The sequence below is a fragment of the Streptomyces sp. NRRL F-5123 genome, from assembly GCF_000721495.1.
Classification (GTDB): domain Bacteria; phylum Actinomycetota; class Actinomycetes; order Streptomycetales; family Streptomycetaceae; genus Actinacidiphila.
In genome coordinates this window covers 1-57,671 of sequence record NZ_JOHY01000022.1, presented here as the reverse complement: position 1 = coordinate 57,671, position 57,671 = coordinate 1, and the positions used below count along the sequence as shown (strand labels likewise).

General features: G+C 73.1%; 46 protein-coding genes (1 of these 46 running past the window's edge). 24 read left to right on the top strand and 22 right to left on the bottom strand.

Annotated elements, in window-relative coordinates; all coding sequences use genetic code 11:
• On the bottom strand, positions 1-643 hold the 5' portion of the coding sequence (scy, locus tag IH54_RS0119730) for a polarized growth protein Scy (RefSeq protein WP_031518431.1). 2,921 nt of this gene lie to the left of the window's left edge; only the first 643 of its 3,564 coding nucleotides appear in the window; it begins with the start codon at positions 641-643; its stop codon lies off the left edge, out of view.
• A 177-nt stretch (positions 644-820) separates the two neighbouring features.
• Positions 821-1,303: a methylmalonyl-CoA epimerase gene (gene mce, locus IH54_RS0119725; protein ID WP_031518429.1), complete on the bottom strand. Its 483-nt coding sequence runs from the start codon at positions 1,301-1,303 to the stop codon at positions 821-823.
• Positions 1,304-1,440: 137 nt separating this feature from the next.
• On the opposite strand from mce, the gene IH54_RS0119720 reads away from it, so the two are divergent.
• Positions 1,441-2,655: an acetyl-CoA C-acetyltransferase gene (locus IH54_RS0119720; RefSeq protein ID WP_078862364.1), complete on the top strand. Its 1,215-nt coding sequence runs from the start codon at positions 1,441-1,443 to the stop codon at positions 2,653-2,655.
• 36 nt (positions 2,656-2,691) lie between these two features.
• Positions 2,692-3,648, top strand: a complete 957-nt coding sequence (gene meaB, locus IH54_RS0119715; RefSeq protein WP_031518424.1) for a methylmalonyl Co-A mutase-associated GTPase MeaB — start codon at positions 2,692-2,694, stop codon at positions 3,646-3,648.
• 46 nt (positions 3,649-3,694) lie between these two features.
• Here meaB and IH54_RS0119710 read toward each other — a convergent pair whose 3' ends face one another.
• The 3 genes from IH54_RS0119710 to murJ all read right to left on the bottom strand — a co-directional run bounded on the left by IH54_RS0119710 (position 3,695) and on the right by murJ (position 6,709).
• Positions 3,695-4,492, bottom strand: a complete 798-nt coding sequence (locus tag IH54_RS0119710) for an SGNH/GDSL hydrolase family protein (protein WP_234343631.1) — start codon at positions 4,490-4,492, stop codon at positions 3,695-3,697.
• Positions 4,476-5,060, bottom strand: a complete 585-nt coding sequence (locus tag IH54_RS0119705) for a PadR family transcriptional regulator (RefSeq protein ID WP_031518419.1) — start codon at positions 5,058-5,060, stop codon at positions 4,476-4,478. The genes IH54_RS0119710 and IH54_RS0119705 overlap by 17 nt, the downstream gene beginning before the upstream one ends.
• A gap of 107 nt (positions 5,061-5,167) precedes the next feature.
• Entirely contained in the window at positions 5,168-6,709 is a 1,542-nt protein-coding gene (gene murJ, locus IH54_RS0119700) for a murein biosynthesis integral membrane protein MurJ (RefSeq protein WP_107060209.1), read from the bottom strand.
• A gap of 755 nt (positions 6,710-7,464) precedes the next feature.
• Between murJ and IH54_RS0119695 the strand changes: the two genes are divergently transcribed.
• Positions 7,465-8,637, top strand: coding sequence for a lipid II:glycine glycyltransferase FemX (locus IH54_RS0119695; protein ID WP_031518414.1), 1,173 nt, complete (start codon positions 7,465-7,467; stop codon positions 8,635-8,637).
• 89 nt (positions 8,638-8,726) lie between these two features.
• Here IH54_RS0119695 and IH54_RS0119690 read toward each other — a convergent pair whose 3' ends face one another.
• Entirely contained in the window at positions 8,727-10,091 is a 1,365-nt protein-coding gene (locus IH54_RS0119690) for an MFS transporter (RefSeq protein WP_078862362.1), read from the bottom strand.
• Between the two features lie 69 nt (positions 10,092-10,160).
• On the opposite strand from IH54_RS0119690, the gene IH54_RS0119685 reads away from it, so the two are divergent.
• Positions 10,161-11,147 carry an ArsR/SmtB family transcription factor gene (locus IH54_RS0119685; protein WP_031518410.1) on the top strand — a complete coding sequence of 329 codons (987 nt, stop codon included), beginning with the start codon at positions 10,161-10,163 and terminating at the stop codon, positions 11,145-11,147.
• A gap of 151 nt (positions 11,148-11,298) precedes the next feature.
• On the opposite strand, the gene IH54_RS0119680 is transcribed toward IH54_RS0119685, so the two are convergent.
• Positions 11,299-11,649, bottom strand: a complete 351-nt coding sequence (locus IH54_RS0119680; RefSeq protein WP_031518408.1) for a DUF3817 domain-containing protein — start codon at positions 11,647-11,649, stop codon at positions 11,299-11,301.
• Positions 11,650-11,869: 220 nt separating this feature from the next.
• Here IH54_RS0119680 and IH54_RS0119675 point away from each other — a divergent pair, with 220 nt between their 5' ends.
• From IH54_RS0119675 to IH54_RS0119620, 12 genes are all read left to right on the top strand, one after another.
• Positions 11,870-12,685 carry a DUF2127 domain-containing protein gene (locus IH54_RS0119675; protein WP_052397652.1) on the top strand — a complete coding sequence of 272 codons (816 nt, stop codon included), beginning with the start codon at positions 11,870-11,872 and terminating at the stop codon, positions 12,683-12,685.
• 6 nt (positions 12,686-12,691) lie between these two features.
• Complete coding sequence (locus tag IH54_RS0119670) at positions 12,692-13,330, top strand: AIM24 family protein (RefSeq protein ID WP_031518403.1); 639 nt, start codon at positions 12,692-12,694, stop codon at positions 13,328-13,330.
• Complete coding sequence (locus IH54_RS0119665; protein WP_031518401.1) at positions 13,330-13,980, top strand: AIM24 family protein; 651 nt, start codon at positions 13,330-13,332, stop codon at positions 13,978-13,980. Before IH54_RS0119670 ends, IH54_RS0119665 begins: the two co-directional genes overlap by 1 nt.
• Positions 13,977-14,702 carry an AIM24 family protein gene (locus IH54_RS0119660; RefSeq protein WP_031518399.1) on the top strand — a complete coding sequence of 242 codons (726 nt, stop codon included), beginning with the start codon at positions 13,977-13,979 and terminating at the stop codon, positions 14,700-14,702. Before IH54_RS0119665 ends, IH54_RS0119660 begins: the two co-directional genes overlap by 4 nt.
• A 76-nt stretch (positions 14,703-14,778) precedes the next feature.
• Positions 14,779-15,261 (top strand): MarR family winged helix-turn-helix transcriptional regulator, encoded by a 483-nt coding sequence (locus IH54_RS0119655; RefSeq protein ID WP_031518396.1) that lies wholly within the window; start codon positions 14,779-14,781, stop codon positions 15,259-15,261.
• 117 nt (positions 15,262-15,378) lie between these two features.
• Complete coding sequence (locus IH54_RS0119650; protein ID WP_052397651.1) at positions 15,379-15,939, top strand: SigE family RNA polymerase sigma factor; 561 nt, start codon at positions 15,379-15,381, stop codon at positions 15,937-15,939.
• Positions 15,932-16,852: a hypothetical protein gene (locus IH54_RS0119645; RefSeq protein ID WP_031518394.1), complete on the top strand. Its 921-nt coding sequence runs from the start codon at positions 15,932-15,934 to the stop codon at positions 16,850-16,852. Before IH54_RS0119650 ends, IH54_RS0119645 begins: the two co-directional genes overlap by 8 nt.
• A 15-nt stretch (positions 16,853-16,867) precedes the next feature.
• Positions 16,868-18,130 carry a L,D-transpeptidase gene (locus IH54_RS0119640; RefSeq protein ID WP_052397650.1) on the top strand — a complete coding sequence of 421 codons (1,263 nt, stop codon included), beginning with the start codon at positions 16,868-16,870 and terminating at the stop codon, positions 18,128-18,130.
• A gap of 71 nt (positions 18,131-18,201) precedes the next feature.
• Positions 18,202-18,711 (top strand): MarR family winged helix-turn-helix transcriptional regulator, encoded by a 510-nt coding sequence (locus IH54_RS0119635; protein WP_031518392.1) that lies wholly within the window; start codon positions 18,202-18,204, stop codon positions 18,709-18,711.
• Positions 18,712-18,762: 51 nt separating this feature from the next.
• On the top strand, positions 18,763-19,119 hold the full coding sequence (locus IH54_RS0119630; protein WP_043181569.1) for a DUF3817 domain-containing protein: 357 nt from the start codon (positions 18,763-18,765) through the stop codon (positions 19,117-19,119).
• A gap of 74 nt (positions 19,120-19,193) precedes the next feature.
• Positions 19,194-20,894, top strand: coding sequence for an acyl-CoA mutase large subunit family protein (locus IH54_RS0119625; RefSeq protein ID WP_031518390.1), 1,701 nt, complete (start codon positions 19,194-19,196; stop codon positions 20,892-20,894).
• 54 nt (positions 20,895-20,948) lie between these two features.
• Positions 20,949-21,191: a DUF397 domain-containing protein gene (locus IH54_RS0119620; RefSeq protein ID WP_052397649.1), complete on the top strand. Its 243-nt coding sequence runs from the start codon at positions 20,949-20,951 to the stop codon at positions 21,189-21,191.
• 146 nt (positions 21,192-21,337) lie between these two features.
• On the opposite strand, the gene IH54_RS0119615 is transcribed toward IH54_RS0119620, so the two are convergent.
• Positions 21,338-21,985: a TetR/AcrR family transcriptional regulator gene (locus IH54_RS0119615; protein ID WP_031518388.1), complete on the bottom strand. Its 648-nt coding sequence runs from the start codon at positions 21,983-21,985 to the stop codon at positions 21,338-21,340.
• Between the two features lie 305 nt (positions 21,986-22,290).
• On the opposite strand from IH54_RS0119615, the gene IH54_RS0119610 reads away from it, so the two are divergent.
• The 4 genes from IH54_RS0119610 to IH54_RS0119595 all read left to right on the top strand — a co-directional run bounded on the left by IH54_RS0119610 (position 22,291) and on the right by IH54_RS0119595 (position 26,560).
• On the top strand, positions 22,291-23,268 hold the full coding sequence (locus tag IH54_RS0119610) for a tetratricopeptide repeat protein (protein ID WP_078862360.1): 978 nt from the start codon (positions 22,291-22,293) through the stop codon (positions 23,266-23,268).
• Between the two features lie 672 nt (positions 23,269-23,940).
• Positions 23,941-24,585: a DUF6230 family protein gene (locus tag IH54_RS0119605; RefSeq protein WP_031518386.1), complete on the top strand. Its 645-nt coding sequence runs from the start codon at positions 23,941-23,943 to the stop codon at positions 24,583-24,585.
• Positions 24,586-24,681: 96 nt separating this feature from the next.
• The gene (locus IH54_RS0119600) at positions 24,682-25,263 is read left to right on the top strand and encodes a DUF6114 domain-containing protein (RefSeq protein ID WP_031518385.1); all 582 of its coding nucleotides are present in this window, start codon (positions 24,682-24,684) and stop codon (positions 25,261-25,263) included.
• A complete protein-coding gene (locus tag IH54_RS0119595) occupies positions 25,253-26,560 on the top strand; it encodes a hypothetical protein (RefSeq protein ID WP_031518384.1) in 1,308 nt (435 codons plus the stop codon). The genes IH54_RS0119600 and IH54_RS0119595 overlap by 11 nt, the downstream gene beginning before the upstream one ends.
• A 72-nt stretch (positions 26,561-26,632) precedes the next feature.
• Here the strand turns inward: IH54_RS0119595 and pyk are convergent, their stop codons facing one another.
• The 3 genes from pyk to pta form a co-directional block, all read right to left on the bottom strand.
• Positions 26,633-28,051 carry a pyruvate kinase gene (gene pyk, locus IH54_RS0119590; protein WP_031518383.1) on the bottom strand — a complete coding sequence of 473 codons (1,419 nt, stop codon included), beginning with the start codon at positions 28,049-28,051 and terminating at the stop codon, positions 26,633-26,635.
• A gap of 66 nt (positions 28,052-28,117) precedes the next feature.
• Positions 28,118-29,290 (bottom strand): acetate/propionate family kinase, encoded by a 1,173-nt coding sequence (locus tag IH54_RS0119585; RefSeq protein ID WP_031518382.1) that lies wholly within the window; start codon positions 29,288-29,290, stop codon positions 28,118-28,120.
• Entirely contained in the window at positions 29,287-31,371 is a 2,085-nt protein-coding gene (gene pta / locus IH54_RS0119580; RefSeq protein WP_031518381.1) for a phosphate acetyltransferase, read from the bottom strand. The genes IH54_RS0119585 and pta overlap by 4 nt, the downstream gene beginning before the upstream one ends.
• Positions 31,372-31,604: 233 nt before the next feature.
• Between pta and IH54_RS0119575 the strand changes: the two genes are divergently transcribed.
• Together IH54_RS0119575 and IH54_RS0119570 are read left to right on the top strand one after the other, a co-directional pair.
• The gene (locus tag IH54_RS0119575; protein WP_031518380.1) at positions 31,605-32,603 is read left to right on the top strand and encodes a 2-hydroxyacid dehydrogenase; all 999 of its coding nucleotides are present in this window, start codon (positions 31,605-31,607) and stop codon (positions 32,601-32,603) included.
• A gap of 27 nt (positions 32,604-32,630) precedes the next feature.
• Positions 32,631-33,656 carry an ATP-dependent 6-phosphofructokinase gene (locus tag IH54_RS0119570; protein ID WP_031518379.1) on the top strand — a complete coding sequence of 342 codons (1,026 nt, stop codon included), beginning with the start codon at positions 32,631-32,633 and terminating at the stop codon, positions 33,654-33,656.
• Positions 33,657-33,682: 26 nt separating this feature from the next.
• On the opposite strand, the gene glgB is transcribed toward IH54_RS0119570, so the two are convergent.
• The 4 genes from glgB to IH54_RS0119545 all read right to left on the bottom strand — a co-directional run bounded on the left by glgB (position 33,683) and on the right by IH54_RS0119545 (position 41,808).
• Complete coding sequence (gene glgB / locus IH54_RS0119565) at positions 33,683-35,833, bottom strand: 1,4-alpha-glucan branching enzyme (RefSeq protein ID WP_052397658.1); 2,151 nt, start codon at positions 35,831-35,833, stop codon at positions 33,683-33,685.
• A 523-nt stretch (positions 35,834-36,356) separates the two neighbouring features.
• Complete coding sequence (locus tag IH54_RS0119560) at positions 36,357-37,808, bottom strand: maltokinase N-terminal cap-like domain-containing protein (protein WP_031518377.1); 1,452 nt, start codon at positions 37,806-37,808, stop codon at positions 36,357-36,359.
• 317 nt (positions 37,809-38,125) lie between these two features.
• Positions 38,126-39,826 carry a maltose alpha-D-glucosyltransferase gene (gene treS / locus IH54_RS0119550; RefSeq protein WP_031518376.1) on the bottom strand — a complete coding sequence of 567 codons (1,701 nt, stop codon included), beginning with the start codon at positions 39,824-39,826 and terminating at the stop codon, positions 38,126-38,128.
• Positions 39,823-41,808, bottom strand: a complete 1,986-nt coding sequence (locus tag IH54_RS0119545) for an alpha-1,4-glucan--maltose-1-phosphate maltosyltransferase (protein ID WP_031518375.1) — start codon at positions 41,806-41,808, stop codon at positions 39,823-39,825. The genes treS and IH54_RS0119545 overlap by 4 nt, the downstream gene beginning before the upstream one ends.
• Positions 41,809-42,559: 751 nt before the next feature.
• Here IH54_RS0119545 and IH54_RS0119540 point away from each other — a divergent pair.
• Positions 42,560-45,169, top strand: coding sequence for a glycosyltransferase family 1 protein (locus IH54_RS0119540; protein ID WP_031518374.1), 2,610 nt, complete (start codon positions 42,560-42,562; stop codon positions 45,167-45,169).
• Between the two features lie 70 nt (positions 45,170-45,239).
• Here IH54_RS0119540 and IH54_RS0119535 read toward each other — a convergent pair whose 3' ends face one another.
• From IH54_RS0119535 to IH54_RS0119525, 3 genes are all read right to left on the bottom strand, one after another.
• Positions 45,240-45,449, bottom strand: coding sequence for a cold-shock protein (locus tag IH54_RS0119535; RefSeq protein WP_031518373.1), 210 nt, complete (start codon positions 45,447-45,449; stop codon positions 45,240-45,242).
• A 167-nt stretch (positions 45,450-45,616) separates the two neighbouring features.
• Positions 45,617-47,959, bottom strand: a complete 2,343-nt coding sequence (locus IH54_RS0119530; protein ID WP_078862368.1) for a M4 family metallopeptidase — start codon at positions 47,957-47,959, stop codon at positions 45,617-45,619.
• Positions 47,960-48,335: 376 nt separating this feature from the next.
• Positions 48,336-49,301: an RNA polymerase sigma-70 factor gene (locus tag IH54_RS0119525; RefSeq protein WP_031518371.1), complete on the bottom strand. Its 966-nt coding sequence runs from the start codon at positions 49,299-49,301 to the stop codon at positions 48,336-48,338.
• 238 nt (positions 49,302-49,539) lie between these two features.
• Here IH54_RS0119525 and IH54_RS0119520 point away from each other — a divergent pair, with 238 nt between their 5' ends.
• Positions 49,540-51,081 carry an MFS transporter gene (locus IH54_RS0119520; protein ID WP_234343630.1) on the top strand — a complete coding sequence of 514 codons (1,542 nt, stop codon included), beginning with the start codon at positions 49,540-49,542 and terminating at the stop codon, positions 51,079-51,081.
• 399 nt (positions 51,082-51,480) lie between these two features.
• On the opposite strand, the gene IH54_RS0119515 is transcribed toward IH54_RS0119520, so the two are convergent.
• The 4 genes from IH54_RS0119515 to IH54_RS0119500 all read right to left on the bottom strand — a co-directional run bounded on the left by IH54_RS0119515 (position 51,481) and on the right by IH54_RS0119500 (position 57,475).
• A complete protein-coding gene (locus tag IH54_RS0119515; protein ID WP_031518369.1) occupies positions 51,481-53,361 on the bottom strand; it encodes an ABC transporter ATP-binding protein in 1,881 nt (626 codons plus the stop codon).
• Positions 53,358-55,268, bottom strand: a complete 1,911-nt coding sequence (locus IH54_RS0119510; RefSeq protein WP_052397647.1) for an ABC transporter ATP-binding protein — start codon at positions 55,266-55,268, stop codon at positions 53,358-53,360. The genes IH54_RS0119515 and IH54_RS0119510 overlap by 4 nt, the downstream gene beginning before the upstream one ends.
• Positions 55,269-55,357: 89 nt before the next feature.
• On the bottom strand, positions 55,358-56,104 hold the full coding sequence (locus IH54_RS0119505) for an SDR family NAD(P)-dependent oxidoreductase (protein ID WP_078862366.1): 747 nt from the start codon (positions 56,102-56,104) through the stop codon (positions 55,358-55,360).
• A 72-nt stretch (positions 56,105-56,176) separates the two neighbouring features.
• Positions 56,177-57,475 carry an MFS transporter gene (locus IH54_RS0119500; protein ID WP_031518366.1) on the bottom strand — a complete coding sequence of 433 codons (1,299 nt, stop codon included), beginning with the start codon at positions 57,473-57,475 and terminating at the stop codon, positions 56,177-56,179.
• Positions 57,476-57,671 lie beyond the last annotated feature (196 nt).

Genomic DNA, 57,671 nt, shown 5'->3' with positions numbered 1-57,671 from the left:
CGGCGTCCGTGCGCGCCCGCCGCAGCACCTGCTCGGCCTCGGCGCGCGCGGCCTGGGCGTCGGCGGTGAGCCGGTCCCTGGTCTGCTCGGCGACCCGGGTGGCCTCGGCGCGGGCGGCGGCGAGCGCCGCCTCGGACTCCGCGCGGGTCTCGTCCAGCAGTCGGCGGGCCTGCGCCTCGCTGCGGGCGCGCAGCTGCTCGGCCCACGCCACGTTCTCGTTGACGTGGCCCTCGACGCTGGCCCGCCGCTCGGCCAGCTCCTCGTCGAGCTGGCGGCGCCGGGCGATGGCCTCGGCGTGCCACTCGGCCTCGAAGCGGGCCTGGTGCTCGGCCTGCTCCTGGAGGAGGCGCTGGGTCTGGGCGCGGGCCTCGCGCAGCTCGCGCTCGGCGTCCGCGCGCAGCTGGTCGGCCTGGATCTGGGCGTTGCGCAGCAGCTGGTCGGCCTGGTGGCCGATGTTGTCGTACGCGGGGCGTGAGGCGAGCATCCGGCGGGCCTCGTGCAGCTTGGCGCGCAGCACCTCGACCTGGTAGCCGAGGTCGTCGGCGTGATCGACCGCCTTGCCCCGCTCGGTCCGCAGCCGCTCCATCTCGGCCTCGAACTGAGAGAGGTGGTCGTCAGCCCGGTAGCTGTCGTTGCCCCGCACTCCGCGGTCCCATCGGTCTCCTGGCGTTCTCACCCGCCAACCGGGTGAGCTTCTTCGCGACCCTGTGTGAATCGGGGCCCACAAAGAATGGTGTCAGATCAACGGCGCGGAGCGGGAGCGTACCCAGACCCCACCCCGGTCGGCCCGGCCACTCTACCGGGCAGCACGGGGATAAGGTCAGTGGTCCTCGACAGGTAGGTGGTCCCCGGCGGGCGCGTCGCCGGGCGCGGAGCCGTGGCTTCCGGCGGCGGTCACCAGTTCGGTCAGGACGCCGTGGCAGTCCTTCGGGTGCAGGAAGGTGATCCTGGAGTCCATGGAGCCGCGCCGCGGCTCGTCGTAGAGCACCCGCACGCCCTTGTCGCGGATGGCCTCGGAGTCACTGTCGACGTCCGCGGTGCCGAAGGCGATGTGGTGGACGCCCTCGCCGTTCTTGGCCAGCCACTTGCCGACCGCGCTGTCCTCCCGGATCGGCTCCAGCAGCTGGAGGTAGGAGGCGCCGCCGTCGGACGTCCCGTTGATCCTGAGCATGGCCTCGCGCACGCCCTGCTCGTCGTTGATCTCGGTGTGGAAGACCTCGAAGCCGTAGGTGGCGCGGTAGAACTCGACGGTCGCGTCGAGGTCGGAGCACGCGATCCCGATGTGGTCGATACGAGTCAGCATGGAACCAGTGCACCGTACGGCCCGCGATTACACAACGTGCGCGCTGTCACACGTTCCGCCGGGTGACGCGGGGTCTACCGGTCAGTACATTGACGCTAACCCTCGTTAACCTCTCTTCTGTCGAAGGGACCCGCACCATGACAGCCAGGACCAGCAGTACCAGCAACACGCGCTCGGTGATCGTCGCAGGTGCCCGTACGCCCATGGGCCGGCTGCTCGGGAGCCTGCGCGGCTTCTCCGGGTCCGACCTCGGCGGTATCGCGATCAAGTCCGCCCTGGAGCGGGCCGGCGTCCGCGGCGACCAGGTGCAGTACGTGATCATGGGGCAGGTGCTCCAGGCCGGCGCCGGCCAGATCCCCGCCCGGCAGGCCGCGGTCAAGGCCGGCATCCCCATGTCGGTGCCCGCGCTCACCGTGAACAAGGTGTGCCTTTCCGGGCTGGACGCGATCGCGCTCGCCGACCAGCTGATCAGGGCCGGCGAGTTCGACATCGTGGTGGCCGGCGGACAGGAGTCCATGACCAACGCCCCGCACCTGCTGCCCGGCTCCCGCGCGGGCCACAAGTACGGCGCCATGGAGATGCTCGACTCGATGGCCCACGACGGCCTCACCGACGCCTTCGAGAACATCGCGATGGGCGAGTCCACCGAGAAGCACAACACCCGGCTCGGCATCGCCCGCGCCGACCAGGACGCCTTCGGCGCGCTGTCCCACCAGCGGGCCGCCGCCGCGCAGAAGAACGGCCTCTTCGACGCCGAGATCACCCCCGTCGAGATCCCGCAGCGCAAGGGCGACCCGGTCGTCCTCACCAAGGACGAGGGCATCCGCCCGGAGACCACCGCGGAGTCGCTGTCCCGGCTGCGCCCCTCCTTCGCAGCCGACGGCACGATCACCGCGGGCACCGCCTCGCAGATCTCCGACGGCGCCGCGGCCGTCGTCGTCATGAGCCGCGCCAAGGCCGAGGAGCTGGGCCTGCCGTGGATCGCCGAGATCGGCGCCCACGGCAACGTCGCCGGACCCGACAACTCGCTCCACTCCCAGCCCTCGAACGCCATCGCGCACGCCCTGGACAAGGAGGGGCTGACCGTCGGTGACCTGGACCTCATCGAGATCAACGAGGCCTTCGCGGCCGTCGCCGTACAGTCCATGAAGGACCTCGGCGTGACACCTGAAAAGGTGAACGTGAACGGCGGTGCCATCGCGCTCGGCCACCCGATCGGCATGTCCGGGGCCCGTATCGTGCTGCACCTGGCCCTGGAGCTCGGCCGCCGCGGCGGCGGCACCGGCGCCGCGGCCCTGTGCGGGGGCGGCGGCCAGGGCGACGCGCTGATCGTGCACGTGCCGGCGAACTGACCTGCCGGCGAACCGAACCAACGAAGGACGGCCGCGATGGTGGATGTCGGGGAGCTGGTCGAGCAGGCGCGGGCCGGGCGGCCGCGGGCCGTCGCACGGCTGATCTCGCTGGTCGAGGGGGCCTCCCCGCAGCTGCGCGAGGTGATGGCCGCGCTCGCGCCGCTCACCGGCGGGGCGTACGTGGTGGGCCTGACCGGCTCGCCCGGCGTCGGCAAGTCCACCACCACCTCGGCCCTGGTGACCGCCTACCGCAAGGCGGGCCGCCGGGTCGGGGTGCTGGCCGTCGACCCGTCCTCGCCCTTCTCCGGCGGCGCGCTGCTCGGCGACCGGGTGCGGATGTCGGAGCACGCCTCCGACCCGGGCGTCTACATCCGCTCCATGGCCACCCGCGGCCACCTCGGCGGCCTGGCCTGGGCCGCCCCGCAGGCCATCCGGGTGCTGGACGCCGCCGGCTGCGACGTGATCCTCGTCGAGACCGTCGGCGTCGGGCAGTCCGAGGTCGAGATCGCCGCGCAGGCCGACACCTCCGTGGTGCTGCTCGCCCCCGGCATGGGCGACGGCATCCAGGCCGCCAAGGCGGGCATCCTGGAGATCGGCGACGTCTACGTCGTCAACAAGGCCGACCGCGACGGCGCCGACGCCACCGCCCGCGAGCTCAACCACATGCTCGGCCTCGGGGAGTCCCGCGCCCCCGGCGACTGGCGCCCGCCCATCGTCAAGACGGTCGCCGCCCGCGGCGAGGGTGTCGACGAGGTCGTCGAGGCGCTCGACAAGCACCGCGCGTGGATGGAGGAGCACGGCGTGCTGGCCACCCGCCGGGCCGCCCGCGCCGCCCGCGAGATCGAGACCATCGCCCTCACCGCGCTGCGCGCCCGCATCACCGCCCCCGGCAGCTCGCACGACCTCCCGGCACTGGCCCACCGCGTCACCGAGGGCGCCCTCGACCCGTACACGGCGGCGGACACGCTGATCGCGGGGCTGACCGGCTCCTGAGCCCACCGGCCCGGGGCCCGGGAACGCCCGGCCGGCGGTCACAGCACTAGCTCTCCGCCGACCGCTCCACCGGGAGGAGGGCGGGGCGTTTGGCGGTGCGGCCGGTGGCGGAGGTGCGGCCACGGGCGTGACGGGTGAGCCAGGGGGTCAGGAAGGCAGCCGCCCAGCGGGCCTCCGTGGAGAGTGTCAGGCGCGGGGGCGGGGTGGGGAAGGGGTCGGTCCAGGGCGCGGTGGGGGTCGGCAGGCGCAGGGACTGGGCGACGGCTGCCGCGATGCGGGCGTGGCCCACGGGGGAGGCGTGCAGGCGGTCGGGGGACCACAGGCGCGGGTCGGTCGTGACGGGCACGTGCTCGGTGTCGACGAGCGTGACGGCGTGCCGCGCCGCGGCGGCCCGGATCGCCGCGTTCAGGGCGCGTACCCGGGGGAGCAGCGGTCTGGTCAGCGGCGCGATCCTGCCGACGTCCGGGAAGGTCAGCGTCACCACGTGCGCGCCCGCGGCGGTCAGGGCGGCGAACATCGCCTCCAGCTCGGCGGCCACGGCTGCTGCGGAGAAGCGCGGCCGCATGACGTCGTTGACTCCCGCGACCACCGTCGCCAGGTCCGGCCGCAACTCCAGCGCCGGGGCGAGCTGTTCGGCCCGCACCTGGGCGGCGAGCTTGCCGCGTACGGCGAGGTTCGCGTAGCCGACCGCGGGGTTGGCGTCGGCCAGGTGCACCGCCAGGCGGTCGGCCCAGCCGCGCAGCCCCGCGGCGTCGTCGCCGTCGCCGACCCCTTCGGTCTGACTGTCGCCGAGGGCGACGTAGCGCGTGAACACCGGCCCGGTGCCCTCAGTCCCCGACGGCACCGGAGACCTCCCCGGCGGGCCGGCGGGCGCGCAGCACCGCCGCGGACTCCAGGCACCAGGCTCGGGTCTCGCGTTCGAGGGCGAGGCCGCGGCGGCAGGTGAGGTAGGGGCCGACCGTGGGGGAGTCGCGGAGGAAGTCGGCCTCCGGGAGGTCCCCCCGCAGCAGGGCCAGCAGGTCCTCGTAGCCGGCGATGCGGGCGAGGGAGGACTGTGCGCGCTCGTCGAGCTGGGCGATGACGCGGGCGGTGTCGACGTGGTCGGCGGTCTGCACCATCACCAGCAGGTCGTCGCGGATGAAGGTCGGCTTGGAGTCGGCGGCGACGAAGCGCTCCAGCTCCGCGAGGCCCTCCGCGGTGACGGTGAAGAGCCGCTTGTTGGGGCGGCTGGTCTGCACCACCTCGCGCCCCGCGACCAGGCCCTCCTTCTCCAGCTTGGACAGCTCCGCGTAGAGCTGCTGGGGCAGCGCGTGCCAGAAGTTGGCGACGCCCACGCCGAACGCCTTGGCCAGCTGGTAGCCGCTGAACTCGTTGTCGAGCAGTGCCGCGAGCACGGCGTGCCGCAGTGCCATCGGGGATCCCTCCGCCCGTTCCCGCCCCGCCCGTTCGCCCCCGGGGCATGGGTGACCCGCTCAGCTTACTCAACTATTTTAGTATTCGCCTTTGTGAGTACGGGCGTTCACGACCTGCGCGGCCGCAGCGCCAGGCCCAGCGGCCGGGCCAGCAGCACGGCGGGTCCCAGCAGCGCCGCCATGCCCAGCAGCAGGCCCGCCGCGTCGCCCGCCAGGCCCGTACCGAGCCGGCCGGTGCACACGTGCGCCGCCCACAGCGACAGGTACGCGCCCGGCAGGAAGGCGCCCAGCAGCCGCAGGTGGTGGCCCAGCACCCCCGGGCGCCAGCCCAGCCGGCGGCGCAGCAGCGTGGAGGTCGCCAGCAGCCCCGCCGTGCACGCCACCGCGTAGCCCGCGGCCATGCCGGTGACCGCCCAGCGGGCGGGCAGCAGCGCGTAGGAGGCCGCCGCCAGCGACGCGTTGACGCCCGCGATGAGGACGTTGAGGAAGAACGGCGTCCGCGTGTCGCCGAGCGCGTAGAAGCCGCGGGCCAGCACGTACTGGCCGGCGAACGCGGGCAGACCGAGCGCGAACGCGGTGAGCATCCAGCCGATCGCCGCCGCGTCCGCGTCCGTCGTCGCGCCGTGCTGGAAGACCACGCCGGTGATCTGCGGGGCGAGCGTCACGAAGGCGAGCGCCGCCGGGACGACGGCGACGCCGGACGCGTTCAGCCCGCGCGTCAGGTCCGCGCCGACCGCCGCGTGGTCGCCGTCCGCCGCCGCCCGGCTCATCCGCGGCAGCAGCGCGGTCACCAGCGAGACCGTCACGATGCCCTGCGGGACGACCCACAGGCTGTACGCGTTGCTGTACGCGGCATAGCCCACGCCCGCGCCGTGCCCCGCGGTCAGCGCGTGCTCGCCCGCGGACGTCGACAGCCGGGTCACCACCCAGTACGCGCCCTGGTTGACCAGGACCAGCAGCAGCGTCCACACCGCCGCCCGCATCGGCTGCGTCAGGCCCGCGCCGCGCCAGTCGAACCGCGGGTGCCAGCGGAAGCCGGACGCCCGCAGCGACGGCAGCAGGCCCAGCGCCTGCACCGCGATGCCCGCGGTGCTGCCCAGGCCCAGCACCAGCGCGTCCCGGTCGTCGATGCCGCCGCGCGCGGTGCCCAGGTAGAGGCCGAACACCGCGATGACGACGAGGTTGTTGAGCACCGGCGTCCACATCATCGCCGCGAAGCGGTCGCGGGCGCCCAGCACCTGGCCGAGGAGCGTGAACACGCCGTAGCAGAGGATCTGCGGCAGGCAGTAGCGGGCGAGCGTCACCGTCAGGTCGCGCTGCGCCCCGTCGAAGTCCGGTGCGTAGGCGGACACCAGCAGCGGCGCGGCGAGGACCGCGAGCGAGGTCACGGCGAGCAGGCCCACCGCGCACAGGGTGAGCAGCCGGTCGGTGTACGCCTGGCCGCCGTCCGGGTGCTCCTTCGCCGCGCGCACCAGCTCCGGGATGAAGACGGACTGCAGGGCGCCGCCGATCATGAGCGCGTACACGATGTTCGGGACGGTGTTGGCGACGCCGAACGCGTCGCCCGCCGCCGCGGTTCCGACCGCCGCGGTGATCACCGCGAGCCGGAGGAAGCCGGTGGCCCGGGAGACCAGGGAGCCCGCCATCATCGCCCTGCCGCTCCGGGCGAGCGAGGTCTTCGCGTGCCGCGTGCGGGGGCGGGTTGCCGTGGGCGCCAACCCGTTCCCCTGCTCTTCGCGCTGACGCGCGGGACGGGGGGTACGGGCCTGCGCCGCCCGTGGGCCCGGGCGGTGGCGGCCTCCCGGGCGGTGCGCCGCCCGGACCCCTGCGGATGTCTTCCGCTCATGGTGACGTCTCTGACCCGCGCGCAGTTCCCCGCGCCTCCTCTCGCTCCGGGGTGCCTCTTGCGGTGGCGCCCGCGACTTTCCGCCGGTGGGCGGCTCTCGCTCCGGGGTGCCTCTTGCGGTGGCGCCCGCGACCTTGCTGCCGGTGGGGGCTGGTCGCGCAGTTCCCCGCGCCCCTTTCGCTCCGGGGTGCGTCTTGCGGTGGCGCCCGCGATCTTGCCGCCGGTGGGTGGTTGCTCGCGCAGTTCCCCGCGCCCCTGAAAACGCTCACCCTGCGCGAAGAGGGCAAGCCTTCACGGGCGCGTGGAGGGCCCCTCCCGGGCGAAGCCTGGGGGAGGACTGCGCGACGAGCCACGACGAAAGGCGCGCCGGGCCACCGGCGTGAGGTGGCAGCCCGGTTCGGCCACGACCGCTTGCGGAAAGTGTGGGGCCGGGGCGCGCCTCGGGACACATCCGCGGGGTGTCGGGAATCTCTCGGTCACAAAGGCCCTTCCGCAGGCGTGGGAAGTCGTGAGCGGGCCGTTTCCGGGCCGCCGGACGGGGAGGACCGCGTCGTGACGATGACCACCCACGAGCAGTTGCCGAAGGCCAACGCCCCCGCGGGGGAGGGGACCGGGCTCCGGTTGGAGACGATCGGCGCGGACCTGCACGCGGCGTTCCTGCGGCGGCCGGGCGGGTACACGGCTAGCTTCCTGCAGACGCCGGCCTGGGCGCGGGTCAAGACGGGGTGGCGGGCGGAGAGCCTGGGGTGGTTCGACGGGGCGGGGCGGCTGATGGGTACCGCGCTGGTGCTCTACCGGCAACTGCCGGGCCTGCGACGCCTGTTCGCGTACCTGCCGGAGGGCCCGGGCGTGGACTGGGCCGACCCGCAGCTGGAGCGGTGGCTGGACCCGCTCGCGGACCACCTGCGGGGGGCGGGCGCGTTCGCCGTACGGATGGGGCCGCCGCTGGCCTACCGGCGGTGGTCGGCGCGGACGCTGAAGGACGCGGCGGGGCCGGGGCGGCGGGTGGGCGACGTCCTGCCGGACCTCGTCGAGCCGCTGGGCGCCGCCGTCGCCGACCGGCTGCGCGAGTCCGGCTGGCGGCGCTGCGGCGCCGACGGCCAACCGCGGCTGGTCTTCGAGGTGCCGCTCGCCGGGCGCGGCCTGGACGACCTGTGGACGGGCCTCAACCAGGAGTGGCGCCGCAACGTCAAGAAGGCGGGCAGGAGCGGGGTGCGCACCGGCGTGGAGGGCCCGCAGACGCTGCCGGCCTTCCACGAGCTGCTGCGCGTCACCGAGCGCCGCGACGGCTTCGACCTGGGCCGCGACCTCGGCTACTACCAGCGGCAGTATGCCGAGCTGAACGCCGAGCAGCCGGGCCGCATGCGGCTCTACACGGCCCGCCACGAGGGCGAGCTGCTGGCCGCGCACACCCTGCTGACCTCGCCGGACGGCGTCCGCGTCTGGTACCAGACGGGCGCCTCCGCCGACCACCGCCGCGAGGTGCGGCCGAGCAACGCGCTCCAGTGGCGGATGCTGTGCGACGCGCTGCTGGCGGGCGCCGCGGTCTACGACATGCGCGGGGTCCCGGACGACCTGGACCCGGCGTCCCGCGCGCACGGCCTGCTGCGCTGGAAGCTGGGCACCGGCGGCGAGGCCGTCGAGACGGTGGGGGAGTGGGAGCTGCCGCTCCAGGGCGCGGTCAACAAGGCCCTGCACCGCGCGATGCACGTCTACCTCACCCGCCGCTGAGCCCCGCCGGGTACGGGCCGTACGGGATCCGCGCCGCACGGGGAACACCCCCCCCGCGAACCCCGCAGGTCCGCGGGGGGCGACGCGCGTCACGCAGTGAGCATCACCGGTGCCCGGCGGGTGCGCCGCACCGCGCGCAGGACGAGCAGCACGCACACCGTGCCGCCCGCGCCGGAGCCGGCGATCACGGCGTAGGGGGGCGCCCATTCGGCGAGGGCGCCGCCGACGGTGATACCGAGGCCCTGGAGTGTCATCAGGCCCGCGCCGAGCAGCGTCATGGCCTGGCCGCGGGTGTGGTCGGGCACGTCGGTGACGAACCACTTGTCCATGCCCAGCGCGTACGCCGCGCTGAGCCCGGTGAGCAGCAGCAGGACGAGCGCCACCGGCAGCGACGGGTCGATCGCGAAGAAGACCAGCGGGACGAGCGAGATGCCGGCGAGCGGCAGGACGATACGGTCCCGGGTCGCGGGCGACAGCATCGTGCCGGCCAGGATCTCGCTCGCCGCGGTGCCCGCGGGCATCGCGGCGAGGAAGAGGCCGTAGCCGACCGAGCCCGCGCCGACGTCCTCGGCGAAGGGCGCGGCCAGGCCCTCCGCGACGATGAAGAACATCGGCGGTATCCACCACATCAGCAGCAGCGCCCGGATCCGCGGGTCGGCCATCAGGCGCCCGGCGGAGAGCAGCGACTCGCGCAGCAGCTGCCCGTTGTGGGTGACGCGGGCCGGGCGGTCGCGGGTGCCGAGCCGCAGCAGCAGCGCGGACCCGGCGAAGGTCGCGGCGGTCACCAGCAGCGCGGAGCGCGGGCTGAGCAGCACCAGGAGGAGGCCCCCGACGCCGAAGCCGACGATCTGCGAGCCCTGGGCGACGATCCGCACCAGCGAGCGGCCGAGCACGTACCGCTCGCCCTGGAGGATGTCGGCGAGGCTCGCGGCGCGGGTGCCGGTGAACAGCGGCGCGACGAGCGACATCACCACCCGCAGCGCGAAGAGCACGGCGACGGGCGTGCCGGGTATCGCGGTGGCCGCCACGCAGGCGCAGGACAGCACGTCGCAGGCGACCAGGACCCGGCGCGCGGGGTAGCGGTCGGCGATGCCGGACAGCAGCAGCCCGCTGAGCGCGTACGGCAGGTAGGTCAGGGCGAAGACGAGGGCGGACAGCACGGCCGAGCCGGTCTCGGCGTAGACGAGGACGGCGAGCGCGACCTCGGCGAGCACCCCGCCGAGCATGGACAGCACATGCGCGGCGAAGATCGGGCGGAATTCACGTACCTGGAAGACCGCTCCGTAGCCGATGGTGGCCTCGGCGGACTCCGCTGCGTTCTCCTTCTCGCCGCCGGGGGTGTTGGCGGTGTTCCGCGGGGTGTCCGCGTTTTCCGCGCGGGCTTCCGCGCGTTTTTCTCCGGCCGGCGAAGCGGGGTCGACCCCGCGTGGCGGGTGCTCGCTGTCCGTTGTCATGCCATCACCCTGGAGCCACAGGGACCCCACGTGTAGTCTTTCGCGCACAGGCGAATCTTGGGGGTCATGATGTCGCTTCGCATGCGATTTGCGGCTGAGGACCTGCTCAAGTGCCGTTTCGCGATCTCCCCGTTGCGTGAGACGCAGGGCGCGGTACGCACGCTCTCCCGCCCCGACCGGCACGGCCACCACCTGCCGTGGCTGCGGCAGGTGCGGGCCGCCGCCGCCGGGCTCGACCTCGCCCCGCTGTGGCTGCTCGCGCCCGAGCAGGGCTACGGGCCCGACTTCCTCCAGCCCGTCCCGGACATGCCGCTCGCCTCGCTCGACGAGGAGTTGGACCGGGTGCGGGCCACCCCGCCGGCCACCGCCCGGCGGCAGCTCGCCGCCGCCCTCGCCCAGACCCCGGGCGCCGCGGACACCCGCAGGGGCCGCGCGATGCTCAACGACCCCGCGGGCACCGTGCAGCAGCTCGCGGGACTCTACGAGCACGTCTGGGCGGCGCTGCTGGCCCCGCACTGGCCGCGGCTGCGGGCGGTGCTGGAGGCCGACGTCGCGTACCACGCCCGGCGGCTCGCGGACGGCGGCATGCAGCGGCTCTTCACCGGGCTGCACCCCAAGCTGCACTGGTCCGACGGCGCCCTGACCACCCCCGGCACCGCCGGCCCCGTGCCCGAGCCCGGCGGGCGCGGCCTGCTGCTGGTGCCCAGCGTCTTCTTCTGGCCCGAGGCGGGCAGCGCCTTCGACCCGCCCTGGCAGCCCGTCGTCGTCTACCCCGCGCGCGGCATCGGCGGCCTGTGGGCGCCCGGCGGGCCGACCGCGTCCGACACCCTGGTGCGGCTGCTGGGCGCGAACCGGGCGGCGATACTCAGCGGCCTGGACGCCCCCAGCACCACCACCGCGCTGGCCCACCGGCACGTGATGGCCATGTCGTCGGTGTCCGCGCACCTCGCGGTGCTGCGTGACGCGGGCCTGCTGACCTCCCGCCGCTACGGCCACCAGGTGCTCTACGAGCGCACCCCGCTGGGTATCGCGCTGGCGACCGGCGGGCTGCTGTGAGCTGCCCGTCCGGGCACCGCGGGGCCGCATTCACCGCGTCCGGCCGGCAGAGGCGCAGCTTCCGCACGTGACGCAAATGTGACCGGGGTGCTACGGGAAGATGTCCGGATCCTGTCGCCGCCCGGCCGATTACCGATCGGCGGCGACCACTTCAGGCGCCCACGGTCTCCGAGTGCCCGCGCGCGGCCACCGCCGCGTTCACCGCGTCCTCGGACTCGCGGGCCAGCGTGCGCTCGGCGAAGAAGCCGCCGGTCGGCAGTACCGACAGCAGGAGCAGCCAGCCCGCGCGCTGCCAGCCCCAGCGGGTGCTGCGCCACGCCAGCGCCCAGAGGACGACGTAGAGGACGAAGAGGATGCCGTGCACCATCCCCATGACCGGCACCGCGTTGAAGTCCGTGGTGCGCTTGAGCACCGAGCAGACGAGCAGCAGCAGGAAGGAGACCGCCTCGGGGGCGGAGATCAGGCGCAGCCTGCGCAGCGCGCCGGCGGTCTTCAGGTCCACGGGGTACCTCACTGTCGTACGGGGCGGGCCACTCCGGCCGTTCGGGACGAGCGCGGACCGGCCTTGTGATCACATTCACAAGACCTCCCTATTATCAACCCCCAGCATCGATGACCTGCCCCTGGGGTAGGAAACCGCACGGCGGGCGGTAGCGTCCCTGTCCACGACAGCGCTCGTGATGAGTGCACGACACCGAACACCCAACGGGGACCGAGGAACGATGAGCATCGACTGGGACCGCCGGCACTGCGCGCGCAAGGGCCACATCACCTACGCGCCCGACGAGCTGCGGCTCCGCGGCCGGCTGCACGCCGGCACCGCCGTCGGCGAGGTGTGGCGCTGCCTGCGCTGCGGCGACTTCGTGCTGGGCGAGCCGCACGGCTCCGGCCCCGCCGACCAGGCCCCGCTGGTGCCGCGCGGCCGGGCGCTGCGCGACCTGTTCATCCTGCGCTTCCTCGCGGTCGAGCGGATCCTGCGCGGGCTGCTGATCGTGGTCGCCGCGTGGGCGGTGTGGAAGTTCAGCAACTCCCAGGACGCGGTCCGCAAGCTCTTCGAGGACGACCTGACGGCCTTCAAGCCCGTCGCCGACCACTTCCACTACGACCTCGACCACTCGCCGGTCGTCGACTCCATCCGGAAGTTCTTCGACTACAAGAAGTCGACGCTGCAGATCGTCGCGGCCGCGCTGCTCGGCTACGCGCTCATCGAGATCGTCGAGGGCTTCGGCCTGTGGTGGGCCAAGCGCTGGGCGGAGTACCTGACGGTCGTCGCGACCGCCGCCTTCCTGCCGCTGGAGGTCTACGAGCTGACGGAGAAGGTCAGCTACTTCAAGATCGGCACCCTGGCGCTGAACGTCCTCGCCGTCCTCTACATCCTGCTCGGCAAGCGGCTGTTCGGCCTGCGCGGCGGCCACAAGGCCTTCGAGGCCGCGCGCCGCGGCGCCTCGCTGCTGGAGGTCCAGGAGGCGGCCGGCGCCGTCGGCGTGGAGCCCGAGCCGCTGCCCGTACGCCCGCGTACGGCCACCGAGACCGGCTGAGCCGCGGTGGCCGTCTTCCGGCTCCAGGGCACCCGCGTCCTCGCCGTCGACCTGGCGGGTGACGCGGTCAAGGCCAAGAAGGGCGCCATGGTCGCCTACGAGGGCGAGGTCACGTTCAAGAAGATGACCGGCGGCGGCGAGGGCCTGCGGGGCCTGGTCACCCGGCGCGTCACCGGCGAGGCGATGGCCGTCATGGAGGTCAGGGGCCAGGGCACGGTGTACTTCGCCGACCGGGCCACCGAGATCAACCTCGTCCGGCTCACCGGCGAGAAGCTGCACGTCGAGGCGAGCAACCTGTTGGTCACCGAGCCGTCGCTGCGCACCGGCACGACCTTCACCGGGCTGCGCGGCGCCTCGCAGGGCAACGGGCTGTTCACCACCACCGTCGAGGGCACCGGCCAGGCCGCGATCATGTCCGACGGTCCCGCGATCGTGCTGCGCGTCACCCCCGGCACCCCGCTGGTCGTCGACCCGCAGGCGTACGTCGCCCACACCGGCGAGCTGCGCCAGCAACTGCGCTCCTACGTGGGCCTGCGCACCCTGATCGGCGAGGGCTCGGGGGAAAGCTTCCGCATCCACTTCGAGGGCGACGGCCTGGTCTACGTCCAGCCCAGCGAGCGTGCCGCGGTCGGGGGGCAGGTCTGATGCCCTTCACCCGGATCAACTCCAAGCTCGTCGAGGCGCGCATCGTGCCCGGGCAGCGGATGTTCAGCCAGCGCGGCGCGATGCTCGCCTACCGCGGCGCCGTCACCTTCACCCCCAGCATCACCGGCGGGCAGGGCGGCGTGACGGGCATGATCGGCCGCCGGGTCGCGAACGAGGCCACGCCGCTCATGACGGTGGAAGGGGACGGCACCGTGCTCTTCGGACACGGCGGCCACCACATCCACTCCGTCGACCTCACCGGCGAGACCCTCTACGTCGAGGCCGACCGGCTGCTCGCCTTCGACGGCTCCCTCGCCCAGGGCACCATGTTCATGGGCTCGCAGGGTGGCGTGATGGGCGTGATACGGGGCCAGGCCACCGGCCAGGGGCTGTTCACCACCACGCTCCAGGGCAAGGGCTCGGTCGCGGTCATGGCGCACGGCGGCGTCTTCGAGCTGCACGTCACGCCCGGCCGTCCCGTCCACGTCGACCCGCAGGCGTACGTCGCGCACCGCGGCGACCTGCGCAACAAGCTCGTGACCGCGATCGGCTGGCGCGAGATGGTCGGCCGCGGCTCCGGCGAGGCCTTCCAGCTCGAGCTGAGCGGCCAGGGCACGGTCTACGTCCAGGCCTCGGAGGAGAAGCTGTGACCCCTGCCGCCGAAGGCCCCGTGATCCACGACGTCTTCACGCTGCCCAGCAACGACAACGTCAACCCGTACGCCTTCAGCGTCGACCTCGACGGCCAGTGGTTCCTGCAGAAGGGGAAGATGATCGCCTACTACGGGCAGATCGACTTCCACGCCATCGGCCACGGCCCGCTCGACCGGCTCGTCGCCGCGAACTTCCACTCGCCGCTGCACGCCGCCGCGTGGGTCGTCGCGCAGGGCCGCGGCAAGATGCTGCTCGCCGACCGGGCGTACGACATCAACTCCTACGACCTCGACAACGGCAACCTCACCATCCGCTCCGGCAACCTGCTGGCCTTCCAGCCCGGTCTGGTCCTCAAGCAGTCGATCATCCCCGGCTTCCTGACGCTGCTCGGCACCGGCAAGTTCGTCGCCGCCTCCAACGGCGCGGTGCACTTCGTCGAGCCGCCGATCCGCGTCGACCCGCAGGCCCTCGTCGGCTGGGCCGACTGCCCGAGCCCCTGCCACCACTACGACCACGCGTACATGCGCGGCGTCCTCGGCGGCATCCGCGCGCTCACCGGACTGGGCGGCGCGTCCGGCGAGGAGCACCAGTTCGAGTTCAGCGGCGCGGGCCAGGTGCTGCTGCAGTCCACCGAGGAGCTGCTGCCCGGCCAGGACACCGGCGGCGTCCCCGCGAGCGCCGGCCCCGGAGTGCCCGGCGCGGCCCCTCCCGGGAGCTGAAAGCTGCCGCTGCGCACGGTGACGGCACCACTACCCGGGTGAACGTACGAAAATCAACGGACGGTAGAATTCGCCCATGACGACGGAGACCGCGGACAGCGCGACGACCTGGCTCAGCGAGGAGGAGCAGCGCGCCTGGCGCATCCACCTCGATGTCAGCCGGCTGCTCATGTACCAGCTGGAGCGCGACCTGCACCCCTTCGGCCTGACCAACAACGACTACGAGATCCTCGTCAACCTCTCCGAGGCCGAGGACCACCGGATGCGGATGAGCGACCTCGCGAAATCCACGCTGCAGAGCAAGAGCAGGCTCTCGCACCAGATCACGCGCATGGAGGCCGCCGGGTACGTCCGGCGGGAGAACTGCGAGTCGGACCGCCGCGGGCTCTACGCCGTGCTCACGGAACTCGGCTGGGACACCATGCGGGAGGTCGCGCCGCGGCATGTCGCCTCCGTGCGCGAGCACTTCATCGACCTCATCCCGCGTGACGGCCTCGCCGCCTACCACGCCGCCCTCGCCCCGGTGGCCACCCACCTGCGGGCCACCCGCCCGCACTGAGTCCCGCGGGGGCCCGGCCCGCCGCCACGCTCCGGGCCGCCCCGCACCCCGCGGGGAGAATTCACGTGTCACCTCGGGACGCCCTCGCGCGTGAGAGATGCGGGAGGGCCACGAAACATGACCGCACAACCCGCGGAGCGCACCGCGGACTTCGATGACTTCTACGCCGCGACGGCCAAAAAGATGGTCGCCGTCGTGTTCGCCGTGACCGGCGACCTCGGCGAGGCGGAGGACGCCGTCCAGGAGGCCTACGCGCGAGCGTGGACCCGCTGGGACGCGCTGACGGCCGAGGGGGACCCGACGCCCTGGGTCAGGACCGTCGCGCTCCGGCTCGCCGTGAGCACCTGGCGCAAGGCGCGCAACCGCATGCGCGCCCACTTCCGGCACGGCCCGCCCGCGGACGCGCCGGCGCTCGCGCCGGACCGGGTCGCCCTGGTGGACGCCCTGCGCACGCTCGGCGACGACCAGCGCACCGCCGTCGTGATGCACCATCTGCTGGACCTGCCGGTCGACGAGATCGCGCGGGAGACGGGGGTGTCGTCCGCCGCGGTGCGGACCCGGCTGAGCCGGGGCCGCAAGGCCCTCGGCGCCAAGCTCAGGGAAGAACCCGAGCCCGCGGACCCCGACCGTGCGCGCCACGACCGGCGACCCATCCGAGAGGTGCCCCTCCATGGCTGACGAACTCGACGACCGCCTGCACGACCTGGCGCACGACGCCGAACAGCTCGTCGTCCTGGCCGGCCCGCAGGCGGCCCGCGCCCGCGGCGAGAAGCGCCGCGCCCGGCGCCGTGCGACCGCCGCGGGCACCGCCGCCGCGCTGGCCCTCGGCATCACCGGCTGGCAGCTGCTGCCGCGGCTGGAGCAGGCGGACGGCACGCACACCGCACCGCCCGCCGCTTCCGGCACCGCCACCCCGCCCCCCACCCTGTCCGGCCAGGCCCTCACCGACCTGCTGACCGAACGGCTGCTGCCGGTCAGCTCGCTGCCCTTCGGACCGAAATGGCAGTGGACGATCGAGGCGACGGCAGTGGAGAACAAGCTGCCCACGGCGTGCGGGATCGCCACGCCGGGCAACGCCACCGCCGAGAGCGGCCGCTCCTACCTCTCCGAGGGCACCAAGGCGACCGCGTACGAGCGTCTCTCCGCCTTCGCCGACGAGCCCGCCGCGACCGCGGCGGCGGAGGAGCTGCGGTCGCGGACCGGCGCGAAGTGCGGGATGGACGTCATCGAGGTCGAGGGCAGCGTCTGGGGGCCGCCCGTGGCGCACCGCGCCATGGGCTCCTCCAAGAAGTTCTCGGGCGTGACGGTGTGGATCCAGCAGGAGGGGCAATACGTCGCCGTACTGGTGGTGGACAGTCCCCACAGCCCGCTGGCGTGGCAGCCGGGCGACGAACCGGACGGCCCTCGCCCCTCCGGCTGCATGGCCGACTCGCTCGACGACCTGGCCATGTCCGCGACCCCGACCGCACACGCCACGACGGGCGACCGCCATTACACCGTCGGCGGCGAACCCACCGGCAACACCTACGCCTCCGGCAAGGGCGGTACCGGCGCCGACAAAGGCGCGTACTCCTCGACCGACGACTGCTGACAAGGACCGATCACCGTGTTCCGCACCTTCGGTATATCCGCTTCCCGCCGCTCCGGCGCACTCGCCGCCCCCGCCCTGCTGCTCGCCCTGGTGCTCGGCGCCACCGCGTGCGGCGGCGACGACACCGCGTCCGGCGGAGACGCCCCCGGCGACGGCGGCCCGTCCGCAACCGCGTCCACCGCCGCCGCCGAGGTCACCGTCTCCCCGGCCGCGGGCCGCAGCGTCGCCCCCGGCACCGCCGTGACCGTCACCACCGCGAGCGGCACCCTCGGCACCGTCACCGTCACCCCGAAGGGCAAGGCGTCGGACGGCGTCGACCCCGTCGAGGTGACCGGCAAGCTCGCCGCCGACGGCCGCACCTGGACGTCCGACCGCACCATGACGCCCGGCACCGCGTACACCGTCACGGCCACCGCCACCGACGCCGCGGGCAAGCAGGCCACCACCACGAGCGACTTCCGCACCACCGCCGCGAGCAAGGTCAACGGCGTGACCGCGACCCCGCTCAACAACGCCGTCGTCGGCGTCGGCCTGCCGCTCTCGCTCGCGTTCGACAAGCCGGTGGCCGACAAGGCCGCCGTCGAGCGGGCCCTGAACATCACCACCACCCCCGCCGTCAAGGGCAGCTGGGGCTGGCTCACCGACCCGCTCACCGGCATCCAGCGCGTCGACTGGCGGCCGGACGCGTACTGGCCCACCGGCACCAAGGTCACCCTGACCGCCCGGCTCAGCGGCATCGACACCGGCGGCGGGCGCTTCCTGCGCCGCGACATCCACGACACCTTCAGCATCGGCACCGCCCGCATCTCCTACGCCGACCTCGCCAAGCACACGATGCGCGTCACCGAGAACGGCCGCACGGTCAAGAACTTCAAGATCTCCGGCGGCAGCTCCGCCTTCCCCACCTGGAACGGCACGATGGTGGTGATGGCCAAGCAGTCCACGGTCCGTATGACCTCGGCGTCGGTCGACATCGCCACCAGCCAGGACTCCGCCGACTTCTACGACGAGGACGTGCACAACGCCGTCCGCATCACCACCTCCGGCACCTTCGTGCACGCCGCGCCCTGGAACGACCGCTACATGGGGCGGCAGAACAAGAGCCACGGCTGCATCGGGCTGAGCGACTCGGACGCCAAGTGGTTCTTCGACAGCGCCGTCCGCGGCGACGTCGTCGTGTCCACCGGCTCCACCCGGGCCGTCGTCGACAAGGGCAACGGCTACGGCGAGTGGAACCTCTCCACCGACCAGTGGCACGCGCTCAGCGCCCTCGCCTGAACCACCGCGGGCCGTGCCCGACTGCCGAGACGGCCGTGACCACGATGTGACCGACGGGTAGGCTCGGGCGCGTGTCAAAGCCCCTGAGCCTTCCCTTCGACCCCATCGCACGCGCCGACGAGCACTGGACCCAGCGCTGGGGCGGGGTCCCGTCGATGAGCGCGATCACCTCGATCATGCGCGCCCAGCAGATCCTGCTGGGCCAGGTCGACGCGGTCGTCAAGCCCTACGGGCTGACCTTCGCGCGCTACGAGGCGCTGGTACTGCTCACCTTCTCCAAGGCGGGCGAGCTGCCGATGTCCAAGATCGGCGAGCGCCTCATGGTGCACCCCACGTCGGTGACCAACACCGTCGACCGGCTGGTGGCCTCCGGCCTGGTCGACAAGCGCCCCAACCCCAACGACGGCCGCGGCACCCTGGCCTCGATCACCGACAAGGGCCGCGAGATCGTCGAGTCCGCGACCCGCGACCTGATGGCGATGGACTTCGGCCTCGGTGTCTACGACGCGGAGGAGTGCGCGGAGATCTTCGCGCTGCTCAGGCCCCTGCGGATCCACGCGGGGGACTTCGAGGAGGGCTGACCGGCGGGGGTGAGATCCGGGGCCCCGGAGCCCCGGGTTACGCTCGTTGGCATGAAACACAGCGTGCTGACCCGCTACCGGGTGATGGCCTACGTGACCGGCGTCCTGCTGATCGCCCTCACGCTCGCCGTCATCGGCAAGTACGGGCTCGACATCAGCGGCGCGGGCACCGCCACCACCGTGATCGGCTTCGCCCACGGCTGGCTGTACGTCGTCTACCTCGTCTTCGCCTTCGACCTGTGCTCCAAGGCGAAGTGGCCGCTGGGCCGGATGGCCTGGGTGCTGCTGGCCGGCACCGTGCCGACCGCCGCGTTCTTCGTCGAGCGCCGCGTCTCGCGCGAGCTGGCCCCGCTCGTCACCGCCCCGCAGGCGGACGAGCCGGAGCCCGTCCAGCCCGCGAAAGCCTAGAAAATCGCGGCTCACCCGGTTGGTGAGCCGTGTGGCATCGACATTTACTAGGACGTCCTAGTAAATTCGAAGGTATGGACGCTTCGGAGATCGAGACAGGCCGCACCCGCTGGCAGGCACGCTACGACTCCAGCCGGCGCCGCGACGCCGACTTCACGACGCTCTCCGGTGACCCGGTCGAGCCGGTGTACGGGCCTCCGCCCGGCGCCGACGTACCGGGCTTCGAGCGCATCGGCTGGCCGGGGGAGTACCCCTTCACCCGCGGGCTGCACGCCACCGGATACCGCGGCCGGACGTGGACGATCCGGCAGTTCGCCGGGTTCGGCAACGCCGAGCAGACCAACCGGCGGTACCGCCAGATCCTGGCCAACGGCGGCGGCGGGCTCTCCGTCGCCTTCGACATGCCGACGCTCATGGGCCGCGACTCCGACGACGCGCGCTCGCTCGGCGAGGTCGGCCACTGCGGCGTCGCGATCGACTCGGCCGCGGACATGGAAGTGCTCTTCCGCGACATCCCGCTGGGCGACATCACCACCTCCATGACGATCTCCGGGCCCGCCGTCCCGGTCTTCTGCATGTACCTGGTCGCGGCCGAGCGGCAGGGCGTCGACCCGGGGGTGCTCAACGGCACCCTCCAGACCGACATCTTCAAGGAGTACATCGCGCAGAAGGAGTGGCTCTTCGCACCCGAGCCGCACCTGCGGCTCATCGGCGACCTGATGGAGCACTGCGCGGCGGCCATCCCGGCGTACAAGCCGCTGTCGGTGTCCGGCTACCACATCCGCGAGGCGGGCTCGACGGCCGCGCAGGAGCTGGCCTACACCCTCGCCGACGGCTTCGGGTACGTCGAGCTGGGCCTCAGCCGCGGCCTGGACGTCGACACCTTCGCGCCGGGCCTGTCCTTCTTCTTCGACGCGCACCTCGACTTCTTCGAGGAGATCGCCAAATTCCGCGCCGCCCGCCGCATCTGGGCCCGCTGGCTGCGGGACGTGTACGGGGCGCGGTCGGACAAGGCGCAGTGGCTGCGCTTCCACACCCAGACCGCCGGGGTGTCGCTCACCGCCCAGCAGCCGTACAACAACGTGGTGCGCACCGCCGTGGAGGCGCTCGCCGCGGTGCTCGGCGGCACCAACTCGCTGCACACCAACGCGCTGGACGAGACGCTCGCGCTGCCCAGCGAGCGCGCCGCGGAGATCGCGCTGCGCACCCAGCAGGTGCTGATGGAGGAGACGGGCGTGGCCAACGTCGCCGACCCGCTCGGCGGCTCCTGGTACGTCGAGGCGCTCACCGACCGCATCGAGCGGGACGCGGAGGCCGTCTTCGGCCGCATCCGGGAGCTGGGCGAGCGGGCCGTGCCGAGCGGCGAGCACCCCATCGGGCCGATGACGTCCGGCATCCTGCGCGGCATCGAGGACGGATACTTCACCGGCGAGATCGCCGAGGCCGCCTTCCAGTACCAGAGCGCGCTGGAGAAGGGCGACAAGCGGGTCGTCGGCGTCAACTGCCACACCGGCTCCGTCACCGGCGACCTGGAGATCCTGCGGGTCGGGCACGAGGTCGAGCGCGACCAGGTGCGGCTGCTCGCCGACCGCCGCGCCGCGCGCGACGAGGCCGCGGTGCGCCGCGGCCTGGACGCGATGCTGGACGCCGCGCGCTCCGGCGGCAACATGATCGCGCCCATGCTGGACGCGGTGAGGGCCGAGGCGACGCTCGGCGAGATCTGCGACGTCCTGCGTGCCGAATGGGGCACATACGCGGAACCCGCCCGCTTCTGAGCGCCCCGTGCGTCCCTCCGTCCGCCCCCCAAGGCGCTGACCTGGACATTGGCCGTGGTCGGTAGATTCGTCGACGACCCGACCGCCCTCCAGGAAAGGACGTGTGTGGCCCTCGAAGCGACCGTCGGTGACGACGGGATGGTCTACATAAGGGAGACGGAACAGCCGGACGTGGTGGCGGTGACCACCGCCGCGAAATGGGAGGCCTTCGTGAAAGGCGTCATGGCGGGGGAGTTCGACCACTTCACCGCCGACCGCACCGGGGGCGAGACCGCCCCGGCGCGCAGCCTCAGCTGAGCCCCGGGCTCGGAGCGGCCGGGGGCCCGGGGGAGGGCCCGGGGGGGGCACGAGAAGAGCAGCGCAGACCCGGGGGAAGCGCAACCACGGGGAACGGCACGCACGGGAAGGGCGGGGCGCACGCCGTACGGGCGGTGCGGGACCTCTCAGTCGAGGTCCCGGGCCGTGTGCAGCCCCGCGAGCCCGACGACGAGGAGTCCGGCGAGCCGACGCGCCCACTCCTCGTCGGCCGGCTCGGACGAGACCATCACGCGGTGCACGACGGCCCCGGCGACCACGTCGAAGATCAGGTTGTCCCGCCAGGGAGCCGCGGCGCCGTCGTCCGCGGGGATCTCGCCGCGCGCCTGGGCGCGCTTGCGGCCCAGCACCACCAGGTGCTTCTGCCGGTCCACGATCGCCGCGCGGATCCGCAGCCGCAGCGCGTCGTCGTACGCCGCCTCGCCGATCACCGCCATCAGCGCGGACCTGGTCTCCGGGCGGTCCAGCAGCTCGGCGAAGCGCAGCACCACGCCGCGGATGTCGGCCTCCAGGCTGCCGCGGTCGGGGAGTTCGAGCTGCTCCTCGAAGAGCGCCGCGACCGCGTCCACGGCCAGCTCGTTCTTGCCCGCCCAGCGCCGGTAGACGGTCGTCTTGGCCACCCCGGCGCGCGCCGCGACGTCCCCCAGCGTCAGCCGGCTCCAGCCGACCTCGGCCAGCGCGGCGCGGGTGGCCGCGAGTATCGCCCGGTCGAGTCCGGCACTCCGCGGCCGCCCGGTGCGTCTGGCCGGTGGCGGCCCGGCGGCGGTGGGAGGCATACGCGGACCATACCCGTCGGTAAGTACCGTGACGAGTGAGCTGATTCACAGGGTGCGCCGCCGTGCGGGATGCGCGGGTGCAGTTACGCTACTGCTCGTAGCGAAACGCGACGCGGCTCGTGGCGACAACCACGCCGGGACAACTGCGCCGGTACGGATGGGGATCCGTACCACCACGACCGTGCCGCCGGGCGGCGGCACGGCACCACACGACCGGGTGGTCGGGGCCCCGCGAACCGGCGGGTGGTCCGGCCTGATCCCCGGACTGTGCACCACTGGGGTCCGCGAGGGGGGAGGATTGCCTCATGCAGCCACGGAACATGTCCATGAGCGGGGTGGTCGACCTCGCCGCGGTGAAGGCGGCCAGTGAGGCCAAGGCGAAGGCCGAGCAGGCCCGGGCGCAGCGGCAGGAGGCCGGCGCCGCCGGCGCGGCCGCCCCCGCTTCCCCGCTCGTCATCGAGGTGACCGAGGCGACCTTCGAGAGCGACGTCCTGCAGCGCTCCACCGAGGTCCCGGTCGTCATCAGCTTCTGGGCCGACCAGGCCGAGCAGAGCAAGCAGCTCAACACGGTGCTGGAGCGGCTGGCCGGGGAGTACCGCGGCCGGTTCGTGCTGGCCACCGCCGACGTCTACGCCAACCAGCTGCTCTTCCAGCAGTTCCAGGTGCAGGGCGTGCCCGCGGTCTTCGCGGTGATCGCCGGTCAGGCGATGCCGCTCTTCCAGGGTCTGGCGCCGGAGGACCAGATCACCGAGGTGCTCGACCAGCTCGTCGCGGTGGCCGAGCAGCGCTTCGGCATCGTCGGCGAGGAGGTCGAGCCCGGCGCCGCGCCGGAGCCCGCCGACACCCCGCCGCCGAGGCCGGCCACCCCGCAGGAGCTGGCGCTGGGCGCCGCGCACGACGCGCTGGACGCCGGTGACCTGAGCGGCGCGATCCAGGCGTACCGCAACGTGCTGGCCGACGAGCCCGCCAACACCGAGGCCAAGCTCGGCCTCGCACAGGCCGAACTGCTCTCCCGCGTCCAGGGCGTGGACGCGGGCGCCGCGCGGCAGGCCGCCGCGGACGCGCCGGGTGATGTGCAGGCCCAGCTCACCGCCGCCGACCTGGATCTCGTGGGCGGCCATGTCGAGGACGCCTTCGGGCGGCTGGTCGACACCGTGCGCCGCACGGCGGGCGACGACCGCGACGCCGTGCGACTGCGGCTGCTGGAGCTCTTCGAGGTCGTCGGCCCGGACGACCCGCGCGTGGTGAGCGCGCGGACCGCGCTGGCCAGGGTGCTGTTCTGAGCCTCTGCTCCCCGCGTACCGCGGCTCCGTGACGGGGCCGCGGTACTCAGCGGACGAGTGATCGGGCGGCCGCTCTTTATCAAACCGTGACAGTGGGCGATGGTCGTCACGCGGGGTGAGGGCGCGGCCCTGATTTGCCGGCCGATCGTCATATATGCCGGACTTTCTCCCCCATGTTTTGGTTACCTGGCGTCAGCATGCCTCGAACGGCTGCGCGGCTCGGGACACGTATCCGTTACTCACTAGTAATGAGCCCCTTGTGCGGCGGCCCCGAATGGACCACGATCGGCCAAGCTCGGTCCGTAGCCAGCGCCCGGCAGCCAGCCGGTGCCCGGGTCCACGGGTCCCCGCCGAGCGGGAGAGCGCGGCAGCCGCCGCGCCTTTCGGGACAGGGGGGTCTCCGTCCGCCGTGATGGAACCGGATGGAGCCTGTCCAGCAGGTTGCGCGAGAGCGTGGCCAGTGGTTGTCGCTCGGGGGTGATCGCCGACGTCCCGGACACCGCCGTCCGGACTCCCCAGGCAGTTCCGCAGGGCCTTTCCCGCAGGACGTGCCCCGGGAGGCAGACGGCCATGCCCGGCGCGGCGCTCTCCTTCCCGAGGACGTAGCACTTCTCCCATCCCAGGCCCGGACCCAGGTCCGGTCCGGAGATGTACGTCCGAGAAGGAGGAAACATGGAATCGCACGTTCGGGGCGGTACCAGATGGCGGCGGTTCGCCGTCGTCATGGTGCCGAGTGTGGCCGCGACCGCGGCAATAGGCGTGGCGATAGCGCAGGGCGCGCTCGCGGCGTCGTTCAGCGTGTCCGGCCAGCAGTTCAAGGTCACGGCGAAGACGCTGCACGGCAAGGGCTTCGAGCAGTACGGCGCGCTCGACGTCAAGCAGGACGGCAAGGACAAGGGCGACCCTTCCCACTACGCGCCGGTGGCGGTGTCGGCCTTCACCGACGCCACCATCGTCGGCCTGTGCCAGTCGGTCGTCATCCCGACGCCGATCGGGGACGTCACGCTCGTCCTGAAGGCCGGTCCCGACAAGGACCACGCCGTCACGGCGCACAACCTCTACATCGACCTCGACCAGCTCGACGCGGACGCGGTCTTCCACAACATCAACATCGGTGTTGCGGCGGGTGCTTCGGGCCAGCCCGGCCCCGGCATCAAGGCCGGCGACGGCGCCGACGCGAGCTCGTTCGCGCAGACGGCCGAGACCGCCGACCTGACGAACGTCAAGCAGACGGCGTGGGCGACCAGCGCGGGCACCTTCCGTCTCGCGGGCCTGAGCCTCCGGCTCCACATGGGTTCCAAGAGCCAGTGCTACTGAGCACGGTCTGACTCGCTCTGGGCGAGCCGCGCGGGGCGCGGCTCGCCCACGGCACCCCTTTCTTCACGCAACGCCAGTTCCAGGGAGCTGTTTTCCATGAGTGCCGAGTCGCAAGGGTCCCCCGGCGCCTTCACCCGCGGCCGCATCGCCTTCCGGTACTGGCGGTGGGAGCGGCCGTTCTGGGCGGGGCTGGTGACCATCATCGGCGGGGCCGCCATCGGGTACGTCCCGTACCACAACATGACCTTCGGCCAGCTGGGCGTCCGGGTCGGCACCACGGCGGGTGCCAGTGCGCTGATCATCGGCGTGCTGCTCATCACGCTGAGCCTGACGATGTGGTTCCAGCGCGAGGTGCGGATCTTCGCCGGTGTCGCGAGCATCCTGCTCGGCCTGGTCTCCATCCCGATGACCAACCTCGGCGCCCTCGTGGGCTTCCTGTTCGCCATCGTCGGCGGCGCGCTGGCCATCGCCTGGGCGCCCGGCACCCCGGTGCCCGACGACCCGGGCGAGCAGGCGGAACTGCCCGGCGACGGCCCCAAGCCGGTGGACGACGCGGCGGACCCGTTCACCGGCCCCGCGCTCCCCGCCGACCCGTTCACCACGCCCGAGCCGGTGCACGCCGGAGCGGGGGCAGACGACGAGACCACCGAGCAGAACGGGAGGCACCGTGCTGGGTGACGATGCTCAGCCGGGCGAGAGCGCGCACCGCGAGCGGACGAGGTCCGGGCCGCGGCACGCGGCACCGCGCAAGTCCCTGCTGACGAAGCTGCACATGCCGGCGGGCAAGGCGGTGGCGCTCGCCGCCATGCCGACCGCGGTGCTCATGGGAATGGGCCTGACCCCGCACCTGGCGCAGGCCGACGAGCCCAAGAGCCCCTTCAAGCCGGGCCCGTGCGTGACGCAGTCCGAGACCCCGACGCCCTCGCCGTCCGAGACGGCGAAGAAGGCGAAGGGGACCGGGGACTCCTCGGATGCGGCGAAGGACGACAAGGCGACGCCGAAGCCGACGACCAGCCCGAGCGCCACGACGGGCAAAAACGACTCTGCGCCCAAGCCCGAGACCTCGCCGTCCGCTGCCGCCAAGCCCGGCACGGCCGCGTCCGCGCCGGCGGCCGAGCCCAGCGCGACCCCGAGCCCCACCAAGTCCGTCAACCCGCTGGACCCGCTGGGCCTCGGCGACCTGCTCGGCGGCCTGCTCGGCATCGGCGGCGCGTCCCAGCCCACCGCGAGCCCCGCACCGACCCCGGCGCAGCCCTCGGCGACCCCCACGGCGTCCCCGAAGGCGACGCAGGACACCAAGGACACCAAGGACACCAAGGACACCGAGGACCCGGTCAAGGACACCGTCAAGGGTGTCGTGACCACGGCGGACGGCGCGCTCCAGAAGACCAAGGACACCGTCAAGGGCGCCACGGACGGCGCGTCGAAGACCGCCAAGTCCCTGACCGGCGACGACTCCGCGGCCACCGCCGGCGACCCGCAGTCCTTCCCCTGCCCCACCTACGACGCCAAGGCCCTCGCGGACGCCCAGCCGGAGCAGGACATGCCCCTGCTCCCGGACGAGCCCTGGGTCCTCAAGAGTTCGCTGCTGACCCTCTACGGCCTGAAGTACGACGGCATCGTGCAGGTGAAGACCTACGACAAGACGGTCAAGGACGTCCTGAAGTTCACCGCGACGGGCATCGACATCGGCGACCTCCACCAGATCGTCAACGGCCCCGGCGGCACCAAGACCCATGTGACGGCGGCCAAGGGCTCCACGTCGACGTTCCGCAACGGCACGGTGACGATGTACACCGAGTCCCTGAGCGGCAACCTCCTCGGCGTCGTCCCCGTCACCTTCACCCCGAAGGCCCCGCCCCCCCTGACCCTCCCGACCCTCTTCTTCACCGACGTCACCGTCATTCAGGCCGGCCAGTTCGGCGGCGACCTCACCGTCCCGGGCATGAAGGTCCTCCCGGGCCAGGAGTCCTGACACCCCGCCCGTACGCGACGCGGCCCGCACCCCGGGAGGGTGCGGGCCGCGTCGCGTTCCGCGGAAGAGACCTCAGGCGCCCAGGTGGTGGACGCGGACGAGGTTGGTCGTGCCGGGGACGCCGGGAGGGGAGCCGGCGGTGATGATGACGGTGTCGCCCTCGGTGAAGTCGGTGAGCTTCAGCATCTCGCGGTCGACGATCTTGACCATGTCGTCGGTGGTGTCGGCGTGCTCGACGACGAAGGCCTCGACGCCCCAGGTCAGGGCGAGCTGGTTGCGGGTCGAGGGGTCGGTGGTGAAGGCCACGACCGGCTCGGGCACGCGGTAGCGGGCCAGGCGGCGGGCGGTGTCGCCGGACTTGGTGAAGGCGACCAGGGTCCTGGCGTCCAGGAAGTCGGCCAGCTCGGCGGCCGCGCGGGCGACCGCGCCGCCCTGGGTGCGGGGCTTCTTGCCGGGGGCCAGCGGCTGCAGGCCGCGGCACAGCAGCTCCTCCTCGGCGGCCTCGACGATGCGGGACATCGTCTTGACCGTCTCGATCGGGTACTTGCCGACCGAGGACTCCGCGGAGAGCATGACCGCGTCCGCGCCGTCCAGGATCGCGTTGGCCACGTCGGAGGCCTCGGCGCGGGTGGGGCGGGAGTTGGTGATCATCGACTCCATCATCTGGGTCGCGACGATCACCGGCTTGGCGTTGCGCCGGCACAGCTCGACGAGGCGCTTCTGGACGACCGGCACCTGCTCCAGCGGGTACTCCACCGCGAGGTCGCCGCGGGCGACCATCACGGCGTCGAACGCCATGACGACGTCCTCCATGTTCTTGACCGCCTGCGGCTTCTCCACCTTGGCGATGACGGGGACCCGGCGGCCCTCCTCGTCCATCACGCGGTGCACGTCGCGGACGTCCTTGGCGTCACGCACGAAGGAGAGCGCGATCATGTCGACGCCCATCCGCAGCGCGAAGCGCAGGTCCTCGATGTCCTTCGCGGACAGGGCCGGGACGTTCACCGCCGCGCCGGGCAGGTTGATGCCCTTGTGGTCGGAGATGACGCCGCCCTCGACGACGAGCGCGCGCACCCGCGGGCCGTGGACCTCGATGACGCGCAGCGCGACGTTGCCGTCGTTGATGAGGATCGGGTCGCCCTGCGAGACGTCGCCGGGCAGGCCCTTGTACGTGGTGCCGCAGATGGTGCGGTCGCCGGGGACGTCCTCGGTGGTGATGGTGAACTCGTCGCCTGCGACCAGCTCCACGGGACCGTCGGCGAAGGTCGCCAGCCGGATCTTGGGGCCCTGCAGGTCCGCGAGGATGCCCACGGCCCTGCCGGTCTCCTCGGCCACCTTGCGCACGCGGGTGTAGCGGCCCTCGTGCTCGGCGTGGCTGCCGTGGCTGAAGTTGAGTCGGGCCACGTTCATGCCGGCCTCCACCAGTGTCTTCAACTGGTCATAGGAGTCGACGGCGGGACCCAGGGTACAGACGATCTTGGCTCGGCGCATGGGCGCTATCCTATCGGTTTGTTCCGCTCCGGAATATTCCTGGGGCTTCGCGTGGCAGTGAGGTGGTCAGCCGCCCTGCGGGGCGGCCGCCAGTGCGTAAGTATCGCGGGCGATCTCCAGCTCCTCGTCGGTGGGGACCACCGCGACGGCCACCCGGGACGAATCGGCCGACACCAGGCGGGCCGCGTGGCCGCGTACGGCGTTGCGTACCGGATCCATGGTGACACCCAGACTGTCCAAACCGAACAAGGCCGCCCCGCGGACCGCCGCCGAGTTCTCGCCCACCCCGGCGGTGAACGCGATCGCGTCGACCCGCCCCAGCACTGCGGTGAAGGCCCCCACGTAGCGGCGCAGCCGGTGCACGTAGACGTCGAAGGCCAGCTGGGCGGCCTTGTCGCCCTCCGCCATCCGGCGGCCGATCTCCCGCATGTCGTTGTCGCCGCACAGGCCCAGCAGCCCGGAGCGCTTGTTCAGCAGCCGGTCGATCTCGTCGGTGCCCATCCCGCCGACCCGCTGGAGGTGGAAGACCACCGCCGGGTCCAGGTCGCCGGAGCGGGTGCCCATCACCAGGCCCTCCAGCGGGGTCAGCCCCATCGAGGTGTCCACGCACACCCCGCCGCGTACCGCGGACGCCGAGGCGCCGTTGCCCAGGTGCAGCACGATGACGTTGACGTCCGCCGGGTCCCGGCCGAGCAGGGCGGCGGTCGCGCGGGAGACGTAGGCGTGCGAGGTGCCGTGGAAGCCGTAGCGGCGGATGCCGTAGCGGTCGGCCGTGGCGGTGTCGATCGCGTAGCGGGCCGCGGCCTCGGGCAGCGTTGCGTGGAAGGCGGTGTCGAAGACCGCGACCTGGGGCAGGTCCGGGCGCAGCTCGCGGGCGACCCGGATGCCGGTGACGTTCGCCGGGTTGTGCAGCGGCGCGAGCGGCACCAGCTCCTCGATGCCGGCCAGCACCTCGTCGGTGATCAGGGTGGGCGCGGTGAAGCGGGTGCCGCCGTGCACCACCCGGTGGCCGACCGCTGCCAGCTCCGGCGAGTCCAGGCCGAGGCCGCGCCCGCCCAGCTCGACCGCGACCGTGCGCAGCGCCTCGGTGTGGTCGGCGGCGCCGCCGGGCTCGCCGATCCGCTCCACCACCCCGGACGCCAGCCGCTGCTCGTCGGCCATGTCGATGAGCTGGTACTTCACCGACGACGAGCCGGAGTTCAGCACCAGTACCCGGGTGCCGCGCGCCGCCGTACTCACTGGGAGTCCCCCTGCTGGGCCTGGATCGCGGTGATCGCGACCGTGTTGACGATGTCCTGGACCAGCGCGCCGCGCGACAGGTCGTTGACGGGCTTGCGCAGGCCCTGGAGGACCGGGCCGACCGCGACCGCGCCCGCCGAGCGCTGCACGGCCTTGTAGGTGTTGTTGCCGGTGTTCAGGTCGGGGAAGACCAGCACCGTCGCCTGCCCGGCCACGGCCGAGCCGGGCATCTTGGTGGCCGCGACCGACGGCGCGACCGCCGCGTCGTACTGGATCGGGCCCTCCACCAGCAGCTCGGGGCGGCGCTCGCGCACCAGCGCGGTGGCGGTGCGGACCTTGTCGACGTCCGCCCCGCTGCCGGATGTGCCCGTCGAGTACGACAGCATCGCGATCCGCGGCTCCACGCCGAAGCGGGCCGCGGTGGCGGAGGCCTGGATCGCGATGTCGGCGAGCTGCTCGGCGTCCGGGTCGGGGTTGACCGCGCAGTCGCCGTAGACCAGGACCTTGTCGGCCAGGCACATGAAGAAGACCGACGAGACGATGGCCGCGCCCGGCCGGGTCTTGATGATCTCGAAGGCCGGCCGGATGGTCGCCGCCGTCGAGTGCACCGCGCCCGACACCATGCCGTCGGCCAGCCCCTCCTGCACCATCAGGGTGCCGAAGTAGGAGACGTCCGCGACGACGTCGTACGCCAGTTCGTAGGTCACCCCGCGGTGCGCGCGCAATTCCGCGTACAGCGCGGCGAAACGATCCCGCAGCGGCGAGGTCTGCGGGTCCAGGATCTGCAGGCCGGGGTCGTCCAGCGTGATGCCCAGGTCGCCCGCCTTCTTGCGGACCGCGTCCTCCTCGCCCAGCAGCGTCAGGTCGCACACGCCCCGCCGCAGCAGCACCTCCGCGGCCCGCAGGATGCGCTCCTCGGCGCCCTCCGGCAGCACGATCCGCCGCTTGTCGGCGCGGGCCCGCTCGATGAGCGCGTGCTCGAACATCATCGGCGTCACCCGGGCCGAGCGCGCCACCGACAGCCGGTCGGTCAGCTGCGCCGTGTCGACGTGGGTCTCGAAGAGCCCGAGCGCGGTCTCGGCCTTGCGCGGGGTGCCCGCGCCGAGCTTGCCGTCGAGGGTGAACAGGCCCGCGGCGGTCGTGAAGGACCCGGTGGACACCGCCAGGACCGGGGTGCCCGGCGCCAGCCGGTCGGCGAGGTTCAGTATGTCCGGGCCCGGCTTCTCGTCGAGCGTCAGCAGCAGCCCGGCGATCGGCGGGGTGCCCGCGGAGTGCGCCGCGAGCGCCCCCACGATGAGGTCGGCCCGGTCGCCCGGGGTCACCACGACGCAGCCCGGCGTCAGCTTCGGCAGGAAGGTCGGCAGCATCGCGCCGCCGAAGACGAAGTCCAGCGCGTCCCGCGCCATCCCGGCGTCGTCGCCGAGCAGCACCTCGGCGCCGAGCGTCTCGGCGATCTGCGACACCGTCGGGGCCCGCAGCGCCGGCTCGTCCGGCAGCACGTACACCGGCGCCTCGGTGAAGCGCGCCAGCCGCTCGGCGGTCTCGTCCGCCTCGGCCGGCTCCACCCGGTTGGCGACCATCGCGATGACGTCGCAGCCCAGGCTGGTGTACGCGTGATGGGCGTTGCGCACCTCCGCCGCCACCGACTCGGCGGTCTGCGCACGCTCCCCTATGACCACGATGACCGAGGCGCCGCACTCGTTGGCCAGCCGCGCGTTCACCGCGAGCTCCGCGGGCAGGCTGGTGCCGGCGAAGTCCGAGCCGAGCACCAGGACCGTGTCGTAGTCCGCCGCGACCCGCAGATACCCCTCCACCAGCCGGGCTGTCAGCGCCTCCTGGCCCTGCTCGGCCTGCAGCTCGGCCGCCTCCTCGTAGCCCAGCCCGAAGACCGTGGCCGGGTCCTGCACCAGCCGGTAGCGGCTGCGCAGCAGCTCGAAGATGCGGTCCGGCGTGTCGTGCACCAGCGGCCGGTAGACGCCGACCCGGTCCACCTGCCGGGTCAGCAGCTCCATCACTCCCAGCTCGACCACCTGGCGGCCGTCGCCACGGCCGACCCCCGTGACGTAGACGCTGCGCGTCACCCGATTACTCCGTTTCGTCTTCCCCGTGTCCGGGCACCCGCCCGCGTATGCAACGACGCTAACGTGCCCGCGCGGCGGACGCCCGCCGAGTCCCGCGCCGCGCATCGTTACCGTGTCTTAACAGGGCCGCCCGGGCACGCGCCGGCCCGTACGACACCGCCCGGATGCGCCCTGCCGGGGATCGCCGCACAGTGCACGTAGGGTGAAGACGAGCGAGCGAGGAGGGCGGTGCGATGGACGTCCTGGCCACCGGGGTGCAGCGCGACGAGCGGCCGCTGCTGGAGGCCGCCTTCGCCGGGCGGCACGAGATCCGCTGCCTGGAGACGACGCTCACCGCCGACACGCTGCCGCTGGCCGCCGGCTACGAGGCCGTCTCGACGAGCGTCAACGCGGTGCTGGACGCGGCCGTCCTGGAGGGCCTGGTGCGCGGCGGCACCAGGTTCGTCGCCCAGCGCTCCACCGGCTACAACAACATCGACATCGCGCACGCCGAGCGCCTCGGCATGACCGTCGCCCGGGTGGCCGCCTACTCCCCGTACTCGGTCGCCGAGTTCGCCTGGGCCCTCGCGCTCGCCCTCGACCGGCGCATCGTGCGTTCCGCGAGCCGCACCCGGGACTTCGACTTCCGGCTCGACGGACTGCTCGGCCGCGACTTCCACGGCCGCACCGTAGGCGTCATCGGAACGGGGCGGATCGGCGCCGCCTTCACCGCGATCGCCCGCGGCTTCGGCATGCGGCTGCTCGGCTGGGACCTGACGCCCAACCCGGAGTGCGAGGCGCTCGGCATGAGCTACGTGGAGCTGGACCGGCTCTTCCGGGAGGCGGACCTGCTCACCCTGCACGTCCCGCTCGCGCCCTCCACCCACCACCTGGTCGACGCCCGGCGGCTCGGCGAGATGAAGGACGACGCGCTGCTGATCAACACCAGCCGCGGCGCCCTCGTCGACTCCGCGGCCCTCGTCGAGGCGCTGCGCGAGGGCCGGCTCGGCGGCGTCGGCCTGGACGTCTACGAGGAGGAGGCGGGCGTCTTCTTCTACGACAAGTCACTCGAAGTGATGACCGACGACGTCCTCGCCCGGCTGCTGACCTTCTCCAACGTGCTCGTCACGTCCCACCAGGCCTACTACACGGTGGACGCCGTCGACGAGATCGTCGCCGCGACGCTGCGCAACGTGAACGACTACGTGGCCGGCCGGATCACCGAGAGCACGCTGATCCCGCGCAGCCCCTGACCCACCCCTCGATGGAGAGACCCGCCCATGCGTATCGGAGTCCTCACCGCCGGCGGCGACTGCCCCGGCCTCAACGCCGTCATCCGGTCGGTCGTGCACCGCGCGGTGACCGGGCACACGGACGAGGTCATCGGCTTCGAGGACGGCTTCGTCGGCCTGCTCGAAGGCCGCTTCCGGCCGCTCGACCTCAACTCCGTCAGCGGCATCCTCGCCCGCGGCGGCACCGTCCTCGGCTCGGCCCGGCTGGAGCGCGACCGGCTCCGCGAGGCCGCCGAGTCCGCCGACGACCTGTGCTCCCGCTACGGCATCGACGTGCTCATCCCGATCGGCGGCGAGGGCACGCTCACCGCCGCCCGGATGCTGTCCGACGCCGGGATGCCGGTCGTCGGGGTGCCCAAGACCATCGACAACGACATCAGCGGCACCGACCGCACCTTCGGCTTCGACACCGCCGTGACCGTCGCGACCGAGGCCATCGACCGGCTCAAGACCACCGCCGAGTCCCACCAGCGGGTCATGGTCGTCGAGGTGATGGGGCGGCACGCCGGGTGGATCGCGCTGGAGGCCGGCATGGCCGGCGGCGCGCACGGCATCTGCATCCCCGAGCGGCCCTTCGACCCCGCCGACCTCGTCGCCATGGTCACCGAGCGCTTCGCGCGCGGCAAGAAGTTCGCCGTGGTGTGCGTCGCCGAGGGCGCGCACCCGGCCCGCGACACCATGGACTACGGCGTCGGCGAGATCGACAAGTTCGGCCACGAGCGCTTCCAGGGCATCGGCACGACCCTCGCCCGCGAGCTGGAGCGCCGCCTCGGCAAGGAGGCCCGCCCGGTCATCCTCGGCCACGTCCAGCGCGGCGGGGTGCCCACCGCCTTCGACCGGGTGCTCGCCACCCGCTTCGGCTGGCACGCCGTCGAGGCCGCGCACAAGGGCTCGTTCGGCCACATGACGGCGCTGCACGGCACCCGTATCGACACCGTGCCGCTCGCCGACGCGATCACCTACCTCAAGACCGTGCCGGAGGACCGCATGGAGGAGGCCGAGTCGGTCTTCTGAGCCTCCTCCGCCCGGCGGGCCCGGCGTCAGGCGCTGTCCGGTCGCAGCCACACCGTCGCCAGCGGCGGCAGCGTCAGCACCACCGTGTGCGGACGGCCCTGGTAGGGCGTCGGCTCGGTCTTGACGTGGTCCGGCAGCAGCACGCCGCTGCCGCCGTAGCGCAGCTCGTCGGTGTTCAGGACCGGGGCCCACACCCCGGCGGGCGAGCCGAGGCGGTAGTCGTGCCGGACGACGGGGGAGAAGTTGCTGACGCACAGCAGCGGCTCACCGGCCGTGTCCAGGCGCAGGAAGGCGAAGACGTTGTCCTCGGACGCGCCGCCGTCGACCCACTCGAAGCCGCCCGGGTCGGTGTCGCGCTGCCACAGCGCGGGCGTGGCCGCGTACACCGCGTTGAGGTCGCGCACCAGCTCCTGCACCCCGCGGTGGTCGGCCGAGGCCTCGTAGCCCGGGTCGAGCACCCACCAGTCGGGCCCGGCCTCGTACGACCACTCCCCGCCCTGGGCGAACTCCTGGCCCATGAACAGCAGCTGCTTGCCCGGGTGGGACCACATGAAGCCCAGGTACGCGCGCTCGGTGGCGCGCTGCTGCCACCAGTCGCCGGGCGCCTTGGACACCAGGGCGCGCTTGCCGTGCACGACCTCGTCGTGCGAGATCGGCAGCACGTAGTTCTCGCTGTACGCGTACACCATCGAGAACGTCATCTCGTCGTGGTGGTACTTGCGGTGCACCGGCTCGTGCCCGATGTAGCCCAGCGAGTCGTGCATCCAGCCCATGTTCCACTTCAGGCCGAAGCCGAGGCCGCCGAAGCCGGTGTGGCCCACGTGGTGCGTCGCGCGCGTCACGCCGTCCCACGCGGTCGACTCCTCGGCGATCGTCACGACGCCGGGGCAGCGGCGGTAGACGGTGGCGTTCATCTCCTGGAGGAAGGCCACCGCGTCCAGGTTCTCCCGGCCGCCGTACGCGTTGGGCACCCAGTCGCCGCCCTCGCGGCTGTAGTCCAGGTAGAGCATCGAGGCGACCGCGTCCACCCGCAGGCCGTCGATGTGGAAGTCCTCGCACCAGTACACGGCGTTGGCGACCAGGAAGTTGCGGACCTCGGTGCGGCCGAAGTCGAACTCCAGCGTCCCCCAGTCCGGGTGCTCGGCGCGCCGCGGGTCGGCGGGTTCGTACAGCGGCTCGCCGTCGAAGCGGGCCAGCGCCCAGTCGTCCTTCGGGAAGTGCGCCGGGACCCAGTCCATGATCACGCCGATCCCGGCGCGGTGCAGCGCGTCCACCAGGAAGCGGAAGTCGTCCGGCGAGCCGAGCCGCGGCATCGGCGCGTAGTACGACGTGACCTGGTAGCCCCACGACCCGCTGAACGGGTGGCCCGCGACCGGCATCAGCTCCACGTGCGTGAAGCCCAGGTCCTTGACGTACGCGGGCAGCACGTCCGCGAGCTCGCGGTAGCCCAGGCCCGGCCGCCACGACGGCAGGTGCAGCTCGTAGACGGAGAAGGGCGCGCGGTGCACGGGCACGTCCGCGCGGTGCGCCATCCACTCCTCGTCGCGCCACGTGTAGGCCGAGTCCGTCACGACCGACGCGGTCGCCGGCGGAACCTCGGTGGCCCGCGCCATCGGGTCGGCCTTCATCCGGCGGTGCCCGTCCGGGCCGGTGATCTCGTACTTGTACGCCGTGCCCGCGCCCACGCCCGGCACGAACAGCTCCCACACGCCGGTCGCGCCGAGGCTGCGCATCGGCAGCGAGGTGCCGTCCCAGTACGTGAAGTCCGCGGCGAGCCGCACCCCGCGGGCGTTCGGGGCCCACACCGCGAAGCGCGTGCCCGTCACGCCGTCGTGCGTCATGACCCGGGAGCCCAGCGCCTTCCACAGCTCCTCGTGCCGGCCCTCCCCGATCAGGTGCAGGTCCAGCTCGCCGAGCGAGGGCAGGAAGCGGTAGGGGTCGTCGCCGGTGACCTCGGCGGAGTCGTACGTGACCGCCAGGCGGTACGGGGGCGCTGCCGCGAGCGGCAGGTGGGCGCTGAAGAGGCCGTCGCCCTCGGGCTCCAGCTCCGCGCGCAGCCCGTCGGCGACGAGGGTGACCCTCTTGGCGTAGGGCTTCAGGGCGCGCACCCTGACCCCGCCCTTCTCGGGGTGCGCCCCGAGCACGCTGTGCGGGTCGTGGTGCTCGCCGGCCAGGATCCGCCGCCGATCCTCCCCGGTGAGGGTTCCCTCCCGTGTGGGGTGCGCTTCGGGGCTCCGCCCCGGGGAGGCGTCTTCCGCCGCGCCGGGTGCGCTTTCCCCTGTGGGGGGGCTGTCCTGTGCCGCGCCGGGCACTCGTTTTTCAGGGGCGCGGGTAGGGGCCGACCCAAGGGGGCTGTTGCTGTCGCTCCCGGACCACCGGCCGGTGGGGGGCTGAGCGCGCAGTTCTCCCCCGGAGCTCCGCCCGGGAGGTGCCCCCACGCGCCCCTGAAGAGCACCCTCTTCCGCAGACGTGCGCCCCTGAAGAGCACCCGTTTCCGTAGACGTGCGCCCCCGAGGGGCACCCCCCTCCGCAGGAGGCGCCGGGTCCGGGGCGCGGCCCGAAGCCGCGGGGTGCGGGGTCGTGGCGTCGTAGCCGCGGGCCGCGGCCTCGGGGAGGCCGCCAGGGGGAGTGGGTTCGGGGGTCACGGGGTTCTCCTCGGGCGGTCGGGTGGACGTACGGGTTCGAAGGAGCGGCAGCGACCTACGCCGACGCGAGTCGCGCGAGCGCGGACAGCGGGATCGGCAGCCACGCCGGACGGTGCCGCGCCTCGTACCGCGCCTCGTACACCGCCTTGTCCGTCTCGAAGGCCCGTATCAGTACGGGCTGCTCCCGCGGATCGGTCCCGGACACGGCCGCGTACCCGGCGCAGTACGCGGCGCGGTGGCGTTCCGCCCAGGGGCCGTTGCCGCTGTGGTGGGCGGCGTAGTCGAAGGAGCGCAGCATCCCGGCGACGTCCTGCACCGGCGGCGCCGGCCTGCGGCGCTCGGCCAGCGGGCGGGCGGGCTCGCCCTCGAAGTCGATGAGCACCCACTCTCCGTCCGGCCCGCGCAGCGTCTGGCCGAGGTGCAGGTCGCCGTGGATGCGCTGGGCGGTGACGGGGCGGCCGGAGCGGGTGGCGGCGGCGCCGAGGTGCGCGAGGTCGTCGAAGGCGGAGCGCAGCGCGCCGGCGTAGGGGCGGACGGCCGGGACCTCCGCGGCGGTCTCGTCCAGCCGCCGGGCCATGCCGGCGGCGACGCGTTCGAGCGCGGGCCCGTCGAGCGTGTGGACGGGCAGCGCGGCGGCGAGCGAGGCGTGCACCTCGGCGGTGGCGCGGCCGAGGGCGGCGGCCTCGGTGCGGAAGTCGCCGTCGTCGGCGACGGAGGCGAGCGCGAGGGCCCAGCCGTCGGCGGAGCCGGGCAGGTAGCGCTGGAGCACTCCCAGCGTGACGGGTTCGGCGCCCGCGGCGGCGGGCAGCGACTCGAACCACGCGACGGGCTCGGCCACCCGCCGCGAACCGGCCCGGGCGAGGGCCAGCGACAGCTCCAGGTCCGGGTTGGTACCCGGCGAGACGCGGCGGAAGAGCTTGAGGATGAAGGTGTCGCCGTAGACCAGCGAGGTGTTGGACTGCTCGGCGGTGGACACGCGCGGCGGGAGCCCCGGCGGGAAGACGGCGTCCGGCTCGGTGGTGAAGCGCAGCGGCCCGGTGCGGCCGGGGAAGGTGAGGCGTTCCAGCAGCAGGGCGGCGAGCCGCGGGTCGTGCGGGGCGTCGTAGAGGGTCAGTCCGTCGTACGGGCCGCCGGCGGCCGGGCCGAGCGCGCTGCGGATGAGGGCGGAGGGCAGCAGGGGGTGGGCGCCGAGCAGCAGTTGGTAGCAGTCGGCGGGGCGGCCCGGCTGCTCGACGTCGACCAGCAGGTGCAGCAGCCCGACCGGCCCGAGCCGCCCCCCGGGCGGCACCAGCTCGGTGGCGGCGGCCAGCCGGAATCCGCTGATGGCCAGCCCCTTTCCGGCGAACCACCGCTGCCGCGGCAGCCACGACCGCAGCAGCGGCTCCAGCGACCGTACGAGTCCGTCGCCCGGCACGGCGGTAACCGGCGGCGGCCCCACCAGTGCGGTCGCGGCGGGCTCTTCCGAGGGCGGGGTGGAGGGAATGCGGGTCCAGGAGCTGTCCGACATGACGTCCTTTCCCCGGGGAGTCGCGCACCCGGCCGCTTCGACGAGCGACAGGGGCGCCAGCCTCCCGGATGACGGGTTCGGGCTGTCCGGCGACACGGGGAGCCTGCCCCGGGCGGGTGACAGGAAACCGCCGTACGGCCCGCCCGCGTAACAGTGCGGTGGCCCGGCGAACGGGGACGTGCGGGGGAAGCCGGTGACGCCGGGTGCGGCGGCTGGATATCTGGATCCTGCCAAAGGTGCGTCAGGCCCGCTACTCGGGTGGGCCCGCAGGGGGGCGTCTCGGGTGCGGGGGGCCGGACCCGTCCGGCCCCCCGCCGTCATGACGCGTTGCGGCGCAGCCTGAACCAGTAGAAGCCGTGGCCCGCGAGGGTGAGCAGGTACGGCAGCTGGCCGATCGCCGGGAAGCGGACCCCGCCGATCAGCTCGACCGGGTGCGAGCCGGCGAAGCTGCGCAGGTCCAGTTCGGTGGGCTGGGCGAAGCGGGAGAAGTTGTTGACGCACAGCACCAGGTCGTCGCCGTCCTCCCGGAGGAAGGCGAGCACGGCCGGGTTGCTGGAGGTCAGCTCGGTGTAGGAGCCGACGCCGAACGCGCGGTTCTGCTTGCGGATCTCGATCATCCGCCGGGTCCAGTGCAGCAGCGAGCTGGGGGAGCTCATCTGCGCCTCGACGTTGGTGACCTGGTAGCCGTAGACCGGGTCCATGATCGTCGGGAGGTAGAGCCGGCCGGGGTCGCTGGAGGAGAAGCCCGCGTTGCGGTCCGGGGTCCACTGCATGGGGGTGCGCACGGCGTCGCGGTCGCCGAGCCAGATGTTGTCGCCCATGCCGATCTCGTCGCCGTAGTAGAGGATGGGCGACCCGGGCAGCGACAGCAGCAGAGCGGTGAACAGCTCGATCTGGTTGCGGTCGTTGTCGAGCAGCGGGGCGAGCCGGCGGCGGATGCCGATGTTGGCCCGCATCCGCGGGTCCTTGGCGTACTCCGCGTACATGTAGTCGCGTTCCTCGTCGGTCACCATTTCGAGGGTCAGCTCGTCGTGGTTGCGCAGGAAGATGCCCCACTGGCAGGTGTCGGGGATGGCCGGGGTCTTGGCCAGGATTTCCGACACCGGGTAGCGGGACTCGCGGCGCACCGCCATGAAGATCCGCGGCATGACCGGGAAGTGGAAGGCCATGTGGCACTCGTCGCCGCCCTTGCGGAGGTCGCCGAAGTAGTCGACGACGTCCTCGGGCCACTGGTTGGCCTCGGCGAGCAGCACCGTGTCGGGGTACTGCGCGTCGATCTCGGCGCGCACCTTCTTGAGGAAGCCGTGGGTGCGCGGCAGGTTCTCGCAGTTGGTGCCCTCCTCCTGGTAGAGGTAGGGGACCGCGTCGAGCCGGAAGCCGTCGATGCCGAGGTCGAGCCAGAAGCGCAGGGCGCCGAGGATCTCCTCCTGCACCGCCGGGTTCTCGTAGTTGAGGTCCGGCTGGTGGGAGAAGAAGCGGTGCCAGTAGTACTGCTTGCGCACCGGGTCGAAGGTCCAGTTGGACGCCTCGGTGTCGACGAAGATGACCCGGGCGTCGGGGAACTGCTTGTCGTCGTCGGCCCAGGTGTAGTAGTCGCCGTACGGGCCGTCCGGGTCGTTGCGGGACGCCTGGAACCACGGGTGCTGGTCGCTGGTGTGGTTCATGACGAAGTCGATGATCACGCGCATGCCGCGCTGGTGGGCGGCGTCCACGAACTCCACGAAGTCGGCCAGGTCGCCGAATTCGGGCAGGACCGCGGTGTAGTCGGCGACGTCGTAGCCGCCGTCGCGCAGCGGGGAGGCGAAGAAGGGCGGCAGCCACAGGCAGTCGACCCCCAGCCATTGCAGGTAGTCGAGTTTGGCGGTGAGCCCTTTCAGGTCACCGACACCGTCGCCGTTGCTGTCCTGGAACGAGCGGACGAGGACTTCGTAGAACACCGCCCGTTTGAACCAGTCGGGATCACGGTCCTTGGCCGGTGTGTCCTCGAACTTGTCAGGGACGGGTTCGTTGACGATCAACTGAGTGACCCTCCGATCGATGGAGTAGGTCGCAGCGACAGGACGTGCGCGGGCGCGCGGCCCGGCTCAAGGCGCACATAGTTGTCTCTGCCCCAGTGGTAGGTCTCGCCGGTGAGCGCGTCGCGCACCGGCACGGAGTCGTGCCAGGACAGGCCGAGCTCCGGCATGTTCAACGACACGGTCGCCTCCTGGGTGTGGAACGGGTCCAGGTTGACGACCACCAGTACGACGTCGTCGCCGCGGCGCTTGGAGTAGGCGAGGACGGCACCGTTGTCCACCGGGTGGAACGTGATGTCCCGCAGCTGCTGGAGCGCCGGATGACGGCGGCGCAACCGGTTGAGCGTGGTGATCAGCGGGGCCAGCGAGCGCCCCTCGGCCTCGGCCGCCGCCCAGTCGCGCGGCCGCAGCTCGTACTTCTCCGAGTGCAGGTACTCCTCACTTCCGGGCGCGGCGGATGCCGCCTCGCACAGCTCGAAGCCCGCGTAGACGCCCCAGCTGGGGGAGAGGGTCGCCGCGAGCACCGCCCTGACCTCGAAGGCCGGACGGCCGCCGGTCTGGAGGTAGGCGTGCAGGATGTCGGGGGTGTTGACGAAGAAGTTCGGCCGCATCCAGGCGGCCTTCTCGCCGCTCAGCTCGCGGGCGTAGGCCTCCAGCTCGTCCTTGGCGGTGCGCCAGGTGAAGTACGTGTAGGACTGCTGGAAGCCGATCTGGCCGAGTACGCTCATCATCGCCGGGCGGGTGAAGGCCTCGGCCAGGAAGATCACGTCCGGGTCGGTGCGGTTGACGTCGGCGATGACCTTCTCCCAGAAGACCACCGGCTTGGTGTGCGGGTTGTCGACCCGGAAGATCCGCACCCCGTGCGCCATCCAGTGCCGCAGCACCCGCAGCGTCTCGCGCACGATGCCGGGGAAGTCGGCGTCGAAGGCCACCGGGTAGATGTCCTGGTACTTCTTCGGCGGGTTCTCGGCGTACGCGATCGAGCCGTCGGCGCGGTGTGCGAACCACTCCGGGTGCTTCTCGACCCACGGGTGGTCCGGCGAGCACTGCAGGGCGAAGTCGAGCGCGACCTCCATCCGCAGCTCGCGGGCGCGGGCCACGAAGTGGTCGAAGTCCTCCAGGGTGCCCAGCTCCGGGTGGATCGCGTCGTGCCCGCCCTCGGGCGAGCCGATCGCCCACGGCGAGCCCACGTCGTGCGGGCCGGCCGTCAGGGCGTTGTCGCGGCCCTTGCGGAAGGCGGTGCCGATGGGGTGGATCGGCGGCAGGTAGACGACGTCGAAGCCCATCGCGGCCACGGCCGGCAGCCGCTCGGCGGCGGTGCGGAAGGTGCCGTGCCGCACCGGCACCCCGTCCTTGACGACCGCGCCCTCGGAGCGCGGGAAGAACTCGTACCAGGAGCCGAACAGCGCCCGCTGCCGCTCGACGTGCAGCGGATGCGGCCGGGTGGCGGTCACCAGCTCGCGCAGCGGGTGCCGGTCCAGGACCGCGACCACGTCGGGGGCGAGGGCGGCGGCGTGCCGGGCGGCCACCGAGCGCTTGGTGTCCCGCAGTCCGTCGACGGCCGCGAGGACGGCCGGCCGGCCGTCGCTCTTCGGCACCCCGGCGGCCGCCCGCTCGTACAGCAGCGCGCCCTCGGCGAGGACGAGTTCGGTGTCGATGCCCGCCGGGATCTTGATCGCGGCGGTGTGCCGCCAGGTGGCCACCGGGTCCGACCAGGCCTCCACGCTGTACGACCAGCGGCCCTCGGCGCCGGGCGTGACGTACGCCCCCCAGCGGTCGCTGCCCGGCTCCAGCTCGCGCATCGGGGTGTACGGCCCCGAGCGGCCCGCCGGGTCGCGCAGCACGACGTTGGCGGCGACGGCGTCGTGCCCCTCGCGGAACACCGTGGCCGTCACCTCGAAGGTCTCGCCGACGACGGCCTTGGCCGGCCGCCGGCCGCAGTCCACCAGCGGCCGGACATCGAGTACGGGAATGCGACCGATCATTTCCTCACCTGACAGCGCTGGGACGGCATGGGCAACGGCACGAGCACGCGGCGGGCCTCCGGAGGACCGGGAGGACCAGGAGAACCGGGAGATCCGGGAGGTCCGGCAGATCCGGGAGGCCCGGGGGCCTCGTACGACTTCCGCTCTTTTTAACTGTTCTTGGCGTTGTAGGCCTGCCTGCGGGGCCGCAGCCACCGGCGATCACCCGGGTGGCGGTCGCACGGCCGTCCGGGTGGCCTCGCCGGGCGTCGGCTGCTCCGTTCGGGTGCTGCGCACCGTGGAGCCTGCCCATGTCCACGCGCGTAACGCGTCCTCTGACGGCGTTTCGGGAGCGCGGCGGGAGTGCTGCGGTCCGCGCCCCCCGGGGTCCCGGCGGGTACGGAGTTCGGCCACGCCCGGGGCGTCCCGCCCGGTCCGGTTTCGTACCCAGGCGTGCGCCCCCCAGTGCGCCCCCGCGTACGCCCCTTGGAGCGCAGAGCCGCAACCGAGCCACTTGTGAGCCGTGTGATCCAAGCTCCCAGCATGGCACCGCGCCGCCCCGAGCGCGGCTGACCCGACCAGTGGCGACCGCAGTCGACGTGCGGCCGGCACCGGGACGACATTTCCCGGCCGCCTCTGGTACAGACGGCTGAACGCGCCCGCGCCCGCGCCCCGCTGGCGCTCACTCCCGTGCGCCGCCGTTCGAGCGTTTGAACCACCGGAATGGGGACAAGACCCACGGCCCCCGCGCCCGCGGGGCTACGGTCGAAGGGTGAAGGCTATCCGTCGATTCACCGTGCGCACCGTCCTGCCGGAACCTCTGCGCCCGCTGGGGGATCTGGCCCAGAACCTCCGCTGGTCCTGGCACCAGGAGACCCGGGAGCTGTTCCAGTCCGTCGACCCCGACGGCTGGCGTGCCGCCCAGGGCGACCCGGTCCGGCTGCTCGGCACCGTCGGCAAGGACCGGCTCGCGGCCCTGGCCGACGACCGGCGCTTCCTGCGCCGGCTCAACGCCGCCGCCGAGGACCTCGCCGACTACCTGAGCCGCCCCCGCTGGTACCAGGAGCAGACCGACCTGCCCGTGGCCGTCGCCTACTTCTCTCCCGAGTTCGGCATCACCTCAGCCCTCCCGCAGTACTCCGGCGGCCTGGGCATCCTGGCCGGCGACCACCTCAAGGCCGCGAGCGACCTGGGCGTCCCGCTCATCGGCGTCGGCCTGCTCTACCGGCACGGCTACTTCCGCCAGACACTCTCCCGCGAGGGCTGGCAGCAGGAGCACTACCCGGTCCTCGACCCCAACTCGCTCCCGGTCACGCCGCTGCGCGAGGCCGACGGCACCCCCGCCCGGATAAGCCTGGTGCTGCCCGGCGGCCGCGCGCTGCACGCCCGGATCTGGAAGGCCCAGGTCGGCCGGGTGCCGCTGCTGCTGCTCGACTCCGACGTCGAGGGCAACGGGCCCGCCGAGCGCGACGTCACCGACCGGCTCTACGGCGGCGGCAGCGAGCACCGGCTGCTCCAGGAGATGCTGCTCGGCATCGGCGGGGTGCGGGCCCTGCGCGCGTACTGCCGGATCACCGGCCACGCAGCGCCCGAGGTCTTCCACACCAACGAGGGCCACGCCGGCTTCCTCGGCCTGGAGCGCATCCGCGAGCTGTCACTGGACGGCCTGGACTTCGACTCCGCCCTGGAGGCGGTACGGGCCGGCACCGTCTTCACCACCCACACCCCCGTCCCCGCGGGCATCGACCGCTTCGACCGCGAGCTGGTCGCCCGCCACCTGGGCGACGGCGCGGAGCTGCCCGGCGTCGACACCGGCCGCATCCTCGAACTGGGCATGGAGACCCACCGGGGCGGCGACCCCAACCTCTTCAACATGGCCGTCATGGGCCTGCGGCTGGCCCAGCGCGCCAACGGCGTGTCCACCCTGCACGGCGCCGTCAGCCGGGAGATGTTCGCCGGCCTGTGGCCCGGCTTCGACCCCGAGGACGTGCCGATCACGTCCATCACCAACGGCGTGCACGCCCCCACCTGGGTCGCCCCCGAGGTGCTGCGGCTCGGTGCCCGGCAGCTCGGCACGCAGCGCGCCGAGGACGCCCTCATGACCGGCGGCACCGACTGCTGGGAGGCCCTCGGCGCCATCCCCGACACCGACCTGTGGGAGCTGCGCCGCGAGCTGCGCGAGCAGCTCGTCGCGGACGTGCGGGCCCGGCTGCGCGCCTCGTGGCGGCAGCGCGGCGCGGGCGAGGCCGAGCTGGGCTGGACCGACCAGGTGCTCGACCCGGACATCCTCACCATCGGCTTCGCGCGGCGCGTCCCGTCGTACAAGCGCCTCACGCTCATGCTGCGTGACCAGGACCGGCTCATGGAGCTGCTGCTGCACCCCGAGCGGCCGATCCAGATCGTCGTCGCCGGCAAGGCGCACCCGGCCGACGACGGCGGCAAGCGGCTGGTTCAGGAGCTGGTCCGCTTCACCGACGACCCGCGGGTGCGGCACCGCATCGTCTTCCTGCCCGACTACGACATGCGCATGGCCCGGCTGCTCTACCCCGGCTGCGACGTCTGGCTCAACAACCCGCTGCGCCCGCTGGAGGCGTGCGGCACCTCCGGCATGAAGGCCGCCCTCAACGGCTGTCTCAACCTGTCGGTGCTCGACGGCTGGTGGGACGAGTGGTACGACGGCCAGAACGGCTGGGCCATCCCCACCGCCGACGGCGTCACCGACGAGGACCGCCGCGACCAGCTGGAGGCCGCCGCCCTCTACGACCTGCTGGAGCGGCAGGTCGCCCCGCGGTTCTACGACCGGGGCGGCCGCGGGCTGCCGCAGCGCTGGGTCGAGATGGTCCGGCACACCCTCACCACGCTCGGCCCCAAGGTGCTCGCCGGGCGCATGGTCCGCGACTACGTCACCCGGCTCTACGCGCCCGCCGCCCGCTCGCACCGCGCCATACAGGGTCCCGCCGCGGCCGGGCTGGCCGAGTGGAAGCAGCGGCTGCGCCGCCAGTGGTCGCAGGTGTCGGTGGACCACGTGGAGACCGACTCCGTCGAGGGCACCCCGGAGCTGGGCTCCACCCTCACCCTGCGCACGCAGGTCACGCTGGGCGGCCTGGACCCGTCCGACGTGGACGTCCAGCTGCTGTCCGGCCGGGTGGACGCCGCCGACCGGATGGCCGAGCCCACGGTCCAGTCGCTCAAGCCGGCCGGGCGGTCCGACATGGCGGGCCGGTATTCCTACGAGGGCCCGATGACCCTCGACCGCACGGGCTCGTTCGGCTACACCGTGCGGGTCCTCCCCTCCCACCCGCTGCTCGCCACCCCGGCCGAACTCGGCCTGGTGGCCTTCCCCCCGGACTCCGCCGGCATGACCGCCGGGATCCTGCGCTAGCCGCGCCGGCCGGGGCCCCAGGGGCGCGGGAGTCCGCGCCCCTGGGAACGCCCCGCGGGGCGGCGCCGTGCTACGCCTGGAGGGTCTTGATGTTCTCCGCCTGCGGGCCCTTCTGGCCCTGCGTGACGTCGAAGGACACCTTCTGGCCCTCGATCAGCTCGCGGAAGCCGGTCGACTGGATGTTCGAGTAGTGGGCGAAGACGTCGGAGCCGCCGCCGTCCTGCTCGATGAAGCCGAAGCCCTTTTCCGAGTTGAACCACTTCACGGTTCCGGTTGCCATATTGCATCTCCTACATGTGGGGCACTTTCAGATCCGCACTGTACGGACCGAGGCGACCGGAGCCGATCACCCCACACCGGAGAAAACCGGCAAAAACAGAAACGCACCCGGGCCGGCCTGTGACGACCGGCCCGGGCGCGTACCGCCGAACGGATGGTGCGACCGCGTCAGCTCACGTTGACGGCGGTGTCGTCGAGCAGGAAGGAGGTCGCCAGGGTGGAGTCCTCGGTCCCGGTGAACTTCAGGGTGACCGTGGAGCCGATGTACGGGGTGAGGCTGACGCTCCGCTGGACGTAGCCGGTGCCCTGGTTGACGTTGCTGTAGCTGGCCAGGGTGGTGCTGCCGGCCGCGACGGTGAACTTGTCGTACGCCGTGCCCGTGCCCTCGTCGGAGGAGATGTACAGGTAGAACGTCAGACTCGCGCTGGTGCAGCTCGCCGGGACGGTCACCGACTGGGAGACCGTGTCGGTGTGCGTGGTGCCGTAGCCGTCGAGCCAGGCCTTGTAGGAGCCGGAGTGGGCCGGGGCGTCGGTGCTGCTGTCGATGACGCCGGTGGAGGCGGTCCAGCCGGTGCTGCCGCTCTCGAAGCCGGGGTTGGCCAGCAGCTGGCCCGCGGTGCAGCCGCCGCTGGTGCTGGTGACCGCCCAGCTGAAGGACGCGGTGCCGGTGGCGTTCGCGGAGTCCTTGACCGTCACCGTCACGGCGTAGGTGCCGGAGCTGCTGCCCGTGGTGCCGGAGATCAGACCGGTGGAGGCGTTGATGCTCAGGCCCGGGGGCAGGCCGGTGGCGCTGTAGGTCAGGGCGCCCGAGGTCGTCGAGCCGGCCTGGATCTGCAGGCTCACCGCGGTGCTCACCTTGGTGGACTGGTTACCGGGGTTGGTGACCGTCACACCCGTGGGGTTGGACACCCGGCTGCCGACACCGATCGCCGCCCAGGTGTTGGCGACCGTGTTGTACGTGGCGCTGCCCTGGCCCCACAGGTCGGCCGCGGCCTGGAGCGACTGGGTGCGCGCCGCCGCGTAGTTGGTCGTGGACGTGAAGCGCTCGGTCAGCGACTTGTACCAGAGCTTGAGCGCGTTGTCCCGGCCGATGCCCGGCACCGACAGGCCGTCGTAGGTCGGGCTGTTGTAGCTGACCCCGCCGATCACCTTGGCGCCGCTGCCCTCGGACAGCAGGTAGAAGAAGTGGTTGGCCGGGCCGGAGGAGTAGTGGACGTCCAGGCCGCCGAGGCTGGAGGACCAGTAGTCCTTCGAGCCGCCGTCCTTGCTGGGCTTGTCCATGTAGCGCAGCGGGCTGCCGTCACCGTTGATGTCGATCTTCTCGCCGATGAGGTAGTCGCCCGGGTCGCTGGAGTTGTTCGCGTAGAACTCCACGCCGGTGCCGAAGATGTCGGACGTCGCCTCGTTCAGGCCGCCGGACTCGCCGGAGTAGTTCAGGCCCGCGCTGTTGGAGGTGACGCCGTGGCTCATCTCGTGGCCCGCGACGTCCAGCGCGGTCAGCGGGTGAGCGTTGCCGCTGCCGTCGCCGTACGTCATGCAGAAGCAGGAGTCGTCCCAGAAGGCGTTGACGTACGAGCTGCCGTAGTGCGTACGGGAGTAGGCGGCCCTGCCGTCGTCGGCGATGCCGTTGCGGCCGAAGGTGTTCTTGTAGAAGTCCCAGGTCTCCTGGGCGCCGTAGGCCGCGTCGACGCCCGCGGTCTGGGCGGTGGTGCCGACGCCGTCGCCCCACGTGTCGTCGGCGTCGGTGAACAGCGTGCCGGTGCCGGACGTGCCGTGGCTGAGGTTGTACGTCTTGTGGCCGCCGCGGGTGTTGTCGGTCAGCTGGTAGGTGCTGCCGGACAGCGTCGTGGTGATGTTCACCTGGCCGCTGTACTCGCTGTTGCCGACGCCGGTCTCGACGCCCTGGTACTGGTAGAGCTGCTTGCCGGAGTTCGCGTCCGTGACGACGTGCAGCTCGCTGGGCGTGCCGTCGTCCTGGAAGCCGCCGAGCACGGTCTCCCAGGCGAGCACGGGGGTGCCGGACGCGGCCCACACGACCTTGCGGGTCGAGTCGACCACGGCGGAGTCGTTGTGGATCGCCTTCATGCGCGAGAGGTTGTCGGCCTTCACCTCGGCGGCGCCGATGCCCGCGGTGGTGGACGGCACGGCGATCGCCGCACTGGTGGCCTTGTCGACGCCGGTGGTCGCGCCGAGTGCGCTGGTGTGCACCACCAGGTCGCCGCCGAGCACGGGCAGGCCCTGGTAGGTGCGCTCGTAGCGGGTGTGGGTGCTGCCGTCGGCGTCCTGGACCACGGACTTGACGACCAGTTTCTCCTGCGCGCCGAGGTGCAGGGACGACGCGGTCGCGGCCGCGCCGGCCTGGGCGTGGGACACCAGGGCGGCCTGCTGGGAGGGGCTCAGCGAGGCGGGCAGCGCGCCCGCCTTGGGCTGGGCGTGTGCGCCGGCGGCCTGGCCGGACTGCGCGGCGGGGTCTGCCGCCGCCGTTCCGGCCGGGAGGGTCACGGCGAGCATGGCCGCACCGGCGACCAGCACGCCGGCGGCCAGGGCCGTCCGGCGTGTTCGGGGGGATCGTGCCACTCGTCACTCCTTCTGCGGCGGCCGTGGGTGACGGCCGGTGACAGGCCGGGCGGGAGGGGTTGGTGATCCGCCCGGCTAGAGCTGCGCATGTGCTGCGGAACGGGGCACAGAGTGGCACTCTTTACCTGTTCATGTCAGTCCCATGGGGCCAACTTGGCTGAAAAACGTCCGGTGAGCGGTGTGTGGAATCCGTATAGCGGACGCGTGTTGCCGCGGTGTTGCACGCCGGAGAACTCGATGGCCGATCCGGCGTGCCCTGCGGGTGGCATTACGGGGCTTCCCGGGTGAAACGGGCGCGCCCGTACCGGACTTACGAGCGCCGGCTGACCGCCGTCCGCTGCCCGACCCGGGAGAGCTTCTCCGGATTGCGCACGCTGTAGAGGCCGGAAATCAGGCCGCTGTCGATGCGCACCGCCAGCACGCCGTCGAGTGTCCCGTCGAACCGCACCAGCAGCGCGGGGCTGCCGTTGACCTCGACCGGCTCGAAGGTCCGCGCGCCCTGCCGCCGGTACCACCCGTTGGCCAGCAGCCGGGCCACCTTGGGGGCGCCGACGACCGGGCGGACCAGGGCGTGCACCACCCCGCCGCCGTCGCTCAGCGCCACCACGCCGGGCGCGAGCAGATCCAGCAGCCGCTGCAGGTCGCCGTTCTCCACCGCCTCCTGGAAGGCGTCCAGCACCGCCCGCGTCTCGGCCGGTGAGACGCTGCCGCGCGGCCGGCGCGCGGCCACGTGTCCACGGGCCCGGTGGGCGATCTGCCGCACGGTCGCCGGGGTCTTCTCGACGGCCTCGGCGATCTCGTCGTAATCGAGGTCGAAGACCTCGCGCAGCACGAAGACCGCCCGCTCGGTGGGGTTGAGCGTCTCCAGCACCAGCAGCATCGCCATCGACACGTTCTCGGCCAGCTCGACGTCCTGGGCCGCGTCCGGCGCGGTCAGCAGCGGCTCGGGCAGCCACGGGCCGACGTAGGACTCCTTGCGGCGGCCGAGCGCGCGCAGCCGGTCCAGCGCCTGCCGGGTGGTGATCCGCACCAGGTACGCGCGCACGTCCCGGACGGTCGAGGCGTCGACGCCGACCCAGCGCAGCCACGTCTCCTGGAGCACGTCCTCGGCGTCGGCGGCCGAGCCGAGCATCTCGTAGGCGACGGTGAAGAGCAGGTTGCGGTGGGCCACGAAGGCGTCGGTGGCCGGGTCGATGCTGTCCCGGCGGGTGATCTCCTCGACGCCGCCCGCGCCTTCGCGTCCGGTCGCCTCCGTCTCGTCGCTCGCCTTCGCCACTGCCGGCTCCTCCCCGTGTGCCGCGCGGCCTCCGCCGCGCGCCGTCCTCGCGCACAAGACGCCCGCCGCGGCCGGTTCGTGACAGCCGCGGGCGGTGTCGCTCGTCACAGACGCGCGCTGTCACAGCCTTCCGACCAGCGACGTCCTGTGAGCGTCGGGACGCCGGGCGGACCCTTCCGGGCGGCGCACCGGCCTGTCGATGTGTCCGACGAGTGCCTGATGCGAAAAGGAGACGGTCGTGGCAGTGCACGACGCAACCCCCGGGGCCGGGCCGGTCCCGAAAACGGCCGGGAGCGAGCCCGCCGACCCGCGGCGCTGGCTGGTTCTCGGCGTCATCGCCATCGCGCAGTTCATGGTCGTGCTCGACCTGACGGTGATGAACCTCGCGCTGCCCTCCGCGCAGCGCGCCCTCGGCTTCGGCGCCGCCGACCGGCAGTGGGTCGTGACGGCGTACGCGCTGTCGTTCGGCAGCCTGCTGCTCTTCTGCGGGCGGCTCGCCGACCTGGCCGGCCGCAAGACCACCTTCCTGACCGGCCTCATCGGCTTCGCCGCCGCCTCGGCGGTGGGCGGCGCCGCGGTCAGCTTCCCGATGCTGGTGACCGCCCGCGCCTGCCAGGGCGTCTTCGGCGCGCTGCTCGCGCCGTCCGCCCTGTCGCTGCTGACCACCACCTTCAAGGACCCGCGCGAACGGGCCAGGGCCTTCGGCGTCTTCGGCGCGGTCGCGGCGGCCGGCAGCGGCCTCGGCCTGCTGCTCGGCGGGGCGCTCACCACGTACCTGTCGTGGCGCTGGTGCATGTACGTCAACGTGGTCTTCGCCGTCGCCGCGGCCTTCGGCGCCGTCACGCTCGTCGGCAAGCAGCAGCGCGCACCCGGCGGGCGGCTGGACGTGCCCGGCGTGCTCACGGTCTCCAGCGGGATGTTCTGCCTGGTCTACGGCTTCGCGCACGCCGGCTCGCACGGCTGGGGCAGCGCCGCGACGGTGGCCTTCCTGTCCGCCGGGGCCGCGCTGCTGGCCGCCTTCGGCGTGCTCCAGGCGCGCACCGCCCACCCGCTGCTGCCGCCGCGCGTCGTCCTGGACCGCAACCGCGGCGGCGCCTACCTCACCGTGCTGGTCCTGGGCGCCGCGACCTTCGGCGTCTTCCTCTTCCTCATCTACTACATGCAGGTGATGCTGGGCTACAAGGCGATCCGCTCCGGCGTCGCCCTGCTGCCGATGGTGCTGCTCAGCGGCGTCCTCGCGGTCGTCGGCAACACCCGGCTGCTGCCGCGCATCGGCCCCCGGCCGATGGTCTTCACCGGCATGCTGCTCGACGCGGGCGCGATGGCCTGGCTGACCCGCGTCGGCGAGCACTCCGGCTACTGGTCGGCGCTGTTCGGCCCGCTGCTGGTCATCGGCGCGGGCAGCGGCCTCATCTTCGGCATGGTCGCCGCCACCGGCACCTTCGGGGTCGGCCCGCAGGACGCCGGGGTCGCGTCGGCGAGCATCAACACCGGGCAGCAGCTCGGCGGTTCGATCGGCACCGCGCTGCTCAACACCATCGCGGCCGGCGCGGGCGCCGACTACCTCGCCGCGCACGCGCACGGCAAGCCCGGCGCGCACATGCTGCAGCTCGCGGCGATCCACGGCTACACCACCGTCTTCTGGTGGTGCGCCGGGATGTTCGCCTTCGGCGCGCTCGTCGGCGCCGTGCTGCTGCGCGGCGGCCCGCTGGGCCGCCCCGCGGGCGAGCCCGGCCCGCAGGCGCCGGCGCAGGGAGCGGCGGCGGCCGCCGCCGGGTGAGGGGCCGGCGGGCGGACGGCCGTCGGCGGCACCGCGGCACGCCTGAGCCCCGCAGCTGCCCTGCCGACGGGATGCCGGTGGCCGGCCACCCGGCTCCTGCGGCCCGGCAGCCCCCACCGCAGTGGCCCGGTGGCGCGGTTCCGGGGCCCGGCGACGACTGCCGTGGGTTCGGGCCCCGGGCCCGGCTCTGGCCCCGACCCGGGCTCCGGCCCGACCCCGGTTCCGGCCGCGGTTCCGGTTCCGGCCGCGGCTCCGGCCCGACCCCGACCCCGGTTCCGGCCCGACCCCGGCCCGACCCCGGTTCCGGTTCCGGCCCGACCCCGGCCCGACCCCGGTTCCGGTTCCGGCCCGGTTCCGGCCCGGTTCCGGCCCGGTTCCGGCCCCGGGCCGGGCCCTGCCTCAGGCCAGGCCGTCGCGCCAGGCGGCGTCCAGATGGGCGTAGTGCCCGTCGGCGGCGATCAGTTCCGCCGGCGGGCCGTCCTCGACGATCCGCCCGGCGCTCATCACCAGCACGCGGTCGGCGATCTCGACCGTGGACAGCCGGTGGGCGATGACCACCGCCGTACGGCCGGCCAGCACCGTGCGCATCGCGTGCTGGACGGCCCGCTCGCCGGGGATGTCCAGGGACGAGGTCGCCTCGTCCAGGATCAGCACCCCCGGGTCGGCCAGCAGCGCCCGCGCGAAGGCGACGAGCTGGCGCTGGCCGGCGGAGATCCGGCCGCCGCGCTTGCGGACGTCGGTGTCGTAGCCGTCCGGGAGGGCCGCGATGAAGTCGTGCGCCCCGATCGCGCGGGCCGCCGCCTCGACGTCCTCGCGGGTCGCGTCGGGCCGCCCGATGGAGATGTTGTCGGCGACCGTGCCGGAGAACAGGAACGCCTCCTGCGTCACCATCACCACCGCGCGCCGCAGGTCGGCCGTCGAGAGGTCGGCGAGCCCGGTGCCGTCCAGCAGCACCCGCCCGCCCGTCGGGTCGTAGAACCGGGCCAGCAGCTTGGCCAGCGTCGACTTGCCCGCACCGGTCGCGCCGACCACCGCGACCAGCTGGCCCGCCGGCAGCCGCAGGCTGAACTCCGGCAGCACCTCGCCGCCCGTGCGGTAACCGAAGCGCACCCGGTCGAAGACCACCTCGCGCCCCGGGCGGCCGTGCGCGGCCGGCGGCAGCGGCGCCGGCCGCTCCGGCTCGGGGACGGTCGGCGCCTGCGCGAGCAGCCCGGCGATCTTCTCCAGCGACGCGGCCGCCGACTGGTAGGAGTTGAGGAACATCCCCAGCCGGTCGATCGGGTCGTACAGCCGCCGCAGGTAGAGCGCGAAGGCCGCGAGCACGCCGAGCGCCATCCCGCCGCCCGCGACCCGGTAGGCACCCCACACCACGATGCCCGCGACGGTGACGTTGGCGATCAGCCGGGAGCCGACGACGTAGCGGGCCATCTCCAGGATCGCGTCGCCGTTGGCCCGGTAGTGCCGGTGGTTCAGTTCGTCGAAGGCCGCGTCGTTGGGCACCTCGCGGCGGAAGGACTTCACCGGGCGGACGCCGTTCATCGTCTCGGTGAACTTGACGATGACCGCCGCGACGGCCGTCGAGCGTCTGCGGTAGGCGACCATCGAGCGGCGCTGGAAGATCCGCACCGCGACGTACAGCGGCACGTACGACACGAGCGTGACCAGGCCGAGCCGCCAGTCCAGCACGATCAGCAGCACCGAGATGTACACGCAGCTCAGCACCACCCCGATGAGCTCCTCCAGGCCGTCGGTCAGCAGCTCGCGGATCGACTCGACGTCGGAGGTGGCGCGCGAGATGAGCCGGCCGGAGGTGTAACGCTCGTGGAAGTCCAGGCTGAGCGTCTGGGCGTGCCGGAACATCCGGGCGCGCAGCTCGATCAGCACGTCCTGGCTGATCAGCGCGGCGACCCGGATGAACGCCCGCTGCAGCAGCCCGGCCGCGAGCCCGCAGCCGAGATAGGCCGCCGCGACCGCGGCCAGCGCGCCGTGCCGGCCTTCTCGCACCTGCGGGATGGCGTGGTCGATCGCGTACGCCACGAGCAGCGGCCCGGCCTGCACCGCCGCCTGCTGCACCAGCAGCAGCACGGTGGTCAGCCACAGCCGCCGGCGGCGCGGGCGCAGCAGCGAACGCAGCAGTACCGACTGGGCGTTGCGCGGCGCGGGCAGCACGTCCCGGTCGAAGGCGTCGGGCTCGGGGGGTGCCGCTCCGGGGGTGGCGGCGGCGGGGGGCGGGCCGGTCCGCTCCGGCTCGCCGAGCTGCTGCTCGGTGGCGGACGTCATCGGGCGTCGCTCCTCTCCAGCGGCTCGGACGCGGGCGCGGGTTCGGGCTCGGGTTCGGACGTGGGCTCGGACGCGGGTTCAGGCTCTGGCCCGGCGTCCGGGGCAGGCGGCTCGGGGTCGAGGCCGGACATCAGATGGCGGTACTCGGCACTGGAGCGCAGCAGTTCGGAGTGGGTGCCGACCGCGGTGATCCGGCCGCCGGACAGCAGCGCGACCTGGTCGGCGAGCTGGACGGTCGACGGGCGGTGCGCGACGACCAGCGCGGTCGTCTCCCGCAGCACCTCCCGCAGCGCGGCCTCGACCAGCGCCTCGGTGTGCACGTCGAGCGCGGAGAGGGGGTCGTCCAGGATCAGGAACCGCGGCCGCCCCACCACAGCGCGGGCCAGCGCGAGCCGCTGCCGCTGTCCGCCCGACAGGCTCAGCCCCTGCTCGCCGACCTGGGTGTCCAGCCCCTGCGGCAGGGCGTGCACGAAGCCGCACTGCGCGACCTCCAGCGCGCGCAGCACCTCCTTCTCGTCCGCCCCCGCCGGACCCGCGCCCATCGCCACGTTCTCCCGTACGGTCGCGGAGAAGAGGGTGGGCTCCTCGAAGGCCACCGCGACCAGCTCGCGCAGCCGGGAGACGGGCAGCAGCGCGGTGTCCGCGCCGTCCAGCGTGATCCGCCCGGCGGTCGGCTCGTGCAGCCGCGGCACGAGCGCGGTCAGCGTCGTCTTGCCGCTGCCGGTCGCGCCGACCAGGGCCGTCGTCCGGCCCGCCGGGACGTGCAGGTCGACGCCCGCGAGCAGCGGCTCGCTCCCGGCGGGCGCGTCCGGGTAGCGGAAGACGACGCCCTCCAGCCGCAGGCCGTCGCCCCCGCGCGCCGGGGCCGCGTCGTCCTCGTCGGCGGACCGGTCCGTGGACTCCGCCCCCGGCGTGTCCATGGGCTCGAAGTAGCGGTCGGCGGCGGTCGCGGCCTCGTTGCTCATCGCGAGCAGGAAGCCGATCGAGTCCACCGGCCAGCGCAGCGCGAGCGCCGTCGACAGGAAGGCGACGAGGGTGCCCGCCGACAGCTTGCCGTCGGAGACCTGGAGCACCCCGATCAGCAGCGCCACCCCGATGGACAGCTCCGGCAGCGTCATGATGAGCGCCCACAGGTCCGACAGCAGGTCGGCCTTGCGCAGCTCGGTGCGCCGCAGCTCGCGGGCCCGGGTGTGGAAGGCCTGCGCCTGGGTGCGGTGCCGCCCGAAGGCCTTGACGATGCGGATGCCGAGAACCGACTCCTCCACGAGGGTGGCCAGGTCGCCCGACTGGTCCTGGGCACGCCGGGCGGCGAGCGCGTACCGCCGCTCGAAGCGCGTGGACAGCACCATGAGCGGCACCGCCGGGCCGAGCACCACGAGCGTCAGCAGCGGGGACTGCGTGAGCAGCACCGCGACGCCGATCAGCAGCGTGGTGAAGTTGACGAACAGGAAGACCAGGGGGAAGGCCAGGAACATCCGCAGGATCTGCAGGTCGGTCGTCGCACGGGAGAGCAGCTGCCCGGACGCCCAGCGGTCGTGGAAGGCGACCGGCAGCCGCTGCAGCCGCCGGTAGAGATCCGCCCGCATCGCCGCCTCGACGCCCGCGAGCGGCCGCGCCACCAGCCACCGCCGCACCCCGAACAGCCCCGCCTCCGCGATGCCGAGGGCCAGCAGCAGCCCGCCGCCCAGCCACACCCCCGACGGGTCGCGGTCCTTGACCGGCCCGTCCACCAGCCACTTGAGCACCAGCGGGATGAGCAGCGACATGCACGAGGCGACGACGCCGATGACCGCCGACACCGACAGCCGCAGCCGCACCGGCCGCACGTACGGCCACAGCCGCAGCAGCGAGCGGACCGAGGACCGCGGGCGGACGGCGGGCGCGGAGTCAGGGGCGGTGGCAGACATCACCCCTGACACTACGGTCCCCCCCGCCCCGCATCACATGGTTTTCCGCCGGACAGGGGGCGGGCAGCGGGCCGCGCGGGGCGCGCGGCTCAGACGGTGAAGCCGCCGTCCGCGTGTACGACCGCGCCGGTCACGTACGAGGCCGCGTCCGACGCCAGATGGGCCACGACCGCCGCGATCTCCGCCGGTTCGGCGTAGCGGCCGAGCGCGGTCAGGCCGCGTACGGTGTCGGCGAAGGGGCCGTCCGCCGGGTTGGCGTCGGTGTCGGTGGGGCCGGGGTGCAGCAGGTTGACGGTGATGCCGAGCGGGCCCAGGTCGCGGGCCAGGCCCTTGGTCATGCCGGCCAGCGCGCTCTTGGTCAGGGCGTAGAGGGTCAGGCCGGGGAAGGGCGTGCGCTCGGCGACGTTGCTGCCCAGCGAGATGATGCGGCTGCCCGGGCGCATGTGCCGGGCCGCCGCGCGTGCCGCCAGGTAGGGCCCGCGGACGTTGACCGCGACCGCGCGGTCGAAGTCCGCGGCGCCCAGGTCGGTCACCGCGCCGGTGACGTACACCCCGGCGCTGCACACCAGGATGTCCAGCCGTCCCCACTCCGCCGCGATCCGGTCGACCGCGGCCTCGGTCTCGGCGCCGTCCCCGCTGTCCGCGCGCAGTGCGAGCGCCCGCCGCCCGAGGGCGCGTATCTCCGCCGCGACGGCCTCCGCGCTGTCCTTGTCCTTCTCGTAGGTGATCGCGACGTCCGCGCCGCCCGCCGCGAGCCGCCGCGCGACCGCCGCGCCGATGCCGCGCGAACCGCCGGTGACGAGGGCGGCCCTGCCGCCGAATCCGTTCGTTTCCATGCCGATCATGCTGGTCGGCGCACGTCCCGGAAGCTGGCGGGATTCGGCCGTCGCGCTGCCGCCGGCGGAGCTTCAGCGGGCGCGGCGCAGGCCCCGTACCGCCGGGATGGACAGCAGGGTGACGGCGACGCCGACGGCCACCACGCCGCCCGCCTGGAGGACGTGCCGGGCGCCGAGCGCGGAGGCGGCCGGGCCCGCGAGAGCCTGGCCCACCGGGAGCATCGCGACCGAGCCGGCCACCTCGTAGGCGTGGATGCGGTTGAGGATCTCGTTGGGCACCTGGGTCTGCACGCTCGTCGCCCAGTTGACGCCCCAGAAGGCGCCGCCGATGCCCGCCGTGAACACGCAGACGCACAGCCACGGCAACGGCAGGTCCAGGCCCACCGCCGCGGGCATCAGGGCGAAGGCGAAGATCCCGAAGCTGCCCGCGCGCAGCGGCCGGTCCGCGCGCAGCCGCATCGCCGTCAGCGCCCCGGCCGCGGTGCCCGCGCCCAGCGCGGAGTTCATGAGGCCGTAGGCGCCCGCGCCGTGCTCGGGGATGATCTGGCCCGCCGCCAGCGGGACGAAGGGGCCCATGACGCACATCGTGTAGACCGTCCAGACCAGGATCACCGACCACATCCACGTCCTCGCCCGGAACTCCCGCCAGCCCTCGGCGAGATCCGCCCGGAAGCCCCCCGGCGCGCCCTTCCCGGCGCCCTCGCGGGCCCGCGCGCCCGTGCGCGGCAGCCGCAGTGCCAGCAGGCACAGCGCGCTGGTCAGATACGTCGTCGCGTGCACCACGAAGACCGCGCCCGCCGACGTGAAGCCGACCAGCACACCCGCGAGCGCGGGCCCCGCCAGGCTCGCGCCCGACTCCGCCGCCCGGGTCACCGCGTTCGCCCCCTGCACGTCCCGCGCGACCCGCACCACCGTGCTGGCCACCCCGGGCTGGAAGAGCGCCGCGCACGTGCCGTTGACCACCCCGATCAGCAGCACCTCCCACAGCCGCACGCTGTGGGTGAGGAAGAGCACGGCCGCGGTGGACTGCGTGCACACCCGCGCCAGGTCCGCGCCGATCATCATCCGGCGCGCGTCGAAGCGGTCGGCGATGACGCCGCCGAATATCACGAAGCCCGCGAAGCAGGCGGTGGTCGCCGCCATCACCAGGCCGATGTCGCCGGCCGAGTAGCCGTACGACAGCAGGCCCGCGGACAGGGCGACCGGGAGCATCGTGTCGCCCAGCATGGCGACGGAGCGGGCGGTGAAGTAGAGCCGGAAGTTGACCGACCAGAGCGAGGCGCCGAGCCCGGCCGGCTCCTGTGGCGCCGGGCGGGCGCCGGGGCCGGCGGCAGCGGGGGAGCGCGGTGCGGAGGACGTCACTGGGCTCATAGTGGACTGGACCACTTCAGGAGTCCAGCGGATTCCGTCCTCCGGACGGGGCGGCCGCGGATGCCGGTACGGCCCGGCGGGTCGGCAGGTCAGGGGGCCGGTGCCGCGGCGGGGGCGCGAGCGAGTGCGGTCGGGGCTGTGGGTGTTGCGGGCCGGCGGTGGCCGGGCGGGGCGGGGGCGAGTGGCGGTGCGGCGG

Bases quoted from the DNA above. Each gene is read 5' to 3' on its own strand.
- IH54_RS0119630 (WP_043181569.1), top strand. From the start codon at position 18,763: ATGAAACACAGCGTGCTGACCCGCTACCGGGTGATGGCCTACGTGACC.
- IH54_RS0119705 (WP_031518419.1), bottom strand. From the start codon at position 5,060: ATGGCACTGCGGCACGCCGTGCTCGCGGCACTGCTCGACAACGAGTTC.
- pyk (WP_031518383.1), bottom strand. From the start codon at position 28,051: ATGCGCCGAGCCAAGATCGTCTGTACCCTGGGTCCCGCCGTCGACTCC.
- IH54_RS0119560 (WP_031518377.1), bottom strand. From the start codon at position 37,808: ATGTCGGACAGCTCCTGGACCCGCATTCCCTCCACCCCGCCCTCGGAA.
- IH54_RS0119675 (WP_052397652.1), top strand. From the start codon at position 11,870: ATGAGCATCGACTGGGACCGCCGGCACTGCGCGCGCAAGGGCCACATC.
- IH54_RS0119665 (WP_031518401.1), top strand. From the start codon at position 13,330: ATGCCCTTCACCCGGATCAACTCCAAGCTCGTCGAGGCGCGCATCGTG.
- IH54_RS0119610 (WP_078862360.1), top strand. From the start codon at position 22,291: ATGCAGCCACGGAACATGTCCATGAGCGGGGTGGTCGACCTCGCCGCG.
- IH54_RS0119575 (WP_031518380.1), top strand. From the start codon at position 31,605: ATGGACGTCCTGGCCACCGGGGTGCAGCGCGACGAGCGGCCGCTGCTG.
- IH54_RS0119655 (WP_031518396.1), top strand. From the start codon at position 14,779: ATGACGACGGAGACCGCGGACAGCGCGACGACCTGGCTCAGCGAGGAG.
- murJ (WP_107060209.1), bottom strand. From the start codon at position 6,709: ATGATGGCGGGCTCCCTGGTCTCCCGGGCCACCGGCTTCCTCCGGCTC.
- IH54_RS0119535 (WP_031518373.1), bottom strand. From the start codon at position 45,449: ATGGCAACCGGAACCGTGAAGTGGTTCAACTCGGAAAAGGGCTTCGGC.
- IH54_RS0119570 (WP_031518379.1), top strand. From the start codon at position 32,631: ATGCGTATCGGAGTCCTCACCGCCGGCGGCGACTGCCCCGGCCTCAAC.
- mce (WP_031518429.1), bottom strand. From the start codon at position 1,303: ATGCTGACTCGTATCGACCACATCGGGATCGCGTGCTCCGACCTCGAC.
- IH54_RS0119695 (WP_031518414.1), top strand. From the start codon at position 7,465: ATGACCACCCACGAGCAGTTGCCGAAGGCCAACGCCCCCGCGGGGGAG.
- IH54_RS0119530 (WP_078862368.1), bottom strand. From the start codon at position 47,959: ATGCTCGCCGTGACCCTCCCGGCCGGAACGGCGGCGGCAGACCCCGCC.
- IH54_RS0119685 (WP_031518410.1), top strand. From the start codon at position 10,161: ATGTCGCTTCGCATGCGATTTGCGGCTGAGGACCTGCTCAAGTGCCGT.
- IH54_RS0119510 (WP_052397647.1), bottom strand. From the start codon at position 55,268: ATGTCTGCCACCGCCCCTGACTCCGCGCCCGCCGTCCGCCCGCGGTCC.
- IH54_RS0119600 (WP_031518385.1), top strand. From the start codon at position 24,682: ATGAGTGCCGAGTCGCAAGGGTCCCCCGGCGCCTTCACCCGCGGCCGC.
- IH54_RS0119515 (WP_031518369.1), bottom strand. From the start codon at position 53,361: ATGACGTCCGCCACCGAGCAGCAGCTCGGCGAGCCGGAGCGGACCGGC.
- IH54_RS0119505 (WP_078862366.1), bottom strand. From the start codon at position 56,104: ATGGAAACGAACGGATTCGGCGGCAGGGCCGCCCTCGTCACCGGCGGT.
- IH54_RS0119720 (WP_078862364.1), top strand. From the start codon at position 1,441: ATGACAGCCAGGACCAGCAGTACCAGCAACACGCGCTCGGTGATCGTC.
- IH54_RS0119615 (WP_031518388.1), bottom strand. From the start codon at position 21,985: ATGCCTCCCACCGCCGCCGGGCCGCCACCGGCCAGACGCACCGGGCGG.
- IH54_RS0119500 (WP_031518366.1), bottom strand. From the start codon at position 57,475: ATGAGCCCAGTGACGTCCTCCGCACCGCGCTCCCCCGCTGCCGCCGGC.
- IH54_RS0119545 (WP_031518375.1), bottom strand. From the start codon at position 41,808: ATGATCGGTCGCATTCCCGTACTCGATGTCCGGCCGCTGGTGGACTGC.
- IH54_RS0119690 (WP_078862362.1), bottom strand. From the start codon at position 10,091: ATGACAACGGACAGCGAGCACCCGCCACGCGGGGTCGACCCCGCTTCG.
- IH54_RS0119605 (WP_031518386.1), top strand. From the start codon at position 23,941: ATGGAATCGCACGTTCGGGGCGGTACCAGATGGCGGCGGTTCGCCGTC.
- meaB (WP_031518424.1), top strand. From the start codon at position 2,692: ATGGTGGATGTCGGGGAGCTGGTCGAGCAGGCGCGGGCCGGGCGGCCG.
- IH54_RS0119645 (WP_031518394.1), top strand. From the start codon at position 15,932: ATGGCTGACGAACTCGACGACCGCCTGCACGACCTGGCGCACGACGCC.
- IH54_RS0119625 (WP_031518390.1), top strand. From the start codon at position 19,194: ATGGACGCTTCGGAGATCGAGACAGGCCGCACCCGCTGGCAGGCACGC.
- IH54_RS0119650 (WP_052397651.1), top strand. From the start codon at position 15,379: ATGACCGCACAACCCGCGGAGCGCACCGCGGACTTCGATGACTTCTAC.